Annotated in this window: 38 protein-coding genes and 1 other RNA gene; 25 read left to right on the top strand and 14 right to left on the bottom strand. The window is 57.9% G+C overall.

What is annotated here, in order from left to right; translation table 11 throughout:
• Positions 1 to 468 precede the first annotated feature (468 nt).
• Positions 469 to 1,866, bottom strand: coding sequence for a chromosomal replication initiator protein DnaA (dnaA, locus tag WCA10_RS03500; protein ID WP_472821102.1), 1,398 nt, complete (start codon positions 1,864 to 1,866; stop codon positions 469 to 471).
• Positions 1,867 to 2,470: 604 nt separating this feature from the next.
• Between dnaA and rpmH the strand changes: the two genes are divergently transcribed.
• The 4 genes from rpmH to yidC all read left to right on the top strand — a co-directional run bounded on the left by rpmH (position 2,471) and on the right by yidC (position 5,374).
• Positions 2,471 to 2,626, top strand: coding sequence for a 50S ribosomal protein L34 (gene rpmH, locus WCA10_RS03495; RefSeq protein ID WP_472821101.1), 156 nt, complete (start codon positions 2,471 to 2,473; stop codon positions 2,624 to 2,626).
• Positions 2,627 to 2,705: 79 nt separating this feature from the next.
• Positions 2,706 to 3,179, top strand: a complete 474-nt coding sequence (gene rnpA / locus WCA10_RS03490) for a ribonuclease P protein component (RefSeq protein ID WP_472821100.1) — start codon at positions 2,706 to 2,708, stop codon at positions 3,177 to 3,179.
• Positions 3,176 to 3,442, top strand: a complete 267-nt coding sequence (yidD, locus tag WCA10_RS03485) for a membrane protein insertion efficiency factor YidD (RefSeq protein ID WP_472821099.1) — start codon at positions 3,176 to 3,178, stop codon at positions 3,440 to 3,442. Before rnpA ends, yidD begins: the two co-directional genes overlap by 4 nt.
• A 51-nt stretch (positions 3,443 to 3,493) precedes the next feature.
• Complete coding sequence (gene yidC, locus WCA10_RS03480) at positions 3,494 to 5,374, top strand: membrane protein insertase YidC (protein WP_472821098.1); 1,881 nt, start codon at positions 3,494 to 3,496, stop codon at positions 5,372 to 5,374.
• A 65-nt stretch (positions 5,375 to 5,439) separates the two neighbouring features.
• Here the strand turns inward: yidC and WCA10_RS03475 are convergent, their stop codons facing one another.
• Positions 5,440 to 6,363, bottom strand: a complete 924-nt coding sequence (locus tag WCA10_RS03475) for a TIGR01777 family oxidoreductase (protein ID WP_472821097.1) — start codon at positions 6,361 to 6,363, stop codon at positions 5,440 to 5,442.
• A gap of 128 nt (positions 6,364 to 6,491) precedes the next feature.
• Between WCA10_RS03475 and WCA10_RS03470 the strand changes: the two genes are divergently transcribed.
• Positions 6,492 to 7,235: a helix-turn-helix domain-containing protein gene (locus tag WCA10_RS03470; RefSeq protein ID WP_472821096.1), complete on the top strand. Its 744-nt coding sequence runs from the start codon at positions 6,492 to 6,494 to the stop codon at positions 7,233 to 7,235.
• A 57-nt stretch (positions 7,236 to 7,292) separates the two neighbouring features.
• Here the strand turns inward: WCA10_RS03470 and WCA10_RS03465 are convergent, their stop codons facing one another.
• Both WCA10_RS03465 and WCA10_RS03460 read right to left on the bottom strand, forming a co-directional pair.
• Positions 7,293 to 7,997, bottom strand: a complete 705-nt coding sequence (locus WCA10_RS03465) for a hypothetical protein (protein WP_472821095.1) — start codon at positions 7,995 to 7,997, stop codon at positions 7,293 to 7,295.
• 370 nt (positions 7,998 to 8,367) lie between these two features.
• Positions 8,368 to 8,562, bottom strand: coding sequence for a hypothetical protein (locus WCA10_RS03460; protein ID WP_472821094.1), 195 nt, complete (start codon positions 8,560 to 8,562; stop codon positions 8,368 to 8,370).
• Between the two features lie 9 nt (positions 8,563 to 8,571).
• On the opposite strand from WCA10_RS03460, the gene WCA10_RS03455 reads away from it, so the two are divergent.
• Positions 8,572 to 9,048, top strand: a complete 477-nt coding sequence (locus WCA10_RS03455; protein WP_472821093.1) for a hypothetical protein — start codon at positions 8,572 to 8,574, stop codon at positions 9,046 to 9,048.
• Positions 9,049 to 9,097: 49 nt separating this feature from the next.
• Here WCA10_RS03455 and WCA10_RS03450 read toward each other — a convergent pair whose 3' ends face one another.
• Together WCA10_RS03450 and WCA10_RS03445 are read right to left on the bottom strand one after the other, a co-directional pair.
• Positions 9,098 to 9,598 carry a 5' nucleotidase, NT5C type gene (locus WCA10_RS03450; protein WP_472821092.1) on the bottom strand — a complete coding sequence of 167 codons (501 nt, stop codon included), beginning with the start codon at positions 9,596 to 9,598 and terminating at the stop codon, positions 9,098 to 9,100.
• Between the two features lie 92 nt (positions 9,599 to 9,690).
• Entirely contained in the window at positions 9,691 to 10,479 is a 789-nt protein-coding gene (locus WCA10_RS03445; protein ID WP_472821103.1) for a zinc ribbon domain-containing protein, read from the bottom strand.
• 51 nt (positions 10,480 to 10,530) lie between these two features.
• Here WCA10_RS03445 and WCA10_RS03440 point away from each other — a divergent pair, with 51 nt between their 5' ends.
• From WCA10_RS03440 to WCA10_RS03395, 10 genes are all read left to right on the top strand, one after another.
• Positions 10,531 to 12,258, top strand: coding sequence for an AsmA family protein (locus tag WCA10_RS03440; RefSeq protein ID WP_472821091.1), 1,728 nt, complete (start codon positions 10,531 to 10,533; stop codon positions 12,256 to 12,258).
• Positions 12,259 to 12,480: 222 nt separating this feature from the next.
• On the top strand, positions 12,481 to 13,398 hold the full coding sequence (locus WCA10_RS03435; RefSeq protein WP_472821090.1) for an SPFH domain-containing protein: 918 nt from the start codon (positions 12,481 to 12,483) through the stop codon (positions 13,396 to 13,398).
• Between the two features lie 31 nt (positions 13,399 to 13,429).
• Positions 13,430 to 13,996 (top strand): TMEM175 family protein, encoded by a 567-nt coding sequence (locus WCA10_RS03430; RefSeq protein ID WP_472821089.1) that lies wholly within the window; start codon positions 13,430 to 13,432, stop codon positions 13,994 to 13,996.
• Positions 13,997 to 14,135: 139 nt separating this feature from the next.
• A complete protein-coding gene (locus tag WCA10_RS03425; RefSeq protein WP_472821088.1) occupies positions 14,136 to 14,663 on the top strand; it encodes a hypothetical protein in 528 nt (175 codons plus the stop codon).
• A gap of 194 nt (positions 14,664 to 14,857) precedes the next feature.
• Entirely contained in the window at positions 14,858 to 16,681 is a 1,824-nt protein-coding gene (locus WCA10_RS03420; RefSeq protein ID WP_472821087.1) for an alpha-glucosidase, read from the top strand.
• Positions 16,682 to 16,839: 158 nt separating this feature from the next.
• A complete protein-coding gene (locus WCA10_RS03415) occupies positions 16,840 to 18,612 on the top strand; it encodes an alpha-glucosidase (protein ID WP_472821086.1) in 1,773 nt (590 codons plus the stop codon).
• Positions 18,613 to 18,768: 156 nt separating this feature from the next.
• Positions 18,769 to 19,245 carry a hypothetical protein gene (locus WCA10_RS03410; protein WP_472821085.1) on the top strand — a complete coding sequence of 159 codons (477 nt, stop codon included), beginning with the start codon at positions 18,769 to 18,771 and terminating at the stop codon, positions 19,243 to 19,245.
• Between the two features lie 68 nt (positions 19,246 to 19,313).
• Positions 19,314 to 20,123, top strand: a complete 810-nt coding sequence (locus tag WCA10_RS03405) for a TIGR03435 family protein (RefSeq protein ID WP_472821084.1) — start codon at positions 19,314 to 19,316, stop codon at positions 20,121 to 20,123.
• A gap of 156 nt (positions 20,124 to 20,279) precedes the next feature.
• Entirely contained in the window at positions 20,280 to 22,070 is a 1,791-nt protein-coding gene (locus WCA10_RS03400; RefSeq protein ID WP_472821083.1) for an alpha-glucosidase, read from the top strand.
• A gap of 185 nt (positions 22,071 to 22,255) precedes the next feature.
• A complete protein-coding gene (locus WCA10_RS03395; RefSeq protein WP_472821082.1) occupies positions 22,256 to 22,903 on the top strand; it encodes a D-sedoheptulose 7-phosphate isomerase in 648 nt (215 codons plus the stop codon).
• Here WCA10_RS03395 and WCA10_RS03390 read toward each other — a convergent pair.
• On the bottom strand, positions 22,875 to 23,117 hold the full coding sequence (locus tag WCA10_RS03390) for a hypothetical protein (protein WP_472821081.1): 243 nt from the start codon (positions 23,115 to 23,117) through the stop codon (positions 22,875 to 22,877). The two genes, WCA10_RS03395 and WCA10_RS03390, sit on opposite strands and share 29 nt — an antisense overlap.
• 376 nt (positions 23,118 to 23,493) lie before the next feature.
• Between WCA10_RS03390 and WCA10_RS03385 the strand changes: the two genes are divergently transcribed.
• A complete protein-coding gene (locus WCA10_RS03385) occupies positions 23,494 to 23,943 on the top strand; it encodes a CYCXC family (seleno)protein (RefSeq protein WP_472821080.1) in 450 nt (149 codons plus the stop codon).
• A gap of 257 nt (positions 23,944 to 24,200) precedes the next feature.
• On the opposite strand, the gene WCA10_RS03380 is transcribed toward WCA10_RS03385, so the two are convergent.
• Positions 24,201 to 25,781 (bottom strand): B12-binding domain-containing radical SAM protein, encoded by a 1,581-nt coding sequence (locus tag WCA10_RS03380; RefSeq protein WP_472821079.1) that lies wholly within the window; start codon positions 25,779 to 25,781, stop codon positions 24,201 to 24,203.
• 276 nt (positions 25,782 to 26,057) lie between these two features.
• Here WCA10_RS03380 and WCA10_RS03375 point away from each other — a divergent pair, with 276 nt between their 5' ends.
• The 5 genes from WCA10_RS03375 to glgP all read left to right on the top strand — a co-directional run bounded on the left by WCA10_RS03375 (position 26,058) and on the right by glgP (position 34,699).
• Positions 26,058 to 26,222, top strand: a complete 165-nt coding sequence (locus WCA10_RS03375; protein WP_472821078.1) for a hypothetical protein — start codon at positions 26,058 to 26,060, stop codon at positions 26,220 to 26,222.
• A 253-nt stretch (positions 26,223 to 26,475) separates the two neighbouring features.
• On the top strand, positions 26,476 to 29,094 hold the full coding sequence (locus WCA10_RS03370; protein WP_472821077.1) for a plasma-membrane proton-efflux P-type ATPase: 2,619 nt from the start codon (positions 26,476 to 26,478) through the stop codon (positions 29,092 to 29,094).
• A 19-nt stretch (positions 29,095 to 29,113) separates the two neighbouring features.
• A complete protein-coding gene (locus tag WCA10_RS03365; RefSeq protein WP_472821076.1) occupies positions 29,114 to 29,404 on the top strand; it encodes a hypothetical protein in 291 nt (96 codons plus the stop codon).
• Positions 29,405 to 29,500: 96 nt separating this feature from the next.
• A complete protein-coding gene (locus WCA10_RS03360) occupies positions 29,501 to 32,089 on the top strand; it encodes a phosphoketolase family protein (protein ID WP_472821075.1) in 2,589 nt (862 codons plus the stop codon).
• Between the two features lie 93 nt (positions 32,090 to 32,182).
• On the top strand, positions 32,183 to 34,699 hold the full coding sequence (gene glgP / locus WCA10_RS03355; RefSeq protein WP_472821074.1) for an alpha-glucan family phosphorylase: 2,517 nt from the start codon (positions 32,183 to 32,185) through the stop codon (positions 34,697 to 34,699).
• A gap of 4 nt (positions 34,700 to 34,703) precedes the next feature.
• Here glgP and WCA10_RS03350 read toward each other — a convergent pair whose 3' ends face one another.
• Positions 34,704 to 35,027: a glycoside hydrolase family 130 protein gene (locus tag WCA10_RS03350; RefSeq protein WP_472821073.1), complete on the bottom strand. Its 324-nt coding sequence runs from the start codon at positions 35,025 to 35,027 to the stop codon at positions 34,704 to 34,706.
• Between the two features lie 193 nt (positions 35,028 to 35,220).
• On the opposite strand from WCA10_RS03350, the gene WCA10_RS03345 reads away from it, so the two are divergent.
• The gene (locus WCA10_RS03345; RefSeq protein WP_472821072.1) at positions 35,221 to 35,379 is read left to right on the top strand and encodes a hypothetical protein; all 159 of its coding nucleotides are present in this window, start codon (positions 35,221 to 35,223) and stop codon (positions 35,377 to 35,379) included.
• A gap of 238 nt (positions 35,380 to 35,617) precedes the next feature.
• On the opposite strand, the gene ssrA is transcribed toward WCA10_RS03345, so the two are convergent.
• Positions 35,618 to 35,971, bottom strand: a transfer-messenger RNA (tmRNA) gene (gene ssrA, locus WCA10_RS03340).
• 169 nt (positions 35,972 to 36,140) lie between these two features.
• The gene (locus tag WCA10_RS03335; protein ID WP_472821071.1) at positions 36,141 to 36,740 is read right to left on the bottom strand and encodes a hypothetical protein; all 600 of its coding nucleotides are present in this window, start codon (positions 36,738 to 36,740) and stop codon (positions 36,141 to 36,143) included.
• Between the two features lie 292 nt (positions 36,741 to 37,032).
• Here WCA10_RS03335 and WCA10_RS03330 point away from each other — a divergent pair, with 292 nt between their 5' ends.
• Positions 37,033 to 39,096: a helix-turn-helix transcriptional regulator gene (locus WCA10_RS03330; protein ID WP_472821070.1), complete on the top strand. Its 2,064-nt coding sequence runs from the start codon at positions 37,033 to 37,035 to the stop codon at positions 39,094 to 39,096.
• A 225-nt stretch (positions 39,097 to 39,321) separates the two neighbouring features.
• On the opposite strand, the gene WCA10_RS03325 is transcribed toward WCA10_RS03330, so the two are convergent.
• Positions 39,322 to 39,513 carry a hypothetical protein gene (locus WCA10_RS03325; RefSeq protein WP_472821069.1) on the bottom strand — a complete coding sequence of 64 codons (192 nt, stop codon included), beginning with the start codon at positions 39,511 to 39,513 and terminating at the stop codon, positions 39,322 to 39,324.
• A 672-nt stretch (positions 39,514 to 40,185) separates the two neighbouring features.
• Between WCA10_RS03325 and zwf the strand changes: the two genes are divergently transcribed.
• The gene (gene zwf, locus WCA10_RS03320; protein WP_472821068.1) at positions 40,186 to 41,571 is read left to right on the top strand and encodes a glucose-6-phosphate dehydrogenase; all 1,386 of its coding nucleotides are present in this window, start codon (positions 40,186 to 40,188) and stop codon (positions 41,569 to 41,571) included.
• Positions 41,572 to 41,656: 85 nt separating this feature from the next.
• Here the strand turns inward: zwf and WCA10_RS03315 are convergent, their stop codons facing one another.
• Positions 41,657 to 42,397, bottom strand: coding sequence for a 4'-phosphopantetheinyl transferase family protein (locus WCA10_RS03315; protein ID WP_472821067.1), 741 nt, complete (start codon positions 42,395 to 42,397; stop codon positions 41,657 to 41,659).
• 307 nt (positions 42,398 to 42,704) lie between these two features.
• The coding region (locus tag WCA10_RS03310) for a methyltransferase (protein ID WP_472821066.1) at positions 42,705 to 44,506 on the bottom strand (1,802 nt) is incomplete at its 5' end.

Genomic DNA, 44,506 nt, shown 5'->3' with positions numbered 1-44,506 from the left:
GGCTACAAAGTGAAACACTGTCTTCCCTAAATCAATACCGATCGTACGAATCTCCATGGAACACCTCCTTTGCTTACCTCTACACCCTCCGGGAGGGCTTAGGCGGCGGACCATGCCAGTAATAACCATTCAGTTAATAGAAACTGGAAGCTGAGCAATCGTAGAGTCGAGAGGTTTGAAAAGCAGCTGCAGATCCCTCCACTCCGGTCGGGATGACAGTGCTTTTTGCGATGGTTCTTCGGCTGGAACTAAGCGAAGCTGAGGCTCCGACCAAATCTGAAGCTGGACGTTTGGCAACGATGTGTCTGGGAGGCACTCGGAGCGAAGGCGTTTTGGCAGCAAAGAGGCCGCGCACCGCGCGGCCTCTTTGTCCCTATGCCCCTAGTCCCTAGTCCCTATGTCCCTAGTCCCTAGTCCCTATGTGCCTATGTGCCCAGTCCTATGTGCTGGATCTCTTCGTCCCTGCTACTACCCGTTCAACTGCTCCTGCAGCTTGTTCAGGGTGCGATGCAGGTCCTTGTCGGTGCGGCGGAGTTCATCGATCTTGCCGATGGAGTGCATGACCGTGGTGTGGTGTTTGTTGCCGAACTGGCGGCCGATTTCGGGCAGGCTGGCTTCGGTCATCTGCTTGGCGAGATACATGGCGATCTGGCGCGGCACGACGACGTTGCGGGAGTTGTTCTTCTGCTTCAGGTCGCTGACCTTCATGCCGAACTGCTCGGCGACGGCGCGCTGGATCGATTCGATGGTGATTTTGCGGACCTGCATGTCGATGAACTGCTTCAGGCATTGCTGCGTGGTTGCGAGCGTGATTTCGGTGCGGTTCAGGTTGCACCAGGCGACCAGCCGGGTCATCGCGCCTTCGAGTTCGCGCACGTTGGTGCGGACGTTCGAAGCGATGAAGAGCGCTACGTCCGTCGGCAACTGCACCTGCTCGTTCTCGGCCTTCTTCTGCAGGATGGCAACTTTGGTTTCGAGATCGGGCGGCTGAATGTCGGCGATCAAGCCCCACTCAAAGCGCGAGCGGAGGCGGTCTTCGATTTCGGCCAGTTCCTTGGGGGGACGGTCTGAAGCGATCACGATCTGCTTCTGGCCATCGTGCAACGCGTTGAACGTATGGAAGAATTCTTCCTGCGTCCGCTCTTTCTGCGCGATGAACTGGATGTCGTCGATGAGGAGAACGTCGACGGTGCGGAAGCGATCGCGGAAGGAGGTCATGCGGTCGTTGCGCAGCGAGGTGATCATCTCATTCGTAAATTTTTCCGCGGAAACGTAGCAGATGCTTGCCGAGGGCTGGCGGCGTTTTACTTCGTGGCCTATGGCGTGCATCAGGTGGGTCTTGCCCATGCCCACGCCGCCGTACAGGAAGAGCGGGTTGTACGCGCGCGAAGGACGTTCCGCGACGGCCAGCGCACCGGCGCGGGCAAACTGGTTGCCGTTGCCGATCACGAAGGCGTCGAAAGTGTAGCGAGGATTGAGCTGGGCCGCCGTGGACCAGTCGAAGCGTGTCTGCTCCGGTGTGCGCGATGAGGGCGCGGTGGGTGCATGCGCCGGCAACGGCCCGAAGCCGCCATCTCTGCGCTGCGGAGGCATCGACGGATCCTCCTCCATGGTGACGAATTCCACGTCGTCGAACTCCAGCGACTGCAGGTCGATGGCTTCCTGGATCAGGTCGCCATACTTGTCACCAATGTGCTGGAACTCTTTGGAAGGAACGCGGACGTAGAGTATGCGGCCACTGGCGTGGCTGAAGCGTGTGGGTTTCAGCCATGTCTCAAACGACTGGCGGATAACCTTTTTTTCCAGGGCCGCGAGAATCTGCAGCCAGGGATTGAGAGCCGAAGCCGGCGAAATTGCGAATGCCATCGAGCGAATCCTTGCCGGCGCCACCTGTCTATTGCCGTGTGATTTTCACCCGCACGGTTGAGACAATGGCTCACGCAGTGAATGAGGCACTCCCCACCCACATTCGCGTATTGAGAACATGCCTGATGGCCGTTGGTCTGCCTCGGAAAAATACTGCGAGGCACGAGTCGAACTTCACTCCGTGGGACGCTCGGAAACTTTCTTGAACGGTCCCGATGGTAGCACATTTGGGGTGTGTTGCAATGCCTCTTTCACATAACTTTTGGGAACAAGCCTGCGGTTGCACCACACAAGGTGAAACAGATCACGCGCGATCAAAATTCCTGCGCTTCGATCGCAAAATTCTACTCAGTTATTGCTTTCATCGAGATCAATCGGGATTGGATGCAGGACGCGCGCGACGCGTTTTCGCGGATTCGCACGGGCAAGCTTCGCCCGAGTCCTTCTGCACGACGCCCTCACGACGTGGTTGCCTCGGGTGGTCTGATGACCGGCCCTGATTACCAGTGCGGAGTCGCCCGCTGGCTTCCGAGCCCAACCTTCGATATACTTAATACTTGCCGTTCAGGCTACGATTTCAGACAGGAAACAGGAGCGCATTTTTATGCCCAAGCGCACATTTCAACCCAACCGGCGTCACCGCTCGAAGACGCACGGCTTTCGCTCACGCATGAAGACCAAGGCGGGAGCAGCCGTGCTGAGCCGTCGCCGTGCCGCAGGCCGCAAGCGCGTCTCAGTCAGCGCCGGCTTCCGCGACTAAGTCGTTCCCGCCGTTTTGTTTCGGCTGGAGCAGGTTCCCAGAGCCTATCATCTTCTGGCCGAGATCCTTTCAGTTTGCGATGAGCATTTCCACCCAGCCTGAGCAGCATTCCGTTGCGCCGGCGGCGCGCGTCGCGGCTGCTGCGCTCAAGGGGCGCGCGTCTCTGGCGGGGTCGCGTCTGCGCAAGCACGCGGACTATCAGCGTGTGTACGCCGAAGGCCGCAAGCACCGATCCGCTTCGATGAGCTGGTTCCTGGCGCCGCAAGCCGAGGCGTCGGTCCCGCGCGTGGGACTCACCGTGGGCAAGGTTCTCGGTCCAGCGCACGAGCGCAATCGCATCAAGCGGCGGCTGCGCGAAGTGCTGCGGCGGCATGTCGGTCAGTTGCCGGTTGGCTGCGACCTGATCCTTCATCCGCACCGGACCGTGCTGGCACTCGAATTCACGAAACTTGACACCGAGATTGTGCGTATTCTCCAGCAGGCAAATGCCGAGCAGGCCCGCGCAAACTCGAGTCAACCTCCGCGTTCCGGCAAGGCAAAGCCCGTTCGATGACGCGCGTTCTTCTCACCATGCTCGCGTTCTACCGTCGCTGGCTTTCGCCGGCGCTGCACTCGCTTGGTTCAGGGGGCGGATGCCGTTTTGTGCCCACCTGTTCGGAATACGCATCCATCGCGATTGCAACGCACGGTGCTCTCCGCGGCACAGGACTTGCGATCTGGCGGCTTCTGCGCTGCCATCCGTTCAGCCGCGGGGGCCTCGATACAGTGCCGCCCGCAAGACACGCAACGCATCTGCCGCACGAACCATTACCATAGAAGGAGCGGCTCCCCTTTGGTGTGCCACTCCATGGAGACAGGAAGTTACCTTTGCCAGAAATTCGTAATCCCAATCTCGAGTCGCAGGGTTCCGGCGGCAGCGGCCCCGGCGGGGGCGATTTCCGCAGCCTCATCCTTTTTACGTTTCTGGCCCTTGCGGGCCTGATGGTCTATCAGTATTTCCAGAAGCCGGCGGCAAATGCTCCGGCAAGCCAGACGCAGAACCAGCAGGCGCAGCAGCAGTCACAACAACAAGCTGTGCAACCGCCGACCGCAGCGCCAACTCAAGGCGGCGGAACTTCTTCAACGAGCATTGCTGGACCCGTGGCCACGGTAACCGCGTCTTCAGAGACAACGACCACCATCGAGAATGAGAAATTCCAGATTACCTTCACCAATAAGGGCGCGCAGGTGGAGCATTGGATCCTCAAAGGCTTTACCGACTCCAGCGGCAAGCCGCTCGACATGGTGCAGCAGCAGGCCGCGAGCCGCTTCGGGCTGCCGCTCTCGCTCTTTACCTATGACAGCGGCCTGACCGCGCAGCTCAACACGGCCCTCTACCAGGCGTCGGCGACGGGCCAGCTTCTGGCGCCGAACACCGTCAGCTTCCACTACGCTGCGGGAGGTCTCGATGTAGTCAAGAGCTTCAGCTTCGATACCAGCTATGTCGTAAGTGTTCATGTCGACGTGAAGCGAGACGGCATTCCGGTACGCGCTTTGGTGGCCTGGCCCGCCGGGCTTGGCGATATGGAAGAATTTCTTGCCGCCAACGGCAAGCGCACCACGTTTCTTGTGCCCACGCAATCGCAGCTCGCCTGGTCGGTCGATGGCAAGCAGGACACCATGGCAGCCAAGAAAGTGAGCGGCGACGCCACTCTCGATCAATCCTTCGAATACGCAAGCGTCATGGATCTCTACTTCGCCGCGGCGTTTATGCCGGAAGCGCCATCGCGCGCGACCGTGGTCACGATCCACCACACCATCGATCTGCCTGGTGACTTGAGCGATCCCAACAGCGCCAAAAAGCCCGCGGACGTCATTGGACTTGCCGTAGGCGACCAGAGCGGCGATACACAGCTACGCCTCTATGCCGGTCCGAAAGAGACCAGCATCCTCAACTCAATCCATGCTATCGGAGCAGACGGCAAGCCGACCGGCGAGTCGCTTGCATCGCTGATCCAGTACGGCTGGTGGGGCATTATCGCCAAGCCTCTGTATCTTGCGTTGCGCGCCCTGCACAACATGATGGGCCCGGGAAAGTATAACTGGGGCTGGGCCATCATCATTGTCACCGTCATCTTCAACCTGGTGCTGCTGCCCACACGCATCTGGACGATGAAGTCGTCGCTGAAGATGATGCGCATCCAGCCCAGGCTCGACGGGATCAAGAAGAAGTACGCAAACCTGAAGATCAACGATCCCAAACGCGCGGACATGCAGGCCGAGCAGATGGCCATCATGAAGGAAGAAGGCGTGAACATGTACGGCGGCTGCCTTCCGATGCTGCTGCAGATGCCGCTCTTCTTCGCTTACTATCGCGTGCTGCTGAACGCCGTCGAGTTGCGGCAGGCGCACTGGTTCTGGCTCACCGATCTCTCCATGCCCGACCCGCTGCACCTTCTGCCGATCCTGATCATCGGCACCATGTTCTTCGTGCAGTTCATTACTCCGTCTCCCGGCATGGATCCTGCGCAGCGCCGCATGATGGCCATCATGATGCCCGCCATCATGGGCTTCACCCTGTGGCATTTCGCTTCGGGACTGGCGCTCTACTGGATCACCGGAAACATCATCAATGTGATCATGCAGGTGGCTATCAACCGGTCCAAGATTGGCAAGGAAATGCACGAAATCGCCCTGCGCCGCGCTGCGAAGAAGGCCGGCAACAAGAGCGGAAACGTCAGTCAGCGTGTGATCCAGGGACGTCGCTAAGCCTTCGCAATCTGCGGATCCGGATGTTCCGTCTCCGCGTTTTGTCTATCAGGGATGTCCAAGCCTCACGAGCGAAGCGCTCTCCGAAGCGCATCTCTAATCGTCGGCAGAGAAAACTGGAATCCGGCTGCCTGCAACTTGACCGGATAGGCTCGGGCACTTGCCAGGAGAGCTTCGTCAGCCATTTGTCCAAACATCGCGCGCATCGCGAATGCCGGCACGGTCAGGAACGCGGGCCTGTGCAATTGCCGTCCCAGTGCGCTAGTAAATTCAGCGTTGGTTACCGGATTTGGCGCGGTCACGTTCAGCGGGCCGGACAGGTCGGGATGTTTCAGTGCAAACTGAACCGCCGCGACAACATCTGCCAGGCCAACCCAACTCATCCACTGCCGCCCGCTGCCGAGGCGCGCGCCGAGGCCGAGTCGAAATGGTGGCAGCATCTGCTGCAGGGCGCCACGCCCGGGTCCCAGCACGACGCCGAAACGGAGATGCACGACGCGGATTCCCGCCTGAACCGCTGGTGCAGCCGCCGCTTCCCATTGTTCGCAGACATCGACAAGAAAGCCCCTTCCCGGTGCTGATGTCTCAGCCAGAATCTCATCGCCGCGGTCGCCGTAGATGCCGATCGCGGAAGCCACCAGGAAAGCCTTCGGCGGTTGATGGAGTGAGGCCAGGACTCTCGCCAACCGGTTCGTGGAATCGATCCGACTGGCGGCTACCTCGTGCTTGTACGCATCCGTCCAGCGATGCGCCGCCACGCTCGCCCCGGAAAGGTGAATTGCGGCCGCAGCGCCTTCCAGCAGCGCCGGATTTTCGAGAGGACACTCCACACCAGGATTCCATTGCAGTTGTCCTTTGGCGGTCGGCACCCGTCTTAGTAACTGAAGGGTCGAAATTCCCTTCGCGGTGAGCTCCCGATGCAGGGCCGCGCCGAGCATTCCCGGAGCGCCGCTCAAAATGATTTCGCCGGAAGCGATTATGGGATCCATATTTACAGCATCTGCGTTTCTCTGTAAGTGGAGGAGTTTCACCAGTTTGCTCAGACCACACGAGTTTGGTAGGATGGGAATAGGTTTTGATTGGGGCAAAACGCGTCCGTGCATTCCCTGGAGGGCTGATGACTGAAGCACCGGCTCGCAACGAAGAAACACAGAAGTCGCAAGTGGATACCGAAACCACTGAAAAGTTCATTGCGGAAAAGCATATCGGAGAGCGGATCAAGCGCTTGCGACTGAAGAAGTCGATGGGCCTTGTGGAACTGGGTAAGCACACAGGCTTGTCAGCAAGTTTTCTTTCGCAGCTCGAGACCGGCCGCGTGGTTCCGACCCTCCGCAATCTTGCCCGCATCGCGATGGTGTTTTCAAAAGATCTCTCGTATTTTTTTGAGGCTGAACCGCAGTCGATGTTTCGGGTTCATCGCCGCAAGGAACGCGTGCGCCTGCCACAGACCGGTGTCGAAGAGCCAACCTATTTTTTTGAGAGCCTCGGCTACATGGTGCCCGATCGGCACATGGATCCATATTTTGCCGAATTCATACCACTCGAGCAGGCCAGGGAGCCACGCGCGCACATGCATCCGGGGTACGAGTTTCTCTACATTCTCGACGGCGAACTCGAACTGCACCACGGGGAGCATCACTGCACGCTTGGACCCGGCGACGCTGTCTACTTCGACTCAAGCACGCCGCACTCCTACGTCTGTACGGGCAAGAAGCCGGCGGATGCACTCATCGTGACCATGCACCAGCCACCGGCCACCCAGCCGGTGACCCTGCTGCGTTCTGGAAGCGGTGCAACGCTGGTGCAGCGGGCAGTTGCGGGCCGCGGCGTGCTCGGCGTGCGGGAGCCGGCCGGAAGTTAAGAATTAGCGCGAGCGTCTCGTTTCACCGGGGGCAACTTCGCAACTCGCTGCAAACCGCTACTGCTGAGGCTTCGCAGGCGGCTTGGCGGGTGTGCCCGCGGCTGGCTTCGTAGCGGTGCCCTTCGCCGCAGGCCGCCGCTTCTTTGCAGGGGTAGGCGGTGCTGGACACTTGGGTGCCGGCGGAGGCGTTGCGGCAGCCTTGAGGGATGCAGCCTGCGTCTGCACGGTGGTCCGCAAATCCACAATCTGCTTCTCCTGTACCACCGCAGTCTGCACCAGCTGGTTTCCGAGACGGACGCGCGCCTTTTCCAGGTCTGCCAGCGTCGCCTGCAACGCCCCCACCTGGTCCCCGGGTGCTGAGACGCGAGACCCTTCCACCAGATGCACCAGCACGTCGTAGAGCGCGTCCACATTGCGCGAGAGCGGAAGCACCTTGCTCAGGCTGCTGGGCGCGGAATCGGCCTCCTTCAAGAGCGAAGGGAGCGTTCCCTGCATATCGCGCTGGATTGCGTCGACATTCGTTTGCGCCTCGTCGCGTACGGTTCCGCGCTTCCACTTATCAAGCTTCAGGGCGCCGACGGTTTGCTGCACCTCGTCGAGCGAGCGCCGCAATATGTCAGATGGCGCCGAAGGCCTAAACGCAGTGTTTGCTCCGGCGGTGCTTGAGGCAGCCGGGGCGGCCGCGGGCGCTGTCTGTGCACCACCAGGTAGCATCAGCTGAAAAAATGCGCTCGCCATCAAAATGGCATTGAAAATTCTCATGGAAATTTGCCTTCCTGAAAAGCTGCGGACATGTTGCCACTGAACCGAATGTGCGACTTGAAGCAGCGTTTCAACCCGCCGCCCGCACGAGCCCGTCCCACCAGTATCAACAATCGTCTCTCCTTGAACAAGTTGACCGGGCGAGTGCCATCTGCCGACCGCGCTTTAAATCGTATCTCGCTCCAAGGCAACGGCTTTATCTCCAGGGCCATCTACAAAGGCAGTGTATCTGCAACGTAGAACGAAACTGAATTTCCTTGTTCGATGCCGCCAAAGCCTCGCCTTGTTGGCTTTCGCCCTCTCGATCCTTGCTGCGGCCGAGCCGATCCCGGTGCGGCATCTTGAGGGAACTGTGCACGGATTCCTGGCCCTAAGCACGGAACAGGGCCGGGTCCTCGCCCTTGGCGACCTGATCGAGATCGTGCATGGCGATCGTGTGACCTCTCACCTGACCTTTCACTTCAAAGATGGATCGCTTGACGACGAAACCGCCGTCTTCACCCAGCGCGGCGTCTTTCGGCTGATCTCCGATCACCACGTTCAGAAAGGCTCCTACTTCCCGCATCCGCTCGATATGACCATCGACGTCGACAAGGGGATCGTCGTGATGCGAGCGTCGGAAAAAGACAGCAAGGACGAAGTCACAAAAATTAAGATGCCGGCCGATCTTTCCAACGGCCTTGTCATCCCGGTGATTAAGAACATCTCCCCCGATGCCGGAGAAACCAAAGTCTCCATGATCGTCGCCGCACCCAAGCCCCGTTTGGTGACGCTGAACATCATGCCGCAGGCGCCAGGAACCTTTTACCTTGCCGGCATGTCCCGCAAGTCGACGGCCTACGAAATTAAAATAGAGATTGGCGGACTAGCCGGTATCATCGCTCCTGTCATCGGCAAGCAGCCTCCCAACATTTTCATTGAGATCCTCCAAGGCGAATTGCCTGCTTTCTTGCGAGAAAGCGGCCCCCTCTTTGAAGGCGGAGAGATCCTTACCATTTCGCTCATTGGCCCTACGTGGAAGGGGTCAGAACAGCATCATTCCGCCCAATGATCAATCCCTACATTGATCCTGGAATCCCGGCAAAGTATCCCGCAACCTCCTACCAGTTGTTCACTCGCACAAAGCCTGTCGCAGTCAGGTTGTGCGGCGCGGTGTAGAGCAATCCCTGGCCTTCAAAGCGCAGCAGATTCTTCGGTAGATCGTCCAGCAGGTAATCGGCGCGCAAGATGCTCTTATCGCCGCAGAAGACATAATGCGTCGGCGGAATGAATGGGAAGTGCCGCTGGAGCCAGCGATACTTTGGCCCCAGCGAGTTGGGCACGGCCATTGCCTGCGTGGCGATGAAGATCTCGAAGCGCGACGAAAGCTGCTTCAGAACCTCCTGCGAGTCGGGCATCAGCGCCAGGTCTTCAAAGAAGTCCTCCGCATCGAGAAACGCGCGCAACTCCTTCTGGCGATCCTGCGGTGTAATCTCCCACAGTCCTTTGCCCGCGAGGTCGTCGACTGTGACATCTTCTTCGAATGCCTGGTTATAGCGGCGCAGGTGCTCGGCCAGCTTATCGGCCATTACCTCGTCCATGTCCACGCAAACGCGCTTCAACTTCAGTTCTCCGGTTTTGCGATCTCAATTCGATTGCACTGCTGAAGCGATGAACTGCCGCGCGATGCAATCTTCCGCAGGCGCGTGAAACGCTACGCCCCGGCCTGCCGCGGCTTGCGGACCGCACGCCCTGTCTCTGTTGCCGCCTGCTCGGGTTGGGGTGTCTTGGGCGCTGGCGCCATGGCCGGATCCCAATAGAGCAGCCGCCCGCAACTGTCGCAGGTCAGCAGTTCACCCTCTCGCAGCTGATTCCACATCTGAGGGCGTACGCCCATGCGGCAGCCCATGCATTGCTGGTTGTCGACGCGTGCGATTCCCGTGCCGCGGTTTGCAGCAATCCGGTCGAAGCGGGTGAGCAGCTCCGGCGCAATCTCCTTGCGCAATGCTTCGCGCTCGGCGCCAAGTGCGGTCTGCTGCTGGGTCAATTCGTGCTGCCTGGCCGCCACGCGTTCCTTTGTCTTGTCCAGTGCTCCAGCCAGTTCTTCTACCTGGGCTCTCGCCGTCGCGAGCGTCGTCTCCTGCGCTTCGGAGCGCTCCAGGCTGGCGAATTCCTCATTTTCAAGCCGGTCGATCTCGGCCTGGGCAAATTGCACCTCGTGTTCGATGGCCGCGGCCTGTGCCGGCGTGGTCACGCTGTCCTGCTGCGCCTTGTAGCGCGCCGTCTTCTGCTGGTGGCCCGTAATCTCGCGCTCCAGCTTGGTGCGCAGCGAGTCTTCCCGATTCAGCGCATCGGCGGCGGTCGCCGTCTTTGCCTGCATCGCGGCCAGGGCGGACTCGGCCTGGTGAATTTCAGCGGGCAATGCCTTGGCCATTTGCATCAGCCGGCTTCGCTCCAGTTCCACGGTTTGCAGCTTCACCAGGTTCTCAATATTCGTATCCATCGTTGCCAAGAAGTCTAGTTCATTGGCCGTCTAATCAGAAAGTGAGCGCTTATGACGAACGATAGGCATCCAACCTCAAAGATGGAGCTTACGCAGACCAGGAACGCGCTTAGACGGCTGCCCCGCTGGCCATTTTGGATTGGCGGCGGCATTCTCGCGCTCCTTGTCGCCGCTGGCATCTTCATCGACCTCGCGGCACATCGCGCCGAACCTTTTGTGCGCCAGCAGGTCGTTCAGGCCCTTTCTGATCGTTTTCATGCGCGCGTGGAACTCGACAGCTTCCATCTTTCGCTGGGCGATACCCTGCGCGGCGAGTGGGGCGTCTGGGGCGAAGGGAAAGGCCTGCGCATCTGGCCACCGGCCGATGTGGAGGGTGTTCACGTTCCCGAACCCAACCCGCAGCTTCAGCCGCTCATCCGGCTTGAGGAGTTCCACTTTCATGCGCCCCTGCATTACGTTTCCGGACGGCCGGTCCACATCACTCAAATTCGCCTCAAAGGTCTCGACATCCGATTTCCTCCGCGTTCAAACATGCAGAAAGCGTTCCAATCCGGCAACGAGAAGCGGCTTCCGTCGAACTCGCTGGGTGTCAGCGTCGTGATCGATGCCGTCGACTGTACCGACGCGCGCTTCGCTCTCGAGACGGACAAACCGAACAAGCTGCCACTTCAATTTGTTATTAACCGTTTCCATCTCAAGAACGTGCGCTCGGGCGCTCCCATGGCCTTCGAAGCACAGCTTGAAAACCCCAAGCCGCCCGGAGCTATCCACACCAATGGCAGCTTCGGTCCCTGGATTGTCGATGATCCGGGAAGCAGCGCCATCCATGGCGAGTACACGTTTAATCACGCCGATCTTTCCGTCTTCTCGGGCATTGCCGGCATTCTCAATTCCACCGGCCGCTACCAGGGAACGCTGCGGGATCTCATCGTGGACGGGCAGACAAATACGCCCGACTTTCAACTCACGCATACCGGCCACACCATGCCGCTCAATACCACGTTTCATGCGCGCGTCGATGGAACGAATGGCGATACCTGGCTCGAACCGGTCGATGCAACTCTGGCCGGATCGCACTTTACGGCGAGCGGGCCCATTGTGCGCGCGCTGAAAACCGGCGACGACGGGCGGCTGCATAGCATCGGCCACGACATCGCACTGGATGTGAATGTAGACCGAGCGAGGATCGAGGATTTCCTGCGCCTTGCTACCGATTCGCCAACTCCCATCCTCGATGGCGGTATCCAAGTCAAGGCGCATATCCACATTCCGCCCGGAAAGGAACCTGTCGGCCAGCGCATCGCGCTGAAGGGACACTTTGTGCTGGATGACGCCGAGTTCACCAGTCTGCCGGTGCAGAAGCGCATCCGCGAATTGAGTTTGCGCGGGCAGGGGAAGCTCGATCAGTTGAAATCCGACAACGATTCCGATCCGATCAAGTCGCACATCGAAGGCGATTTTACTCTCGACGGCGGCGTGCTGACGCTCCCCTCGATCCTGTATACGATACCCGGAGCCGACATTCACATGCACGGCATCTATCGCACCGAGGGCGGAACACTGGATTTCACCGGAACAGCGAAGATGGAGGCGACGGTCTCGCAGATGGTGGGGGGCTGGAAAGGATTTCTGCTCAAGCCCGCGGATCGATTCTTCAAAAAGGACGGAGCCGGAGCCGAGATTCCCATCTACGTTGCCGGCACCCGCGAAAAGCCGCAGTTCGGCTACAATTCGGGGCACCCCGGCGGCACCCATCCCCAGCGCCCCGACACGCAATAACCGCATAGTCCTTCCATAGTTCCTCCCGGAGGGAGGATGCGAAAGTAGCCCCGGATGAAGCGTAGCGCACTCCGGGGAACGCGCCCCCCACCTGCATACTTCGCCCCGTAGGGGCGAAACGAACCAGACCCCCGTCAATGGCATTCTCGGTTTACATCCGGTTTCATTGGCTGTCTGTATAATTCTCCGCAGATTTCACTTATCAGTGTTGCGGAGGCTCCAATGGACTTGGTTCTCCTGATCCTGTTGGCGGTTGTTGCGATCATTGCACTCTCGCTCATTCTGGGCAGCTTCTTCACCGTCAGAACCGCTGAGGTCGCCGTGCTCACGCGTTTCGGCAAATTTCTCCGCGTCGCCGAAGCAGGGCTCAACTGGAAGTTGCCTTATTTCGATTCCATCGCCGGCATCGTAAGTCTTCGCGTCAACCAGATCACCCTGACCATGGAGACCAAGACGAAAGACAACGTCTTCGTCACGATTCCCATCTCCGTGCAGAATCGCGTTCGCCCGGAGCGCGTCTACGACGCCTTCTACAAGCTTTCCGACCCGGTCGCACAGATCAAGTCCTATGTCGAACAGGTGATTCTCGGGCACGTTCCCGGCATGACGCTCGACGAGGTATTTGCATCGCAATCCAGCATCGCCGCCGCCGTCAAGCAGGAGCTCGATGCCGACATGGCGGCCTTTGGCTACGAGATCGTCAACGTGCTGGTCACCGACATCGTTCCCGACGCCAAGGTCAAGTCGGCCATGAACGACATCAACGCCGCCCAGCGCGAACAGGTAGCCGCAACGGCGCGCGGCGAAGCCGACAAGATTCTCGTCGTCAAAAAGGCCGAAGCAGAAGCCGAAAGCAAGGCGTTGCAAGGGCAGGGAATTGCCAACCAGCGCAAGGCAATTGTTGAAGGGCTGCAGAACTCCATCGAGCAGTTCCAGAAAGCCGTCGAAGGCGCAACGTCAAAGGATGTGATGCAACTGGTTCTGGTGACGCAATACTTCGACACGCTGAAGTCGATTGGCGAGAACGACAAGACCAACACGCTGTTCCTGGCGCATTCGCCCGCGGCGGTAAAGGAAGTTTCCGATCAAATACTCGAGTCCATGCTGATCGCGCAGAATTCAACGGTGATGTCTCGCTGATGGCCGCGGGGGGATCCAGGCAGGAATCAGAGTGAGCAGAAGCCTCAGCCCGGCACGCCTGGAGGCGTTTTCCGACGGCGTTATCGCGGTCATCATCACCATTATGGTGCTGGAACTGAAGGTGCCTGGGGCGGATGGCCTGGCGGGTCTGCGGGCGGTGCTGCCCACTATCTTTCTCTATCTGCTGACCTTCGTGCAGATCGGGATTTACTGGGTGAACCATCACTACCTGGTCGATGAAGTGGAGACCGTCAGCCACGGTATTTTGTGGGCCAACCTGATGTTTCTCTTCAGCCTCTCGCTGTTTCCTTTCGCCACGGACTGGATCGGCGTCAAAGGGCTATCGTCGTTCACCACCGCGCTCTATGCTGCGGTCAGCATTTTGCCGGGGCTTGGGTTTATGGCCCTGTGGAGCCGGATACGGGCGCAGAGTGCGGCGCCTGCACACGCAAGCTGGGGCAAGCAGATCGCGTCTGTTCTGCTGTATCTCACAGCGATTCCCGCTGCGTACTACCGGCCTGCTGCATCTCTGGCGCTGATCGGAATTGTTGCGGTCCTCTGGCTGCTGCCGCCCGGGGCCGAGGGTCACCCTGAGTGAGATTGGTACATATCTCTGACTCAACTGTGATTTCGCTCACGGTCGAGAATGTTGAGGGACAGTATGCTCGGGAAACGGGTGACCGTCGCATTATTTATATGGATGCGACTCGTCGTTCTCACAAGAACGAGGGGATGACATGCGAAAAGGCATCGTACTGGCGATCATAGGACTCGCGTTTTTGGCGGGATGCGGCAACCAGGGAAATAAGGCTTCCAATGCTCCCGCTGCGCCGCCCAAATGGAAGGCTCCCTACCATCTCGAATTTGACACGAAGGCAGTCAAGCCGAATCCGACGGGTATCGCTCTTCCGGCCATCGTTTACACGGCGAATTCCAAGGCGCTGGAGAAAAGAGCCGTCCTTGTGGTTCGATTCGACGCTTCAGGAGTGAAGAACGACCAGCCAAGCAAAGACAGATTGGTCATGGACCCGATCGATATCCCTGGCACGGGAGGCATCCTTCCTGAGAACTACATGGAGTTGGCCGATCAGAAGCTGGCGAAATTGCTCGGGGGATACTGCATGAAGGGAACTGTAAAGATAACCGTGGCGCTGGCCAGGTCATCGATCAAGCCCGATCCCAGCGAAACTGAAATCAATGCGAAGCGCCTGACAGACTGGTTGCCGACTGAGGTTGTGTTCAAGAACCCCCATCCCAAATGCTAGCTCTGCACCTCTGCAACGAATTTGGATGCCATGCGCAGCTCCTGTCGGCGGGTCGTTGACCGAACGGGATGATCTCCAGCGGACCCTGCACTCCTGCGAAGGCCTCTCGCAGATCGATAGCCCCGATGTGATAATTTGACGTGTTCGCACCGTTGCCGGTATTACGAGCAGCGGAAGTCAAACGAGGATCCGCAATGCACTGGACCAAATCTGTTGTAGCCGCACTCGCAACATGTACGCTGAGTTTGTCGATCGGAGTGATCGCAAACGCCGCAGCCGCGCAAGACGCACATCCAACCACCGCGCAATCTTCACGTCAGGCTGCGCAACCTGCCGGGTCCGAATGGTGGCGTCACGCCGTCATCTATCAGGTCTACCCGCGAAGCTTTCAAGACACCAACGGCGATGGGATCGGTGACCTGAACGGCGTCACTGAGCGTCTCGATTATCTTCAGAAACTGGGTGTCGATGCGATCTGGCTCTCCCCGGTGTATCCATCCCCGAATTTCGATTTTGGCTACGACGTCTCCGATTACCGAGACATCAATCCGGAGTACGGCACGATGGCCGACTTCGATCGGTTGATGGCCGAGGCAAGCAAGCGCCACATTCGGGTGATCATGGACATGGTGATGAATCACACCTCGGACATGAATGCATGGTTTGTTCAGTCGCGCTCTTCGCGCACCGATCCCTATCGGGACTGGTACGTGTGGCGCGACGGCAAGGGTGAGACAGCCACCGATCCCGGTGGGCCGCCTAACAATTGGGGGTTCATCGGCCACTCGTCCTGGACCTGGGACGAGACCACGCGCCAATACTACTATCACGCGTACTCCGCTCATCAACCCGACTTGAACTGGTACAACCCCGCCGTGCATGAGGAGTTCAAGGACATCCTTGGCTACTGGCTGAAGCAGGGCGTTGCCGGATTCCGTTTTGACGCGGTTGCCGCGCTCTACGAGGATCCGAATTTCACAGATGAAGCGCCGGCCATGGACAAGAATGGAAAGCCGGTCATGGACAGGTTTGGCAATCCGATGCACGAACGCACCAAGACGTCCGATCTGCCTGCTGTGCACACCGTAATACAGGAGATGCGCGCTCGTATCGGCTCCTTTGATTCAAGCGCTTTTCCGGGGTCGCGCGTGATGATTGGCGAAGTTTTTCCGCGCAATAACTCGGACCTTCTGAAGTGGTACGGTACTCGTGCCAAGCCGGAGTTTCAGTTGCCCATGGATATGCAGGTGGGCTTTATCGACAAGCTTGACGTAGCGTCGTTCAGGCAGAAGATTAGGGAGGCGGAAACGGGAATCGATGGCAATGTCCCATTGCTTGTCTTCGACAATCACGACCGGCCGCGGCTGGATGCCCGCTTTGGCGACGGCATTCACGACGTGGAGATTCAGCGCGTGATCTCCACCATCCTCTTCGCCAGTGGTGGCGCGTCACTGATGTACTACGGCGACGAGATCGGGATGAAGACGACGCCTCCGACGCGGGTGGAGGATGTCAAGGACCGAATGGCAGGGGTTGCCGGCTGGCCCAGATTTAAAGGACGCGATGGTGAGCGCACGCCCATGCAGTGGGACGCGAAGAAAAACGCGGGGTTTAGTGCGGGCACTCCGTGGCTTCCTGTTCCGCCGAGCGCGGCAACAATCAACGTTGCAGCAGAAGAGCGCGATTCCGACTCGCTGCTTGCCTGGTATCGAAGCTTGATTCGACTCAAGAAGACTGTCCCTGCGCTTGAAAGCGGCGCCAACGTCATGCTCGATACCGAGAACACCAAGGTGCTGAGCTGGAAACGCGAGATCGCCGGCCGAGCGCCCGTCATCGTCGCGGTGAATTTCACGGCGGAGCCGCAAATCGTCAACCTGGTTGCCCCCGGGCTGCACGACGGCCCGATGACGACGCTACTGAAGAGTCCAGGCGCGAAAGACCCCGCTGCACTCAAGAGCATTCCACTCGGCCCGTACGGCGTCTATATTGGTCAACTCAAGTTGACCAAAAGACAATAGAAAACTGCGCGCATGGCCGGTTCTATCGGTGACTTAGCCTGATGCGACAAGTGGCAGTTGCCGGCAACCGATTTCGCAGCCGCCGCGCCGTGTGATACTTTGACGTGTTCGCACCGCGGCCGAGTTTATGAGCGGCGGAAACACAACGAGGACCCGCAATGCACTGGACCAAGTCTTTTGTAGCCGCAATCGCAGGGTGCGCTCTTAGTCTCTCCATCGGAACGCTCGCACCCACCGCTTCCGCACAAGCATCCGCACCAACCTCACTGGCCGAGGCTGGAAAAGATCAGCCCACCGGTTCCGAATGGTGGCGGCACGCCGTCATCTACGAGATCTACCCGCGCAGCTTTCAGGACTCGAATGGCGACGGCGTCGGCGACATCAAGGGCATCACTGCGCGACTCGACTACCTCCACGACCTCGGCATTGATGCCATCTGGATTACGCCGATGTATCCCTCTCCCGGCATCGACTACGGCTACGACATCTCCGACTACACTGCCATCGATCCGGAATACGGCACCATGGCCGACTTCGACAACCTGGTCGCCGAAGCGAAGAAGCGCGACATCCGCGTCATTATGGACTACGTGATCAACCACACCTCTGACCAGAACAAGTGGTTCCTCGAGTCCCGCTCCTCGCGCGACAATCCAAAACGCGACTGGTATGTCTGGCGCGACGGCAAGGGAGAAACGGCGACTGATAAAGGTCAACCGCCCAACAACTGGCAGTCATGGTTTGGCCACTCGGCCTGGCAGTGGGATGAGAAGACGCGCCAGTACTACTACCACTATTTCTATGTGCAGCAGCCCGACCTCAACTGGCGTAATCCCGATGTGCACAAGGCCATGGATGGCGTGCTCGATTTCTGGATGAAGCGCGGCGTCGCCGGCTTCCGCATCGATGCCGTCTCTCGCCTCTATGAAGACCCCAACCTGCACGACGATCCTTATTTGTCCGGCCGCAACGCATACGGCGATCGCAACATCCAGCACAAATATACCGACGATCTGCCACAGGTGCACGATGTGTTGAAAGAAGTCCGCAGCGTCGTCGATAAATATCCCGGCGACCCTGTGCTCGTCACGGAAGCCGATGAACCCAACGTCCAGGCATTGAGCAAAATGTACGGCAACGGCGACGAGGTGCAGCTTCCGATGGACTTCCAGATTGCCGACGTTAACGAACTCTCCGCGCCGCGTTTTCGCGAGCTCTTTAATCAAATTGAAAACAACTCCGCCCACGGTCAACCCGAGTACTTTTTCTCGAATCACGATCAACCGCGCCAGTGGGATCGCTACGGCGACGGTGTGCACAACGACCAGATTGCCAAGCTGATGGCCGTGCTTGAACTCACCACGCGCGGAACCCCGCAGATGTACTACGGCGAAGAGCTTGGCATGCGCACCACCGATCCCGCGCGCATCGAGGATGTGCACGACCCCATCGGCAAACTCGGCTGGCCCAAGGAAAAGGGTCGCGACGGCGAGCGCACGCCCATGCAGTGGACGTCATCGCAGGAGGCCGGCTTTACCACCGCAACCAAGCCCTGGCTGCCGATCCCGCCCAGCGCGAGCAAGTACAACGTCGAAGCCGAAAGCAAGAATCCCAACTCGATTCTGAACACCTACAAAGAGCTGCTGGCCCTTCGTAAATCGGAGCCGGCATTGCGCGATGGCGTGCAGATCAGCATCGGCAACGATTCAGATGTCTTCGCCTATCTTCGTCGATCCCGTGACGAGAGCATCATCGTGTTGCTCAATATGAGCTCGAAAGAGAAGGTTTTCGCATTCCGCCCCGGAGATGTCCAGTTGAACGATTCCAGTACGCTCAGGCCGCTCTACAGCTCAACGCGGGTCGGCGAATCCATATCGCCCGCCCACGTCGTGTTGCCGCCGTTTGCCGCAGTCGTGGCCAAAGCGCAATAGCTTCGACTCGACCGCACAGCACCTTCCGCTATCGACGCGCCGCATCCGGTCAAAGCCTGTTCTCGCAACCTGGCTTCGCTCGTAAGCGTCTAGATCAGGAGCGGCCCGATTGAGACCTTGCGGGCTGCGGGATTCTTTCCCCTGGAGAACGTTTTCATGAAATCCTTTGTCGGCTGGTCGGTGATGCTCAACCTGTGCGCGATCATGGCCGCTAGTTCCACCTTCGCCCAGGTGCAAGTCGTCGCTCGCGCATGCACGAAAGACGGCAACCAATATAACTGCGATAAAGCCAATTTCGAAAAGATCCTTCCCGTCGCCAAAACCGTATCGGTTCGCACTCCTCGGCTTCAACCTTCCTCGGAGCAACTGAGCAAGCTGGTGCGAAGCCTTGGCAAGACGATCCGACCCGGCACCGCAGACCTGACCTTCACTCTCGCGCGACCCGAAGCGGACGGCATCTATTACGGTCCATCCGATCGGGAACTCGCCGCGATTCGCGTCCACTACGGAGCCAATGGAAACGATCCCGGTACGCTCGTCTGGGTCGAGAGCTACTACGGCCAGCCCGGTACGGCGTGGCCGATTGTCGTCAATCACCTCACCGAACAGTTCCGCGAACAATTCAAACGATGAGCACATTGCGTAGCGAGCGGCAGGCTCCTTCTGTTTCGCGGTACCTGGCGTCAATTAAGATTTAACCCATGACGGAACGCTCCGCAAGGATCCCATGGCCCGTCGCTTGGTTCGTTCAGGCGATGATGATTGCCTGCATTCTGCTGGCCCAATCATGTGGGTATGCGCAGTCTCCCAATGCCCAGCCAGTTGCGTTCGAAGTGGCTTCCATTCGGCCGGCAACAAATCAGGAGTCGAGCGGCGAAGGAAATTCGCGCTCTCAGATAGAGACCGCCTACGACGGCGTCACCATGCGCAATATCGATCTGGGTGAAATGATCCAATGGGCCTACAGGTTGGACCATTATCAGCTCGCGGGTCAGGACATCGTGGAGGGCCAACGCTATGATGTCCTTGCAAAGGCGGGCGATCGCGTTTCGGAAAACACGCTCAGGCTGATGCTTCAGGATCTCCTCGCCACGCGATTCAAGCTTCAACTTCACCGCGAACAGAAGAAGACTTCGGTCTATGAGCTTGTGGTTGTAAAGGGCGGTCCGAAACTGCCCAAAGACAAATCAGCCACGCTTCCTCCTGCTTACCCCAAAGAATCGTTTCCACGCGTCGTTGACGGCAGTTTTGTCTTCCGGAATGTGTCTATCGGCGAATTCGCCGAACAATTGACTGAGCTTCGTGGGATCGAATTTCCTGTAATCGACCACACCGGCATTCCCGGCGTCTACGACATCACATTGAAGTCGGCAGCAAGCGCGCTCCTTGACCCCAGCGGCCCATCGCTCCTAACTCTCATCCAGGAGCAGCTCGGTCTCAAACTCTTGTCGGCGAGAGATCCGATCGATGTCGTTGTTGTCGATCACGCTGCACCACCGACCGCCAACTGACTCTTCCCGCGCTGTCCCACTTTGAACTCCCCGAACCCCCATCGCATGTGTTAGTTTTGCCCTGTTCAGACCGTTGCCAATTCAAGAGCACGGAAATCGGGGTCCGTACCCTCGCGTTCGAAGCGCGGGACCGCCCCGGGGGACGAGGAGACCGCAATGCATTGGACCAGGAAGACCGCAATCATAGCCGCAGCTCTTTTGCTTGCCACTTTTGTAAGTAAGGCTGTGGCTCAATCCTCACAGCCGGAAGTGTCCAAAGAGAAAAACTGGTGGCGCAATGCCGTGTTCTACGAGATCTATCCCCGCAGCTTCGCTGATTCGAACAACGACGGCATCGGTGACCTGAAGGGCATCACCGCCCATCTCGACTACCTGAAAGAACTCGGCGTCGATGCCATCTGGCTCACGCCCTGCTACCCATCGCCTCAGGTTGATTTTGGCTACGACATTTCCGACTACGAAGCCATCGATCCCAAATACGGGACCATGGCCGACTTTGACCACCTGGTCGCGGAAGCCGGCAAGCGCCACATTCGCGTGCTCATGGATATGGTGATGAACCACACCTCCGACAAGCACAAGTGGTTCCTGCAGTCGCGCTTGTCCAAGGACAATCCTTATCGCGACTGGTACATGTGGCATGACGGACAGGGTGAAACGGCAACCGACAAGGGCCAGGTCCCCAACAACTGGCAATCCGACTTCGGGCACTCCGCATGGGAGTGGGATGATAAGACGCGCCAGTACTACTACCACAAGTTTTACATCCAGCAACCCGATCTCAACTGGAACAACCCCAAGGTCCACCAGGCTTTTAAAGACATCCTCGCCTTCTGGCTCAAGAAGGGCGTGGCTGGATTCCGCTTTGACGCCATCACGACGCTCTTTGAAGATCCCCAGATGCGCGACGAAGACGTCTTGCACGACAAGAATGGCCAGCCGTTCAAGAACGCGTACGGCGATACAGCACTGAACGACACGCGCACCAATAATCTTCCCGAAGTACACACGGTGATGGCCGAAATGCGGCAGGAAGCCGACAAGTTCTCTACCGACAAGTACCCCGGCAGCCGCGTCTTTATTGGTGAAACTTACCTGCCCAATGTCGCCGAACTACTCAAGCAATACGGAACCTTCGAGCACCCTGAGTTCCAGTTGCCGATGGATACGCAGCTCGGCTTCATCAACAAGTTGGATGTCGTCACTTTCCGCGCAAGACTTGAAGACGCGGAAGACGATCTCGGCAACAATGTTCCCCTCATTATCTTCGACAATCACGACAATCCGCGTCTCGATGCCCGCTATGGCGACGGCGTGCACGACACCGATATCGAGCGCGTCATCTCCACCATCCTGTTTGCCAGCCGCGGCGCTTCGCTCTTCTACTACGGCGACGAAATCGGCATGAAGACCACGCCTCCCACGCGGAAAGAAGATGTGAAGGACCCCGTCGGCATTACCGGTTGGCCCAAAGAGAAGGGTCGCGACGGCGAGCGCACACCCATGCAATGGACGCCCGGTCCAAACGCTGGGTTCGATGATGCCAAGGCCAAGCCCTGGCTGCCGGTTCCGCCCAGTGCCGCGACCATCAATGTGCAGATGGAGCAGGGCAGCCCGGCTTCGCTCCTCACCTGGTATGAAGAGCTCATTCGTCTGAAGAAAACCAATCGGGCATTTTTCGAGGGATCCGACACCATGCTCGACACTGAAAACACCAAGGTGCTGAGCTGGAAGCGCGAAGCAGCCGGCGCTCCCCCGGTCGTGGTCGCTCTAAACTTTACGGCCGAACCGCAGACCGTCAACCTGGTCGGGCCCGGACTGCCGGATGGCGCTCTTAACACACTGCTGAAGACACCCGGCGGTCCCAGCACAACCTCGCTCAAGGCCATCCAACTCGGACCCTACGGCGTCTACATCGGCCAGCTACAGTTCATGATCAGCCACTAGCGCGGATCAATCGAAACTGGGCCAAACTCAATCGCGGGCTTCCCTGTCTGAAGCTGCCGATTTCACTTTTCCGGCCCGGATCAGTTTCCAATCCTCAAACCAGCACTCACTGGAGTAATATGCTGAAACGTCCCACCAGGGGCGTGGGCTGACCATCGCCCATCCTCTTCAGGAACCTGATGCCGATGCCCGAAGCTACCCTCGACCGAGCTGCAATCTTCCAAGCCGCACTCGCCGAACACATCCAGATCATCCAGGCCCTCAAAGATCAGGAGCGCGTCCTCGATCAGATCGCCTCCGAAATGGTTCTCGCCATCCGCATGGGTGGCAAAATCCTCTGGTGCGGCAACGGCGGCAGCGCGGCAGACGCGCAGCACCTCAACGGCCAGCTTGTCGTCCGCTTCCGCCAGGATCGTGCCGGCATCCCGTCCATCGCACTCTCCACCGACACCTCCATCCTTACCGCCGCGAGCAACAACTACGGCTACGAGCACATCTTCCAGCGCCAGGTCGAGACGCTCGCGCGCAAGGGCGATGTCGTGGTCGCCATATCCACCTCGGGCAACAGCCGCAACGTCTTCCTTGCCCTAGAAGCGGCGCGCAAGGTCGGCGCCGTCACCGTGGCCTTCACGGGGGCGGGCGGCGGCAAGATTGCCACGGCGGCTGATTTTCTCTTTGAAGTCCCGTCGAATGACACCCCCCGCATCCAGGAAGCCCACATCCTTGCCGGACACGTCCTGTGCGAAGTTCTCGAGAATGAACTTTCGACCGGGCAGGGAACCGCGACCCAGAACGGCACGGGAATCAGAAATCCTCTGCTTCGTCCTCTGTAATCCCGGATTCGGGGCTCGGAATCTTGTCTCCCGCTTCCCGCAGCTGGGAGAGCGTCTTGCGGTAGAACCATGCCGCTGCCAGACCTCCCAGAACCGCCGAAGCGGCTGCCACAGCGCCTACCTTTAACCAGCCAGGCGGAGCCGCTGCGCGTCGGTCAGCCTGCGGTTCGGGACTCACATCTGTTGAAACCGAAGATTTTAAACTACTTGTCATCGCTCAGCGCCTCAATCGGGCCATTCTGCCTCAACCGATACGGTTGACGTTAGATGCCCTCACCAGGAAAAGGTTTCGTATCCCGCATGGCGGGAAAATTTCAAATTTTGTATTTGCTTCGAAGTGAATCTATAGTATCGTGTAGATATTCCAGTGATGGAGAGCGGTCTCCATGACCGCACCAAAGCTGGAAGTAGTTTGCGTCACTGGCCTCCCGGCACGAACAGCTAACCGTTCGTGCCGTCTTTTTTTGTGCGAATCTTCCCATCCATCTTACTGCGATTCTCTCTCTGGATTCGAGGCATTTGTCTCCGGTCGCGGATTCTGTTTTATCTCTTCGCAGGTCTAAAATGGTCATCGGAGAGAATACGCCTCAATGATCCTCGCCAATCACCGTTTCGTTCTGGGCTTCGCCGTCTTCGCCATTACCGCCGTCAGCTACGCGCAGTGGTCCAACCCTGCGGAGGATGTCCCGGCGTACCACCCCTCTGCCCCGCTCAAAGTCGCCGCGCTTCCGCCTATGCTGTCTGGAGCGAAACTCACAGGCGAAAACTTCCGCTATCCCTGGCAGGTACACGTCTATCAGCAGGCCGCGAAGATTGGCAATGTGCTCTACCAGCTTCCCTGCAACTGCCGCTGCGACCGCGCTCTGGGCCACACCAGCCTGCGCAGCTGTTATGAAGGTCTGCATGGTACTGAGTGCTCTACCTGCGCGCAGGAAGCTTTCTACGCGTACGCCATGACCAAGGCCGGCAAAACTCCCGCCCAGATCCGCGCCGGCATCGCGAAACACGCGTACGAGCAGATCGACCTCGAAAAGCAGTGAGCCGGAAGAAAGCGCAGAGAAGCCGTGGAGTCGACCGACATGTTTTTTGGCTTCGATTGTTTGTCGGAGCGGCGTCCCGAGTATGGAACACGGCAGCTCAGGAAGGTAGGTCACAATTGCTCACGCGAGATGTTCGTTATCTCCGCGTTGGAATTCAAGATGCATCCAGAGAGAACTGTGGTCCGGTGTGGAGAAAGTCATGGAAGAATGTCATGGAGGTAAATCCACTCCGACAAAAATCCTGTTGCCTGTTGACTTCAGACATCGCCCTGAGTGGCTTGTGAGGCGGCAGCCGCTCCGATGTGTCTGACTAGAGTTGCAGACCCTCCGGACTGAGACAATCTGCTGGTCATAACCTGGAAGTGATAACCCATCACCGCCAGCGTCATCGCCGCCCCGACGCAATGGCGATAACGAGTTGCTACCGACATCAGGAACTTCCAATAGCTCCAGCGTTGCTTGCCAAACACTCCCTGCCGAACAATTGACGTGACGAAGGCGCGGGCGTTGGCCTTGGTTAGCCACTTCTGCCTGGTACTTTGCGCTCTGTCGCTTGCTTCACTGGGCCGCGGGTGGGTGCGGCTCAGGTAAAGCTTGACGCGCTCATAGTAGGCCTCACAAGAGTAGATCCTCTCCAACACCGAGCGGTATCCCTCCACCAGTTGCGTCGCGTCCATGGCGGGAAGGAAATTGAGTTTGTCATCCGTGTTGTCCCCCTGACCTGCATCCAGGATCCTTCCCTCTTTGCGCAAACGTCGAAACAGTTGAGTCCCTGGCATGGCTTGCAAAAGCCCTACCATGGCTACCGGAATACCGCTCTTTTGAATGAACTCCACCATGCGGTCGAAAATGTCTTCGCGGTCGGTATCGAAGCCGAGGATGAAGCCACCCATCACCTGCATTCCATAACTCTGGATCGTGGCCACGCTGTCGAGCAAGCTGCGCCGGGTATTCTGCAGCTTGTTGGCCGCGATCAACCCGGATTCATCAGGAGTCTCAATACCCAGAAAGACCGAGACAAAGCCGGCGTCTTTCATCAACTGCATCAACTCAGGGTCGTCGGCGAGATTGAGTGAAGCTTCGGTATTGAAGTCGAAGCTGGTTTTGTATTGGCCGCGCCACTGCGCCAGGGCTACGCAGAGCTCCTTTGCGCGCGCCTTGTTGCCAATGAAGTTGTCGTCAACGATGAATACGGCTTCCCGCCAGCCCGCCGCGCGCAGTTGGTCCAGTTCGGCCAACACCTGCGCTACCGCCTTTGTGCGCGGGCGCCGCCCATAAATTTCGATGATGTCGCAGAATTCACAGTTGAACGGGCAGCCGCGCGAATATTGCACGGCCATGGTTGAGTAGCGGTGCATCTTGATCAATCTCAAGTCCGGCAGCGGGCTGGAACTCATTTCCGGTCTCTGCACAGCTTGATAAACGGGTCTGGCAGTTCCTTGTTCCAGGTCTCGTGCAAGACCAGCAATGATGCCCTCTGCCTCACCGATGACTACATGATCCGCTTTGAGGTCTTTGGGGGAAAGGCTGCTCGCGATCGGCCCGCCTACAACGGTTCGCAGCCCACGCTCGCGGCATCGTTCAACGATGGCTGCGAGGGAATTGCGCTGGATGTGCATCCCGCTCACAAGGGCTACATCGGCCCAGTCGAGATCGCGGTCACTCAATCGCTCAACGTTCGTATCGACGAGCCGCTTCTTCCAGGCTCCCGGCAATAGCGCGGCAACTGTCATCAGACCCAAGGGAGGCTGGGCAGCTTGCTTGCCCAGGAACTTGAGCGCGTGCTTGAAGCTCCAAAACGTGTCAGGGAATTCCGGGTAGATCAGCAGGGCGTTCATGGCCACCTCTTTAGGAAAAAGGAAAAGGGACAAGACCAGCATGGCAATCCGCAGGAGGATGCTGCGCTGGTTCTCGGCTCATCGATAGCTGGTGCGGCTGCCCTCGGAACTGCACACTGCTTCGATATCAGTCTGTTCTTCCGGTCAGCGAAAAGCTGTGCAAAAGGGACCACTTCTCCAGAGACAAGTCTCAAATCACCCTGCGACGGCGAAGGGGAGCAAAACTGACCAGAAATTGATGGCAACGCGGTTCATCTTTATGAAAGGAGTGCAACCATGCCGGAACAATTTGAGAATCCAGAAGTGACAAAGCTCGGGAATGAGACAACCTCGGATGCAGCAGCAACGAAGCGGATTGAGCGCGTTGCTGAAAAAGTAGCAGAGAAGGCGTCACATAGAGAGCAGAGTTACGATCAGGATCACGAGATCATTTCAAAATAGAAGGACGTCGGGATCCTAAGATATCCGGCTTTGCCAACGGTCCGGGCAACATTCATCGGCCCCGCCATCTCAGAGCGTCGAGTTTCATCGTGCATTCGCGCGACAGGAGGCCCTCTAAGCGGGCAATGATGTGGCGTCAGGATTTTCGCTGACTGTCACCGGAACACCGGGCGACGGCTGGTTTGAGAGCTGTTCTTCCGCCATAGTAGCGATACGCCGTGTTCAACCGAGCAAGAACAGGAGCATATCTCAAGTGGAGTCGAAAACAGATAAGCTCGAACCCAAGGATGATAAGGATTCCCTGAAAACGCTCGCCATGCCTGAGCTGATGAAAAAGCTTGGTGCATCGGCTGACGGACTCACGCAGGCCGAGGCTACGAAGCGCCAGGCGCAGTATGGGCCGAACGCGATTGAGGAAAAGAAGACCAACGAATACCTGAAGTTTCTCTCCTACTTCTGGGGTCCGATTCCGTGGATGATTGAAGCCGCCGTGATCCTCTCCGGGATTGTCCAGCACTGGCTCGACTTCTTCGTCATCCTTGTGCTGCTTTTGTCCAACGCTCTGGTCGGATTCTGGGAAGAACACCAGGCGGGAAATGCCATCGCCGCGCTGAAATCCCGTTTGGCAATCAAGGCGAAAGTCAAGCGGGACGGCAGGTGGCGAGATCCAAAAGCGAGCGAGGTGGTACCCGGTGACGTGATTCGTCTCCGGCTGGGTGACATCGTTCCCGCCGATGCACGGCTCCTCGATGGCGATTCGATCGAGGTAGATCAGTCCGCGCTGACCGGCGAGTCCCTGCCGGTCACTGCAAAGCCCGGCGGTGCGGTCTACTCAGGCTCCATCGTCCGGCAGGGTGAGATTGACGCCATCGTCTATGCCACTGGGTCGAACACTTACTTTGGCAAGACCGCGCAGCTCGTTGAACAGGCTCATACAGTCAGCCACTTTCAAAAGGCAGTGATGAAGATCGGCGACCACCTGATCATTTTGGCGGTAGCACTGGTCGCCTTGATTCTGGTCTTCGCCCTCTTCCGCGGAGACAAGGTCCTCACAACGCTGGAATTCTGCCTGGTGCTTCTGGTAGCTGCCATCCCCGTCGCCATGCCGACTGTACTGGCGGTGACCATGGCAGTGGGGGCACGCCTGCTGGCGAAGAAGGAAGCAATTGTAACCCGCCTTTCAGCGATTGAAGAACTGGCCGGCGTAGACGTTCTCTGCTCGGACAAGACCGGCACACTTACGCAAAACAAACTCACACTGGGCGATCCCTTCTGCATTGACGGAATCGCTGCTGCGAACGTCGTTCTCTGGGCAGCGCTGGCCTCCCGCGCGGAAGACAAGGACACCATCGACCTGGCGGTAATTGGCGGTGTAAAGGATGACAAGGAACTGAAGAGCTGCCAAGTGCTTCACTTTGTGCCTTTCGATCCGGTGCATAAACGCACGGAAGCAACCGTCAAAGGGGCGGACGGGAAGCAGTTCTTTGTAGCCAAGGGAGCGCCGCAGGTCATTCTGCAGATGGCGACCAATGCCGCCGAAGTCAAGACAGCGGCAGACAAAGCCATTCTTGATTTTGCCGGCCGCGGCTTCCGCTCCCTGGGCGTGGCCAGAGCCGATGAGCAAGGCAAATGGAAGTTTGTCGGCATGTTGCCCTTGTTCGATCCGCCGCGTACGGATGCCAAAGAAACCATCGTCAACGCCGTCAAAATGGGCGTCAAAATCAAAATGGTGACGGGCGATCAAATTGCCATTGCCCGGGAAACATCGAAAGAACTGGGCCTGGGCGTCAATATCCTGGACGCCAGCGCGCTCGGCGACACAAAGAAGAAGGAGACTCCGCAGGTAATTGAGGAGATCGAGAAGGCTGACGGCTTCGCGCAGGTTTTCCCCGAGCACAAGTTTCATATCGTGGACGTGTTGCAGACCTGCGGCCACATCGTCGGCATGACCGGCGATGGAGTGAACGACGCGCCTGCGCTGAAAAAGGCCGACTGTGGCATTGCCGTCTCCGGCGCAACCGACGCAGCCAGAGCGGCAGCTTCTATTGTCCTACTCACTTCCGGTCTCTCCGTAATCATCGACGCGATCAAAGAGAGTCGCCGCATCTTCCAGCGCATGAATAGCTATGCCATCTACCGCATCGCCGAGACGCTGCGCGTGCTGTTCTTCATGACACTTGCCATCCTGGTCTTCAATTTCTATCCGGTGACGGCAGTCATGATCGTGATGATCGCGCTCCTCAACGACGGGGCTATTCTGTCGATTGCTTATGACAACGTGTTCTATAGAAACAAGCCCGAAGCATGGAACATGCGGCTTGTGCTGTCCATCTCCACCGTGCTGGGAGTCATTGGCGTTGTCTCTGCGTTTCTCTTGTTCTATCTGGGTGAGCGCGTCTTCCACATGGACCGTCTGACCGTCCAGACACTGATGTACCTCAAGCTTTCCGTGGCCGGCCATCTGACCATTTTCCTTACGCGTACACGAGGGCCATTCTGGTCGATACGCCCAGCGAAGATTCTGCTGATTGCAGTTGTAGGCACGCAGGCGATCGCGACACTCATTGCGGTATACGGAGTCTTCATGGCGCCACTCGGCTGGAAATGGGCGGGACTCGTCTGGGCCTACGCACTTGCCTGGGCACTCATCAACGATCGTGTGAAGCTTCTCGCCTATCGCATCTTCGATCCGATCAAGAAGGCGACGCTGCAAACCGCGGTGCCCGCCGGCGACACTCGGCAGATTGCAACTCGGGCTTATGAGATTTATCAACAGCGAGTTCATGGCGAAAGCCAGCAGGACCAGGACTGGCATGAAGCGGAGCGGGAAACCCATCTCGAAGCGGCGGCAAAGAAGAAGCCCGCCGCATAGGCAACATTGAAGGGACAGGATGACGATTGATTCCAAGAGCTACCACGTGCCGCCAGGCAAGAAGCTGGACCTGAGCGAGTGGCCGACGGCCGGTCCGGCTCTGACCAAGTCGAAGAAGCACTATCAAAAGCTGCTTGAAAAACACGTGAAGGATCTCAGCGCATTGCAGCAGCTTCACAAGAACGACGCCCGCCTGATCGTCTCTCAGATCGTTCTTGATGAGTTGAGGGGGCTAAAACCAACCTATCCCGCAACCACTCCGAAGCATCTGGCCGAATCGAAATCAATTCGCAAGAACCTTGCCGCGTAAGGCCGCGCCGTATCACAGTCAAAGCGAATCAACCTGAAGCCTGAAGCCGCTGCCAGTATGTGCGCAGTTGCGGAGAATGAGAAAGGATACGCTACGATGTCGACCACCGAAGTTCCCATCAACGTTGAGAAGGACGATACGCCTCAGCCCTTCAGCAAGAATTTCGATCAATATGGCAATTCATCCGGGTTTATCTTCGATGTGTCCTTATCCACGGCTATTGCGGCAGATGGCAAGAGCAAGGCGAGAGCCCCGGCACCGAAGGGGCCGCTTTCGCCCGATTTGCTCGAAAAGATGAATCGCTACTGGCGTGCCGCGAACTATCTTTGCATCGGCCAGATCTATCTTTTTGACAATCCCCTGCTGCGCTCGCCGCTCAAGGCGGAGCAGATCAAGCCAAGGTTGCTCGGTCACTGGGGAACCTCGCCTGGACAGAACTTCATCTACATCCACTTGAACCGGCTGATCAAAGAGCATGATGCCGACATCATCTACATCTCCGGTCCGGGGCACGGAGGTCCTTCTCTGAATGCCTGCTCCTATCTCGAGGGCTCTTACACCGAGGTTCATCCGGAGATCACACACGATGAGGACGGCCTGCGGCTCATGTTCCGGAAGTTCTCGACGCCGGGCGGCGTGCCCAGCCACTGCGGACCGCACGTACCGAACTCCATGCACGAAGGTGGCGAGCTTGGCTATTCGCTGGTTCACGCATTTGGCGCCGCCTTCGACAATCCGGACCTGATTGTCGCCTGCGTTGTCGGAGATGGCGAGTCCGAGACCTGCCCGCTTGAAGGAAGCTGGAAGTCGGTCAATTTCGTCAATCCGGTTCGAGACGGCGCGGTCCTGCCGATTCTTCATCTCAATGGATACAAAATCTCCGGGCCAACTGCCCAGGGTCGGACGAGCGACGAAGACTTGAAGGCTGTCTATGTGGGCCGCGGTTACAAGCCTTACTTTGTTGAGGGCGATGACCCCGAGGTCGTGCATCAACTTCTTGCGCAAACGCTTGAGGATTGTTACACCGAGATTCGTGGAATTCAACAGGAGGCGCGCAAGAACGGATTCAAAAAGCAGCCCGTCTGGCCCATGATCATCTTTCGCACGCCCAAGGGATGGACGTGTCCGAAGGAAGTGGATGGAGTCCCCATCGAAGGTACGTTCCGCGCGCATCAGGTGCCGCTGGCAACGGTCCGTGAGAATCCTGAACATCTCAAGATTCTTGAAGCCTGGATGAAGAGCTACAAAGCCGAGGAACTATTCGACGAGAACGGCAAGTTCATCGAAGATTTAGCGGCTCTCTCGCCCGTTGGAAATCGTCGCATGGGTGGCAATCCCCATGTGAATGGCGGGCGCGAGTTGATCACCCTGGCACTGCCCGACTTTACCGATTACGCCCTCGAAATCCCCGGCCCCGGTCAGGTTCTGGCCGAGGCGCCACGAAAACTCGGAGATTTCTTCCGCGACATTTTCAGAATGAATCCGAAGAACTTTCGCATGTTCTGTCCCGACGAATCGAATTCCAATCGCCTGAATTCCATCTTCGAAGCCACCAAGCGTTGCTCCATGGCGGAGATTGTCTCGATCGACGACGAACTCGGCCCGGATGGCCGCGTGATGGAGGTACTAAGCGAGCATCTCTGCCAGGGATGGCTTGAAGGGTACTTGCTTACGGGTCGGCATGGCATGTGGTCCTCCTATGAAGCATTCGCGCAGGTAGTTGATTCGATGACCACCCAACATGCCAAATGGCTGGAGCAATGCGAAGCGTTCCCCTGGCGCAGGCCGCTCGCGTCTCTCAATGTTCTGCTCACAAGTCAGGCGTGGCGTAACGATCACAATGGCTTCAGTCACCAGGCAACCGGGTACGTGGACAATGCGCTGGCGCGCAGGAGTGAAGTGATCCGCGTGTATTATCCACCGGACTCCAACTGCCTACTCAGTGTCTTCGACCATTGCCTGCGGAGCCGCAATTACGTGAATGTTGTCACCTGCGGCAAACAGCCGCAACTCCAATGGCTGAACATGGATGAGGCTCTCGAGCATTGCTCGCGCGGCGCATCCACGTGGAAGTTTGCAACCAACGATGGAGGCGGGGAGCCGGATGTAGTGCTGGCCTGCGCCGGCGATGTGCCAACGATCGAGACCTGTGCGGCCTCGTGGCTGCTGCAGAAGCATGTCCCGGGTATCAAGGTGCGCGTTGTCAATGTTGTCGACCTGATGACCCTGATGTTTCCGGATAAGCATTCGCACGGCATGGACGAAATGTCGTTCAATGCGCTCTTTACCGAGACGGCGCCGGTGGTTTTCGCATTCCACAACAATCGCTGGCTCATTCACACCCTGGTTCACGGGCGCTCCAATGAAGGCCGCTTCCATGTGCACGGTTATATGGATCACGGCACGACTACAACTCCGTTCGACATGGTGGCTCTCAACGAAATGAGCCGTTTCCACCTTGCGCTCGACGCATTGAAGCATATCCCTCGCCTGAGGTTGCAAGCCGAGAATGCGATCAGATTCTTCAACCAGGAATTGATCAGGCACCACGACTATATCCGCGAACATCTGGAGGATATGCCGGAGATCAGGTACTGGCAGTGGACGAAGGACTTTAGCGATGCCGCCGCTCCCGCCCCGCTGGCCAAAGGGCATCCGCAGAAGGCCATGTTCACTGACAGTTAAGCTCTATCAGAGCGAAATCAGAGCGGAGACCGACCTCGCATATCGATGCGATAGCGGTCTCCGCTTTTTGGACTTGGCACGCAGGGGGAGATATTGAACGATCCGAAGGCGCCATCCGATTGGTTCAAGGTGGATGGAGTTGATGCGCTGGTTGAGTTGGCGCACAATCTTCACTGGTCCTGGAACCATGCTGCGGACGAGTTGTGGGAAGCGCTCGACAAGGACCTCTGGGCAGTCACTCAAAACCCATGGGTCATCCTGCGCACGGTCTCTCACGAGAAAATCAAGGCTGCATTAGACGCGCCGGCGTTCCGCCGGAAGCTCGACAGTCTGCTTCGGCAGAATCAAGACTCCTATCGGGCAGACGCATGGTTCCAACACAAACATCCCGACGCCGAACTGTCCACAATCGCATATTTCAGCATGGAGTTCATGCTGAGTGAGGCCTTGCCCATCTATTCAGGCGGACTTGGGAACGTGGCCGGCGACCAGATGAAGGCTGCCAGTGACCTGGGTATTCCGGTTGTCGGAGTCGGCTTGCTTTACGGGCAGGGATATTTCCGTCAGGACTTCGATTCGGAGGGCCGGCAGCAGGCGCTCTATCCAGTCAACGATCCGGGGCAGTTACCGATCCGGCCTCTGCGACAGCCAAATGGTGAATGGTTACGTTTGCAAATTCAACTTCCCGGCTCAAAGATCTGGCTTCGCTGTTGGGAGGTGTCAGTGGGAAGAGCCAAGTTGTATCTTCTCGACGCCAACGACTTTGCCAATACCGCGGCTCATCGCGGTATTACCAGTGAGCTATATGGTGGGGACGCAGAGATGCGCCTGAAACAGGAGATCGTCCTCGGCATTGGCGGATGGCGATTGTTGCGAGCTTTGGGTCTCACGCCGGAAGTATGCCATCTCAACGAAGGACATGCGGCATTTGCGGTGCTCGAACGAGCTCGATCCTACATGGAGGATCACAAGAAGCCATTTGATCTTGCCATGAAAGTCACGCGAGCCGGGAATGTATTCACCACGCATACCGCCGTAAGTGCCGGCTTCGACCGATTCGATCCCGGGCTCATTCGCACGTATCTGAGCCACTACGCAGTGGATGAACTTGCGATCTCGGTGGATGACTTGCTCGCCATGGGAAGACAGCATCCGGAAGACAATTCAGAGCACTTCAACATGGCTTATCTCGCATTCCGCGGCAGCGGGCAGATCAATGGCGTCAGCAAGCTCCACGGCGCAGTGAGCAGGCAGATCTTCCAGACCTTGTTTCCACGCTGGCCAAGGGAGGAAGTCCCGATAGGGTCGGTCACCAACGGCATTCACGTGCCCACCTGGGACTCAGCCGAAGCCGATGCATTGTGGACCTCCACCTGCGGCCAGAAGCGTTGGCGCGGAGATCGTCCGGTCGAGGATGATATCCGCCAAATCACAAATCGTCAGCTGTGGCAATTGCGCACAGCCGGGCGAAAGGGCCTGATCAAGCAGATGCGCAAGCGTTATGAGTGCCAGCTTGCCGCCGAGGGCGCGGATTCGTCGAATGCCGCCGGCATTTTCGATGAAGAGGTACTGACCCTAGGATTTGCGCGGCGCTTTGCCACCTACAAGCGTCCCAATCTTCTTTTGCACGATAGCGAGCGGCTGGTGCGGCTGCTCTCCAATCCACGATCTCCTGTTCAGTTAGTCCTCGCGGGAAAAGCTCATCCTCAGGATCTTCCTGGACAGGAGCTTATCAAGCAATGGAAAGACTTCATCAAGCGCCCGGAGGTGGAGGGACGAGTGGTCTTCCTCAACGACTACGACATGATGCTGGCCCAGGAACTGGTCCAGGGGATCGACCTTTGGATCAACACGCCTCGACGTCCCTGGGAGGCCTGCGGAACCAGTGGCATGAAAGTCCTCGTCAATGGCGGCCTGAATCTCTCGGAGTTGGACGGCTGGTGGGCGGAGGCATATTCGCCCGAAGTGGGTTGGGCCATTGGGGACGGTCAGGAACATGGCGAAGACTCAGGATGGGACGCAAAGGAAGCTGACACTTTGTATTCACTTCTGGAAGCAGAAGTCGTTCCGGAGTTCTACGAGCGCGATGAGTTGGGCATGCCATCGAAGTGGCTGGCGCGCATCCGCGAAAGCATGTCTCGACTCACGCCGGAGTTCTCAGCGACGCGTGCCATCCGCGAATACACTGAGAGTCATTATCTGCCTGCAGCGTTGCGCTATCGCGATCGCGCTGCGGACAATGGCGCGGTCGGTTCGAGTCTGCTCCGCTGGAAGCAGGACCTTGAGCGGCATTGGAGCACCGTGCATTTTGTTCGTGTGCGGGTCAACACCCACGATGGGCAGCACTTCTTTCAGGCGGACGTTGCTCATGGTTCCCTAGCTCCGGATCACCTGAGAGTCGAGCTCTACGCAGATTCCGCTCGAGGGGAGTCACCTTGTTTCGAAGCCATGAATTCGTCCGTACCCAGGTCAGATACACCGGGCGCATACACTTACTCAGCTCAGGTCTCCGCAACGCGGCCCGCAAGCGACTACACCGCCCGCATTGTTCCCCACCATCCCGATGCGCTCGTGCCGCTCGAAGCGGGCCAGATCATTTGGCAACGCTAGAGACCTACACTTTTGCCTCGGGCGCGTCGGCGACTGCCTCTGCGGGTATCTGTTCCGGCAAGTCAAGGCGCGCCACACCAATCCGGTTGTCGGCCATCCCGTAGTAGACGTCGAAGCGATCCGGAGTTCCAAGATCGTCGCGCCGGTCGATACCCGTGGGGAACACGACGTTGGCGACCGTTCCATCGCGTTCCTGCGGAAGCTCCGGCGTCAAAACCGGCTCAACCGATCGATAACGTACCACGCGCGGATGTTGCTTTGAGAGCACCATCACCCTGCGGGATGCTCGGGCAAAGAGCATTCGAATCGCTGGAGTCTTTATGTTCATGTGCTGTGTCCCCTCCGCGAAAGACTCACTTTCGCCCTCCACCATTTTGGTGGATCGTGGTGCCACCCGGAGAGATAGAAGGGAATTCTCCGTCCGTGATCAAGACGGCCAGGAGCCACTTAACGCAAAGGCACAAGCAGTCAACCACGCCAGCGAGTGACTTTTCTATTGTGAGCCAGGCTTGGAGAAAGTTATGCGCGTAGTCGCCTTCCTCGCAGTTGGCTTCGATTCATGGCGACTAACTCTGGTGCGTGCGTGGGACGATCCGCACATCGAAAACCTGCGTCTGCAGGTTGAGCTGGATGGTTACAAGAAGCGATACAATAGTCCACGCGCGGACCGGCTGCAGTAAGCAGATGATCTCGCGCAGTTGCTGCATTGCAGCGGCGGCAGACACGGTCCCTTGAGAATTTGCAGCTGGCGGTGTGGCGGGTAAAGACAGAGAGCAGCATGGGGCTCCCACTTCAGAAGTGAGATTGCCCGCAGAAAAGAAGTCGGTCAAAAGGGGTGCCCCGTACAAATCAAATACAAAAACGTGCGTCCAAATTGGCCATGCAAGATAAGCTACTGAAAAATAAGCAGCTTAAAGTTGGTGGAGGCGGCGGGAGTCGAACCCGCGTCCGAAATCGCTGTCAGCCGGGAGAATCCATGCTCAGTCCGGTTCCGCATGTTTTCGCCTCAGACGCTCAGAACGGACAAGATGCGCACGAAGCTAGTCCGATGATCTTATGGCTGCAACACGGACCGAGAAGCAGCCACCAGCCTACTGAATGACGTCTGATTCGCTGCCCATAGGCGAAGCTGCGAGAGACGGCTGCTTAATTAATTAAGCAGCAAGTGCCAGGTTATCGTTGGCAACTTTGTTTTTGCAGGCGATTACGGGTGCCCACACCCCGACATGCCTCCCATGCCGCAATCGATCCCGTCGAAACCGTGACGCCCCCAATACCGGGAAACCGATCGGCTCACTTATTCGATGAGCCAATTGCTTCCCGGGGTGCGAGCCGGGCCAACTGGCTCGTGCTGCTCCACTTATTCTACGCCAATTCTGATGTGTGAGCCGGACACGGGGTGGTACGGCGGCAGTCCGTGCCGCCAATTCCGACTCACGAATTAGTTCGCAAGGGAGACAACGCCATGAATCACGGTGCCTACGCCAAAGTGGGAACTCGCCGGAGATCCGAGTACCATGGTGATATTCGAAAAGGCGACCGATCCGTCTACTCCGCTAACTCCCGTAATGCAAACGGTAAGCTGCGATTGCGGAGGAGCAGGGTCGAAGGGCGCCGGTTGCCCATTGCCTGTAAGCAAACTGACCGGGCCGGTAATCTGAAAGCCGATGGTATTGTTTGTAGGAGGCGCGAAGGTGGGGCACCCATCCATGTTCCATTGGACAGTTGCGTCCTTCATAACGATGTGATGGACGTGAGGGGTATTTCCGGGCTTGGCCGGATCGACGACGCCGTTTGTGGTCCCGTAGTTGGACATCGTCATGTCGGCTGAGAAGTCGGAGCCCCCCCATCCTCTGCGCAGATCAAGGGTCCACACTCCGTGCAATTCCCAAGGACCGCCCTTGACGGTTGAGGCAGTGTAATCATTGATCAAGCCTTTGAAGTGCACTGGTGAATTGCGCTGCGCCAAAGCGGCGGTGGCCAATGCCAACGCCAGGACTGGGAGTATACGTACTGCCGAAATCAACCTTCTGCCATTCATGGAAAACCTCCGGGGTTGGAAAGTCGCGGTTCTGGTCGCCGAATGCCCATCATCCGGCAAAGAGCCGGGTCTCGCTGTTGGGCTTATGGCCCGGTCATCCACGCGGAGAAATCGCGCTTGAAGTACCAACCCACGGTCGGGCATCCAGGACTGCAGGTCAAACGGCATCATGCAGAACAGCGACTTGCCGTGAAATGCGGCCTTTTGCCGTGCCGATCCAATCGAGGTACAATCGGCTCACTTCGGTCGCGAAAGTCCCTTTTGAGCAACCCGGGTCGATCAGGAGATGGCAATGGGTGATGCGTCCCTGGAAATACCGCCCCCCGAAACCGTCTCAGAAAAGCGCCTGGACTCATGGAAGGAGATCGCGGCGTATCTGAACCGCGACGTAACGACTGTCCAGCGCTGGGAGAAACGGGAGGGGATGCCCGTCCATCGGCACCTCCACGACAAACGTGGCTCCGTCTATGCTTCTCGCGCTGAGTTGGACGCATGGGCGCGCAGCCGGCATCTTCCAGAAGCCCAGGGGAACGGGAGTGATGACGCCGGACTTCCACGCACCGGACCTCTAAGCACAGCTGCACCTGATTCATTTGTTCCTGGGTCCCTGCCCACCAGGTGGAAACGCGCATTTGTGGCTGCTGGCGCAGTCGCGCTTGCGATCGGAGCAGGTCTCTGGCTTCAGCGAACAGATTATTTCTGGAGAAATCCTATCGGGGACGCGAAGTTCCAGATTGTGACGGACTTTAGTGGAACAGAGCAAGCCGGTGCGATGTCCCGGGACGGCCATTTTATTGCGTTTCTGTCGGACCGGGACGGTCGAATGGACGTCTGGGTGACGCAAGTTGGTTCTGGAGAGTATTACAATCTCACGCACGGAAGCGCCCCTGAACTCGTAAATCCCTCTCTCCGCACTCTGGGCTTTTCTCCTGACGGCTCTTTGGTTACCTTCTGGGTCAGGAAGCAGGACGCTTCGCATGAGAGCCACATCGGGATCTGGGCCGTGCCTACCCTTGGCGGAGAGCCAAGGCCATATCTCGATGGCGCAGCTGAGTGCGATTGGTCCCCTGACGGATCGCGGCTGGCATACCATACTCCGGGTCCGGGAGATCCGCTCTTTGTCTCCGACGGCAGCGCCCGCCCGGGAGGGACGCCCATTTTCACAGCGCCCGCCGGACTTCACGCTCACTTTCCCCTGTGGTCACCCGATGGGAAATTCATTTACTTTGTCCAGGGCTCGTTGCCCGACAAACTGGATATCTGGCGCATTCCTTCTGTCGGCGGAATGCCTCAGCGGATTACGTCGCAGAGTACACGCATCATTTACCCTGTCCTGCTGGATAAACGAACGCTGGCCTATCTCGCTACCGATCCGGATGGCTCCGGGCCGTGGCTCTACAGCGTGGACGTGGAGCATCGCATTCCGCATCGCCTTGCGCCGGGACTTGACCGATACACATCGCTCGCCGCGAGCGCCGACGGTCGCAGGCTGGTAGCAACGCTCGCGAGTCCGAAAAGAACGCTGTGGCGCTTGCGCATTGCCGATTCGCACACCCAGGGGACTGCGCCGTATCCGATCCCTCTCACGACCGACGCCGGGTTTTCTCCGCGTCTGGGTCCAGGGTATTTGTTATACGTTTCTGCAACGAGCAAGGGTGACAGCCTTTGGAAACTGGCCGGTGAAACCACCATGGAGTTGTGGCACGGGTTGGGAACGCAAGTCGCCGGCGGACCGACAATCTCATCCGATGGACGTAATGTCGCCTTCACCGTAAAACGCCAGGAGCAAACGCTTTTGTTTGTCGTCCAGAGCGACGGCACGAACGCGCACATAGTCGCAGATTCTCTCAATCTGCGGGGCGATCCGGCATGGTCGCCCGACGGACAGTCGATCGCTTCCGCGGTTGTTGAGTCCGGAGTCCCACATCTCTATCGCATTCCTGTCAACGGCGGAACTCCGACCCCTCTTGTCCAGCAATACTCGCTCGATCCCGCGTGGGCTCCCGATGGCAATTACCTTGTATTCTCAGGGCCGGATATCGGCACCACTTTTTCTTTGGAAGCAGTTACCGCCCAATCTGCGGCGCATCCTCTGCCCACGATCACGTTAACGCGAGGCGCCCGGCGCATGGTCATCATGCCGGAAGGACACGCGATTGTGGTCATGCAGGGAATGATTCAGCACAAGAATCTCTGGCTCATCGATCTGAATACAGGATCAGCGAGGCAATTAACCGAACTCCCTCCCGAATTCGATATCGGTGACTTCGACGTCTCGCCTGATGGCCGCGAAGTTGTGCTCGAACGCGTGGAGGAGCGCTCGGATCTGGTTCTCATGGACAGACCGCGAGACTAAGAGTCAGGTGACATTTTCGTGAGCGCCACGTGAACCACAGGCCGGATCAAGGGTGCGGAGCTTGATTTTGCATTCGAGTCCTACGTTCAAACGCAGATTCCCCAGGTACGGCGAGTATTGCGATCTTCTTTCCACGATTGAGAATATCCGCGGCATGCTCCAACTCGATTCGCGCTGGAAGCTGATCGAAGTAGGCTGGGACAGTTGCCTGCGATTGAGCCCACCTTACGGAAACCGGTGCCCACGTGGCAGCCAGGCCAGGTCGCCGCTCAGCACGTAAACGGCAAGCGCCACTGCCATAAGAAGCGCACCTAACCAGAAGCGCCAATCGCGATGCATCCGCCTCCAGTACGGACCGGGATCGGGCTCACCTTTGTCGCTCCTGTTTCCTTCGTGATTGTGCTTGCTTCCCGTCATCTCTTCTCCATCTCCGCCGAGTATTCGCCCCGGCGAACGGCCCGGTTGCAGCGTGCGCGGTGATACAAAACCGGCTGCGCTGCCAATAGGTTGGCTTTCTATCCCCACCCAAGCTCGTGCGCCGGTGCAGGCGCAGTAAACCACTCGGCCTCGTGGTCAGTCCTGCCACAAGTCTCTCTCTCTGACTTGAGAAAGACTGTGCCATTCTGCTCAGCGATGGCTATCCAGCTGCACAGATCGCGAGTAATTTCACCTCGACTTCAAATCATCTAAAGCCCATGGAAACCGGTAGAGCGGTTGATAGGTGGGCAATGACAAGTGCTCTTCTGTTGTCTCCAGAGCCTCTCATAGGTAAAGTGAGCGACCAAGCTGTCAAGTACCTCGAATTGACTCAAGAGCATGGGCAGATTGCCAAGAATGCGGAACAGGAAGCGAACCCTGCAAACTCGACCTGCCGAGCCTGGAGCGGCATTCTCTAAGAGTCCGACATCCATTTGCCACGCGCTCGTTCCATGAGCCGAAAGGATCAGTTCGAAGGCACGGAAAAGGTAACCATCCGCGCGCCGACACCATGCGGACCGAATACAATCGGCTGCAGGGACTTTGTGCTTTGAGGTTAGCTGGATGCGACGATATTTCGACGCAGACGGCATGTGAAGGAAGGAATGGTACATGATGGAGACTTCACAATCAGACGCCTTGGTTGTCTTTGGAGCGACCGGGGACCTCGCGCACAAGATGATCTTCCCGGCACTCTATGCGATGGTGAAACGCGGCGTACTGAATTTACCAGTGATCGGCGTTGCTTTCCCAAAGTGGAGTCTGGTGCGGCTGCAGAGGCGCGCAGCGGACAGCATCAAGCGATCGGGGGGAATCGACGACAAGCGTGCGTTTCAACGTCTACTGTCACTGCTTCAGTATGTGAGCGGCGACTATACAGACGGTCATACGTTCACTGCAATTAAAGAGGCGCTTGGCAACGCGCGCCGACCTGCGTTTTACCTCGCCATCCCACCGGCGCTCTTCGAGACGGTTATTAAAGGACTAGGAGCCGCGAACCTGGCCGAGAATGCGCGCGTGATTGTCGAAAAGCCCTTCGGACGGGACCTGGCTTCGGCGCGCGAGTTGAATCGGGTTGCACATGCGGTGTTCCCTGAAAATTCAGTTTTTCGAATCGATCACTTCCTGGGGAAGGAAGCGATCATGAATATCCTCTACTTCCGCTTTGCGAATTCATTTCTGGATCCGATCTGGAACCGGAATTACGTGGCCAGCGTCCAGATCACGCTGTCGGAGAATTTCGGCGTGGGCACGCGCGGCGCGTTTTATGAGTCGGCAGGGTGCCTGCGCGACGTGATTCAAAACCATCTCTTTCAGATCGTGGCTCTGCTTGGCATGGAGCCACCCGCGGGACGGGACTTTGGAGATGTGCACAACGAGAAGGCCAAGATCTTCAAGGCCATGCGCCCTCTGAAGCCCGATGATATAGTGCGTGGCCAGTATGCCGGCTATCGAAACGAGCCGGACGTGGCGAAGCGCTCCGACGTGGAAACCTATTGCGCCCTGCGGCTCTTCATCGACTCATGGCGTTGGAACGGAGTGCCATGGTACCTCCGTGCGGGTAAATATCTACCCGTCACCGCCACCGAAATCATGGTGAAACTGAAGCGGCCCCCGCAGAATCTGTTTGCCGATGCGGTGCAGGCGAATAGCAGGCCGAATTACGTGCGCTTCCGGCTCTCTCCCAACTCGGCGATTGCCGTGGCCGCACGCGTGAAGCTTGCGGGCGAGGAATTCATCGGAGAGGAGCGAGAGCTTTACCTCTCAGATGAACAGCCCGGCGAGGAGACGCCTTACGAACGGCTTTTGGGCGATGCCATGAAGGGCGACGGCGCGCTCTTTACGCGCGAAGACGCCGTTGAAGCCGCATGGCTGGTGGTGAATCGGGTCCTCAAACACCATCACCGTGTGCACTCCTACAAGCGCGGCACGTGGGGGCCGAAGGCTGCGGACCAGCTCATTGCAGCAGATGGCGGATGGCATAACCCCACCGCATAGAAGCCTCCGGATGATGAGGTACAAAATGTCGGACAGGCTAGAGTTTCGGAAAGAGTGTGCAGATCCGACCGCGATTCCTGTCACGTTAAGATACGCCGGAAAGCCCGTCTAAGTCGACGATCGGGTATAAGCGGAGCGATCGTTCTTGATCGCGATAGGCGAGCGCTCCTGCGTAATCCGGGGCGAAGCAAAGGTCATGCAGCATCCATGCTTCAGCAGCCGCAATGTCGTGCGCGACATGCACAAAACGTGCAGCTGCGTTGGGTTGTACAGTCACGCGACAATCGTCTAACGGCGTGGAGAGTCCGTCGCCAATCGCCTTGATATAAGCCTCTTTGCGCGTCCAACAGCGAAAGAAAGCTCTTTCGCGCTCAGCCAGGGGCAGAGACATTACTTCGGTTGCTTCCTCAGGGCAAAAGAATCGATTGGCGATGTCCTGCATGTCCGATAGAGGGCGTATCTGTTCCACATCAACGCCGATTGGGCAACCCATGGTTACCGCAATCACAGCAAGGCTTCCGGAATGTGTCATATTGAACTCGATACCAGTATCAAAGGCGAGAGCAGGTTTCCCCCTCAAACCGTAAACGAAACGAATGTTGGCCGGATGGACATTCAAGTACAGTCCGAGCAAGGATCGGAGAGCGCCACGAGCTATAACAAACGATTCGCGTAAGTACCTGAAACGGAACCGCGCTGCTCGGTCCGCTTCTTCTGAAACGAGAACTCGTTCAAATCTCGCGACCACTTCATTCGAAGCTTCGGTAGGAAGAGTCCAAATGTGGATATCGCGTTCCGATAGCCCAAAGGAGAAATTGGCTCTCATGTGGATATATTACTTTCATAGTGATCCGCCGTTGGCGCGGAGATAATCGATCCGTGACTGGGATCTGCCGGCTGGAATCTTTTTCGTTTGCGCATGTTGCCACAGCGGTTTACGGGATTGAAGATTGTTTTCTCAAAGAAGGTAAAGAATCACGTGTAGATGTTGGCGATTTACCTTACGTATTACAACTCTTGCGGTGTGCATCAAACACGCAGAGTCGCGCCTGAGGGTTTTGGTCCTCGCCACCATTGCCCCGGTCATGATGCGATAAGGGACTGATTCATTGCTGCGGCCAGGCCATCCTTTTCTACTTTTTAATCTCCTTAAGTTTTGCAAGCAGCATCTGCTCGATCTTCTCATCGGAGATCTCGCTGAGATCGGTCATGCTCTGTGCGGTTTCCGGCTCCCCTTTGTCGTTGCTAACGGCGGCTGGAAAGTCGAGGACGGACCGCTCGATGTACTCGGCGATCGCTTGAATGGTGGGATGCTCGAAGATCAGTGTCGATCGCAGCGGCCGCTTTAGCCTCAATCCAGCCGTAAGGCGGCCAGCCAGTTCCACGGCCATGAGTGAATCGACGCCTATGTCCATCAGGCGCTGGGTGCGACGCGGGGACTTTTCCGGGCTCAAGCGTAGCACCGCTGTTACGTGCCCACGGACAAACTCCACCAACTCCTCAATTCGTTCAGCGGGCGTCAGGGAAGCTAACCGGGCGGTCATAATCTGCGCTTCTGACTCCTCGCTTGCATTTGCTGACTGGCTGTGAGGTGTCGCTGAAGCAGTTCTCGAGGGAACAGTCTCCGCTGCCAAGCCCCCAGCCAACCGCGGCCCGCGCGCAAGCAGCACGTGGTGTCCCAGTATCTCGGCCGGAGATCCTGGTTTTGGGAAAGCTTCGACCGCATCGAAGCCGTGCTCATCAAAGACCTTGGCCCATGCATCCGGCTTGAGGAGTGGATGCTGCCTGCGCAGGTCGTCATTGTGTTTCTGCCAGCCCTCGATCAGAGCTACCGTTACGTCAAACCATGGGAGATGCTCGGTAACCTCGTAGGCAAGCAGAATACCGCCGGAGACCAGTAACGATTTCACCCGTTCGAGAGTAGACCCCAGGTCGCGGGTTGCGTGTAGTACGTTGGCTGCGACCACTACGTCAAAGGCGTGCGCCGGCACACCCTGTTCGCCGGGATCACGATCAAGATCAAATGCTTGATAGCGGACGAACGGATAGTCGCTGAACTTGCGTTCGGCTCGGGAGAGGAACAGGTCCGAGAGATCCGTGAACCAATACTCTGCGTCTACTCCGGAGAGCGCTGGAAGTGCTGATGCAGTTGTGCCGCCCGTTCCGGCGCCGACCTCTAGAATTCGCAACGAGCGTCCATCGCGCGCCGCGGCTTGGGCCATCGATTCGAGCGCGCTCTGCAAAATCCCGTTGAAGTAACGCGGCAGCACCCAGTTCTGATACAAGAATTCGGCCGTTTCAAATGACCCACCTGGAAACAGAGTTTCCAAAGGACTCGAAGTACCGCGCAAAATTGCGTCCAAAGACGCGCAGCAGCGATCGACATAGTTCCAGAGCGCGGGTGTGTCCGCCAGAGCACTGCGGGCCTTCTCCAACGCCGCGTTGAGGTCCGGTTCCTGCAACGGTTCACGAGAGAAATATGCATTGTCATCTCGATCCAGAATCTGGTCCGTCGCAAGGCGCTGAAGCCAGCGAGAAATCAAGTCGCCCTGCGATTTTCCAATGCCGGCCAACCGCAGGATGTCCTCTACCGAATGTCGTTCTCCCTCGCGAAGGAAAAGCCCGAAATCGCGCAGTGCTTTTACAATCCGGGCCCCCGTCAACGCTTCCAAAGCTTGCCACGTGGCGGCGAATTTGTTCAGATCCATGTCGATCGGCACAAACTCAGCCCGCCGCGATGCGCGTTCCAGCATGAACTTCCAGAGATCGGGTGACGACACGGACCCGCATGGTTTGCAGGATTTCTGGTCAATCCAGAATCGTTCGCGCTGGAAAGGATAGGTAGGGAGGGCGAGGCGTCGTCGCGGGTAGTCGTGGTCGAATGCCTGCCAGTCGATCCTGACTCCGTGCACGTAGAGGACCCCCAGTGCCGACA

Source organism: Occallatibacter sp., from assembly GCF_049582745.1.
Classification (GTDB): Bacteria; Acidobacteriota; Terriglobia; order Terriglobales; family Acidobacteriaceae; genus Telmatobacter.
The sequence above is the reverse complement of the archived record's forward strand: the minus strand, read 5'-3'. Positions and strand labels throughout refer to the sequence as shown.

What these genes read in the sequence shown, in the direction of transcription:
- dnaA (WP_472821102.1), bottom strand. Translation starts at nt 1,866, where the DNA reads ATGGCATTCGCAATTTCGCCGGCTTCGGCTCTCAATCCCTGGCTGCAG.
- rpmH (WP_472821101.1), top strand. Translation starts at nt 2,471, where the DNA reads ATGCCCAAGCGCACATTTCAACCCAACCGGCGTCACCGCTCGAAGACG.
- rnpA (WP_472821100.1), top strand. Translation starts at nt 2,706, where the DNA reads ATGAGCATTTCCACCCAGCCTGAGCAGCATTCCGTTGCGCCGGCGGCG.
- yidD (WP_472821099.1), top strand. Translation starts at nt 3,176, where the DNA reads ATGACGCGCGTTCTTCTCACCATGCTCGCGTTCTACCGTCGCTGGCTT.
- WCA10_RS03475 (WP_472821097.1), bottom strand. Translation starts at nt 6,363, where the DNA reads ATGGATCCCATAATCGCTTCCGGCGAAATCATTTTGAGCGGCGCTCCG.
- WCA10_RS03470 (WP_472821096.1), top strand. Translation starts at nt 6,492, where the DNA reads ATGACTGAAGCACCGGCTCGCAACGAAGAAACACAGAAGTCGCAAGTG.
- WCA10_RS03465 (WP_472821095.1), bottom strand. Translation starts at nt 7,997, where the DNA reads ATGAGAATTTTCAATGCCATTTTGATGGCGAGCGCATTTTTTCAGCTG.
- WCA10_RS03460 (WP_472821094.1), bottom strand. Translation starts at nt 8,562, where the DNA reads ATGCGGGAAGTAGGAGCCTTTCTGAACGTGGTGATCGGAGATCAGCCG.
- WCA10_RS03455 (WP_472821093.1), top strand. Translation starts at nt 8,572, where the DNA reads ATGACCATCGACGTCGACAAGGGGATCGTCGTGATGCGAGCGTCGGAA.
- WCA10_RS03445 (WP_472821103.1), bottom strand. Translation starts at nt 10,479, where the DNA reads ATGGATACGAATATTGAGAACCTGGTGAAGCTGCAAACCGTGGAACTG.
- WCA10_RS03440 (WP_472821091.1), top strand. Translation starts at nt 10,531, where the DNA reads ATGACGAACGATAGGCATCCAACCTCAAAGATGGAGCTTACGCAGACC.
- WCA10_RS03435 (WP_472821090.1), top strand. Translation starts at nt 12,481, where the DNA reads ATGGACTTGGTTCTCCTGATCCTGTTGGCGGTTGTTGCGATCATTGCA.
- WCA10_RS03425 (WP_472821088.1), top strand. Translation starts at nt 14,136, where the DNA reads ATGCGAAAAGGCATCGTACTGGCGATCATAGGACTCGCGTTTTTGGCG.
- WCA10_RS03420 (WP_472821087.1), top strand. Translation starts at nt 14,858, where the DNA reads ATGCACTGGACCAAATCTGTTGTAGCCGCACTCGCAACATGTACGCTG.
- WCA10_RS03415 (WP_472821086.1), top strand. Translation starts at nt 16,840, where the DNA reads ATGCACTGGACCAAGTCTTTTGTAGCCGCAATCGCAGGGTGCGCTCTT.
- WCA10_RS03410 (WP_472821085.1), top strand. Translation starts at nt 18,769, where the DNA reads ATGAAATCCTTTGTCGGCTGGTCGGTGATGCTCAACCTGTGCGCGATC.
- WCA10_RS03405 (WP_472821084.1), top strand. Translation starts at nt 19,314, where the DNA reads ATGACGGAACGCTCCGCAAGGATCCCATGGCCCGTCGCTTGGTTCGTT.
- WCA10_RS03400 (WP_472821083.1), top strand. Translation starts at nt 20,280, where the DNA reads ATGCATTGGACCAGGAAGACCGCAATCATAGCCGCAGCTCTTTTGCTT.
- WCA10_RS03395 (WP_472821082.1), top strand. Translation starts at nt 22,256, where the DNA reads ATGCCCGAAGCTACCCTCGACCGAGCTGCAATCTTCCAAGCCGCACTC.
- WCA10_RS03390 (WP_472821081.1), bottom strand. Translation starts at nt 23,117, where the DNA reads ATGACAAGTAGTTTAAAATCTTCGGTTTCAACAGATGTGAGTCCCGAA.
- WCA10_RS03385 (WP_472821080.1), top strand. Translation starts at nt 23,494, where the DNA reads ATGATCCTCGCCAATCACCGTTTCGTTCTGGGCTTCGCCGTCTTCGCC.
- WCA10_RS03380 (WP_472821079.1), bottom strand. Translation starts at nt 25,781, where the DNA reads ATGAACGCCCTGCTGATCTACCCGGAATTCCCTGACACGTTTTGGAGC.
- WCA10_RS03375 (WP_472821078.1), top strand. Translation starts at nt 26,058, where the DNA reads ATGCCGGAACAATTTGAGAATCCAGAAGTGACAAAGCTCGGGAATGAG.
- WCA10_RS03365 (WP_472821076.1), top strand. Translation starts at nt 29,114, where the DNA reads ATGACGATTGATTCCAAGAGCTACCACGTGCCGCCAGGCAAGAAGCTG.
- WCA10_RS03360 (WP_472821075.1), top strand. Translation starts at nt 29,501, where the DNA reads ATGTCGACCACCGAAGTTCCCATCAACGTTGAGAAGGACGATACGCCT.
- WCA10_RS03350 (WP_472821073.1), bottom strand. Translation starts at nt 35,027, where the DNA reads ATGAACATAAAGACTCCAGCGATTCGAATGCTCTTTGCCCGAGCATCC.
- WCA10_RS03345 (WP_472821072.1), top strand. Translation starts at nt 35,221, where the DNA reads ATGCGCGTAGTCGCCTTCCTCGCAGTTGGCTTCGATTCATGGCGACTA.
- WCA10_RS03335 (WP_472821071.1), bottom strand. Translation starts at nt 36,740, where the DNA reads ATGAATGGCAGAAGGTTGATTTCGGCAGTACGTATACTCCCAGTCCTG.
- WCA10_RS03330 (WP_472821070.1), top strand. Translation starts at nt 37,033, where the DNA reads ATGGGTGATGCGTCCCTGGAAATACCGCCCCCCGAAACCGTCTCAGAA.
- WCA10_RS03325 (WP_472821069.1), bottom strand. Translation starts at nt 39,513, where the DNA reads ATGACGGGAAGCAAGCACAATCACGAAGGAAACAGGAGCGACAAAGGT.
- zwf (WP_472821068.1), top strand. Translation starts at nt 40,186, where the DNA reads ATGATGGAGACTTCACAATCAGACGCCTTGGTTGTCTTTGGAGCGACC.
- WCA10_RS03315 (WP_472821067.1), bottom strand. Translation starts at nt 42,397, where the DNA reads ATGAGAGCCAATTTCTCCTTTGGGCTATCGGAACGCGATATCCACATT.